Here is a 56,199-nt window from a genome sequence, read left to right on the forward strand (position 1 = left end):
CGGGCCGACAAGGACCAGTTGCGGGCCGAATTCGCCATGGCGGCGCGGCGACTGGAAATGACCGTCGCGGCGTTACAGGACAAGACGGCCGGGCAGGCCGTGGAGATGGGCCGTCTCGGCGAGAAACTGAAGGCCGCCCAGTCCGACGGCAGCCGCCAGAACGAGGTGGCCGCCGCATTGGAAGGCAGGATTGCCGCCCTTGATGCCGAGATTGGCCAGCGCGATCAGAAAATCGGGCAACTGGTGGCAAATCTGGCAGAGGCCGAGAAACTGGTCGAGCAGCGTGCGGGCGAGTTGGAAAAGCTCGGCCAGATGTATGACGAGGCCAGCTTCCTTTCCAGCAACCGCCAGATCGAACTGGTGGCGCGCGAATCCGAACTGGAGACGCTTGCGGGCGATATGCTGAACCTGCGCAATCAGCGCAAGGAGATGGACGCTCGCAATCGGGAGATTATTGCCGAAAGCGGGACTGCGCGTGAGGCGTTGAAGGGCGAGCAGAAACGGGTTGCCGACCTGGACAAGAGGATCGAGCGGCTTCTCGGTGTCGTTGCCGACCGCGAGGAAAAGCTGGAGCGCCGGGAAAAGGAACTCGCCACGCTGCGGGAGAAGCTCAAGGGCGGCAATTCCACCGCAAGTCGCGGTCTGGAGGCGGCAAAGAGTTCTTTGCCGGCGCTTCAGGTGGATATCGGCGCGCCCCGCAACGGTGTTCTGCCGCAGCTGGAAGGCGAGATCGACAAGATCGCAGCAAAGGTCAATGCCCATCGCGAGCGGCTGGAAGAGCGCCTGGTGAGGCTGGCCAGCGAAACCTGCAACGCGAAGGGCGATCCTGCTGGAGGAGCATCGCTCAACGGCGGCAGCAACGACAATGGCCAAGAAAGCGTTGATCTACGCGAGCAGATGACCGACCTGGCAGCCGAGGTGGTGTATCTGACCGCGCTGCTCGACGGACCGGCCTCACCGATCGCCACGGCGTTGGCCATGGATGAGAACCGGCAGGCGGCGAGCGGCGGCAGGGGCCATATTTCGAGCCTGGCGGATCGTGTGCGGGCATTGCAGAAGGCAATCCCTACCGGCTGACGCCGTGCATCCTGACGGATGCGTAGTGGCGACCTATCTATTTGTTTTAGCTTTTGATTTTCAGAAAGCCGGGTTCCACTTTTCAGTCCGGTTCTCTAGAATCTGCCGGCTGAAAAGTGGTGCAACGCAATGGCCGAGGCGGCAGCGACATTCAAGGAATCGAAATCCCGCGCCATGGCGATGCGGGCCGTGGTCAGGCGCGAAAGCAGCGTCTGCGGCAATCCTTCGCCTTCGCTGCCGAGATACAAGGCCAGGCGCCCGTTTCGTTCGACATCGCGGATATCCGTCCGGCCGGCCGGCGACAGGGCAAGCTGCGCAAAGCCATCGCGGTCGAGCATTCCGGCCAACTCGGCCGTATCGCCGAAGGCTGCGAACGGCACCTTGAGCGCCGCCCCCACCGAGACGCGGATGGCCTTGCGGTAGAGCGGGTCGCAACTGGTCGTGTCGAGCAGGATTGCCGCCGCGCCGAAAGCGGCCGCATTGCGGAAGATCGAGCCGACATTGTCGTGGTTGGCGATGCCGACGAGCACGACGACGAGCGCTTCGGCGTCCAGCGTCTTGACCAGTGCGCCGGCGTTTTCCGGCGTGCCCTTGCGGCCGATGGCCAGAATGCCCCGGTGCATGTGGAAACCGGCGATGCGGTCCATCGTCTCGCCGGACGCCACGTAGACCGGAACGCCGGCGGGGGCTTTTGCGAGGATATGCTCAAGGCCGGCAAGGCGGTTTTCCAGAACCAGTATGGATTCGGTTTCAAACCGCCGCGCGGTCAAAAGCACATCCAGCACGACCTTGCCTTCCGCAACGAAGCGGCCCTGCCTTCCGACAAGGTCGCGCTCGCGGATGTCGAGATAGGCTGCGACCCGCGGATCCAGCGGGTCATCGATGCGGACAAGCTCCATTTTCTCCCCGGATCAGGGCATCGGATCGAACGGCGATAACCGGTTTTCAGATCCGCTGCTCAAACAAGTGCGCCCTTCGGACGTACATTCCAATCCCCGTGGGATAAAGGCGCGACCGGGCCCGCGGTCAAGTGCCCGTGCTGCGCAAGCGGGCTGGAGGCATTTCTTTTTCCTCCTCGCCGAAAAGCTGTCCGATCAAAGATAGCAGCCTGCGGACGGCGTCAGATCGGCACGAATAGTAGATCGTCTGACGGTCGCGCCTGGTCTGGACGAGATCGAATGCGCGCAGCTTGGCGAGATGCTGGGAAAGCGCGGACTGGCTCAACTCGACCTTGTCGGCGATGGAGCCGACCGACAGTTCCGCGTCGATCAGGTTGTTCATAATGGCCAAGCGCTTTTCATTCCCCATCAAAGTGAGGAAAGCGGCAGCATCAGCACTCGCGAATGAGTTTGTCGTGTCCATAGGCCCCCGTTCCGCTACAAAAACCCACAACGCCACGGGGGCAGATGGCGCGGGGGTAGTGGCATTCAAATCCGGGCGCTGCTTGCGCAGCGCTTTTGCAGTCCTTGGAAACTAAGGCATTCCGGGTAAATCTCAAGGCATATCTACAGTTGCGCAAAAAAGCCGCTGGTGCTGGTCAGGATTTGCCGATCCGGTCCTGCGATACGCGCCCTGCCTTGGCCATTTCAACCAGGATTGGCCGCAGGTCCTGCGCAGACTTCAACGGGTTTGGGAAAAATACGCGCCGCGTCTCGTCGCCCGCCACCAGGTCCATGCCGTCGGCATCGAAGCCCGACAGGGTCCAGTTGCCGCCCGAAGCCTTGGCGAAATGGCTGGCGTAGACCGAAATCGCATCGAGATGCTCTTCGTTCATGTGGTCGAGCGCTGATTGTTCGCTCGCCGCCAGTTCGTCGTTGATCGCGGCGTCGACGATCAAGTCGCTGCGGGTGAGCAGAAATGCCTTGCCGAAGCCGCCGTTCAGGCTGGCGCGCTCGATTTCAAGGCGGAAGAAGGCGAAATCTCCGAGATCGGCGTAGAGTTTTGCTTTCGGATTGCGGTTCAGGTAGCGGCGTTTGGCGCGGTCACTGTCAGTCGTGCCACGCTCCAGTCGCTTTGCCCGGCATACCAGCGTCAAGCGCGGGTAGGCCAGTGCGTCGCCCTTGCCAGGCTCGCCGACCAGCAGCGAACAGCGCGGATCGGCAGCGATCGCCTGCGTATGCGCCGACAGGCCGGAGATCAGGATCAGCGGCGTGCCGTCGATGTCGGTCGCGACGCCGACCCGGCTGGCGAGCGGAACACCGGTTTGCGGCTCGAGCACGGCCACGGCGCCGAAGCGGGCGCCTCTCAGCAACGTCTTGGCCAGGCGGATCGCCTCGGCATCCGTCGGCCGGATGACCTCCATCTTCCGCTCTTCCAAAATACCAACTCCTATAAGATGATAATTATTGTCCAGTTATTGGCCAACAATACCGGATTTGACAAGAGCCTCGGCTTCGCTTTCGGCAATGCCTAAGCGGGCGAGTATGACAGATGGAGCGGGTGCGCGCTCATCCGGCGGTGCGGCAGCGAAAGTCGGCGACCGGGAAAAGCGCGGCGACGGGGCGGGGCGGTCGAGCCGGCCTGCCTTGACGAAGGCCTGGCGCGCGACGTTGTGCGGATGCCGCCTTGCTTCCGCCAGCGAAAGCACCGGGGCCACGCAGGCGTCGGTGGCATCGAAAATCTCCGCCCACTGATCACGCGTCTTTTGCCGGACTTTCGCGGCAATCTCTGCGCGCATCTGCGGCCACAACTCCTTGTCGTACTGACCGCCGACGAAACGCGCGTCGAGCGGGAGCAGCCTTGCGAACTCTGCGAAGAAATGAGGTTCGAGGCAGCCCACGGCAATATGGCGGGCATCGCCGGTTTCGTAAGTGTCGTAGAACGGGGCACCGGAATCGAGCAAATTGTCGCCGCGTGTCTCGTTCCACAAGCCGGCCGCCATGAAGGCATGAATAGGGGCGGCGAGCATCGAAGCGCCCTCGACCATCGCCGCGTCGATCACCTGGCCTTTCCCGGATTTCGCCCGCTGGAGAAGCGCCGCCAGCACGCCGGTGACGAGCATCATGGTTCCGCCGGCATAGTCGGCGACAAGATTGAGCGGCGGCAACGGCTTTTGCCCCTTGGCGCCGATCGCGTGAAGAACGCCTGACAGCGCTAGATAGGTGATGTCGTGGCCGGCGCGGCCAGCAAGCGGCCCATCCTGGCCAAAGCCGGTCATGCGGCCGTAGACGAGGGCCGGATTGCGGGCCAGCGCATTGTCGGGACCGAGCCCCAACCGCTCCATGACGCCGGGCCGGAAGCCTTCGACCAGCACATCCGCCTTCTCGACGAGGCGCAACACCAACTCCGTGCCATGAGGGTGCTTGAGGTCGAGCCTCAGGATCGAGCGGCCATGCCGATCGAGGTTAAAGTCGTCGGGCAGTTGCAGGAAGGCCCGATCCGTGTTGATGCGCTCGATGCGTACGACATCGGCACCCATTTCGGAGAGCATGAGGCCCGCCAGCGGCACCGGCCCCAAGCCGGCCATCTCGACCACCGTCATTCCGGCCAGAGGGCCGGCCTTCGACAGTGGTGCGGCGTCGGCGTCCATCGCCGGGTTCATTTCACGCATGTCCTGGTCCCGAAACCGGTTTCCACTTTCGGGAGACATGCTTTATTTCGGCGCCATGCGGATGGCGCCGTCGAGGCGGATGGTCTCGCCGTTCAGCATCTGGTTTTCGACAATGTGCAGGGCAAGTGCCGCATATTCCGACGGCTCGCCGAGCCGTGGCGGGAAGGGCACCGCGGCACCCAGCGAATCCTGCACGTCCTGCGGCATGCCGGCCATCATCGGTGTCTTGAAGATACCGGGCGCGATGGTGCAGACCCGAATGCCGGAGCGGGCGAGGTCGCGTGCCACCGGCAGCGTCATGCCGACGATGCCGCCCTTTGACGAGGAGTAGGCAACCTGGCCGATCTGGCCGTCATAAGCGGCGACGGACGCCGTGTTGACGATGATGCCGCGCTCGCCGCCTTCGAGGGGTTCGAGCTTGCCTGCCTGGTCGGCGAACAGGCGGATCATGTTGAAGGTGCCGATCAGGTTGATCTCGATCACCCGGCGGTACTGGTCAAGCGGGTGCGGGCCGTCCTTGCCGACGGTCTTCACGCCGATGGCGATGCCTGCGCAGTTGACGAGGATGCGGGCCGGGCCAAGCTTTGCAGTGGCTTCGGCAATCGCCGCCACGCCGGCCTCGGCGCTGCTGACATCGCACTTGACGGCGACGCCGCCGATGTCGGCTGCAACCTTTTCGGCGCGGTCGATGCCGACGTCGAAAATCGCCACGCGCGCGCCCTTGGCGGCGAGGGCTCTCGCCGTCGCTTCGCCAAGCCCCGATCCGCCCCCCGTCACGATTGCAATCTGGCCGTTCGGGTTCATGGCAGTCTCCGCCTTGCTGGAATTACTTCAAGCTATACGAAGCCCCGCCAAGCTGCGCAACCGCGCCGAAAGTCGTCACTTGTCAGGCAGGAACGGCGAACTGGTCGGCGTGGCAGACCTCACCGGCGAGTTTTGCCACGGACCCGGCGGCGATTTCATGCGCAAGCAGCCGCTCGAGATCGACGGGCCGCGGCATCGAGATCTGTCCACGCGGGATCTTCTTGAAGCCGAGCGGGCCATAGTAAGGCTCGTCGCCGACCAGCAACACCGCAGGCGACGCGGCCTTGGTCGCAGCCTCCAACGCCATCGCCACCAGCTTGCGGCCGATGCCGAGGTTCTTGTAGGCAGGCCGCACCGCCAGAGGTCCGAGCATCAGGGCGCGGCCCTTGCCGGCGGCAATGCGCGTCATGCGCACCGATGCGATGACCTTGCCGCCGTCCATGGCGACGAAGGAAAGGGCGCGCTCGTGCGGGCCGCCTTCGCGGATCTTGTAGGCGGCGCGCGCGAAACGCCCCGGCCCGAAGGCTTCTTCGTTGATCACGTCGATTTCAGGGTCGTGCGCCGGGGTCTCCGGCAGGTAAGTGACGTCGGCAAGGCTCATGGTCTTTGCATTCCGGTGTGCAAGGAAAGGGTGCTGCATAGGGCAGCGGTCGCCAGTCAGCGCTTCAGGCGCGGGCGTCCTTTCGTCGTCGGTCAAACCGGATGGTTGCAAAGAAGTCCAACATCGGAATTCCCGCTAGCATCAATTTCAGACCGCTGCAATCGGCCTTTTGGCGCCTTGCATGTCCGTTTGACGGACTGTTCAGCTTCAGCGGGTCCACGGTCGGCACTTTCCACCCTACATAGGAGACAAAGACGGAAAGGACGCATCATGGGTTTATTGGTTGACGGCAAGTGGCAGGACCGTTGGTATGACACCAAGGCAAGCGGCGGCAGGTTCGAACGTTCGCAGGCGCAGTGGCGCGACTGGGTCACCGCAGACGGGACACCGGGGCAGGGGCGCAAGCGCGGCTTCAAGGCCGAGCCGGGGCGCTATCATCTTTATGTATCTCTCGCCTGTCCGTGGGCGCACCGTACGCTGATCTTCCGGGCGCTGAAGAAGCTGGAAGGCATCATTTCGGTTTCCGTCGTGCATCCCTACATGGGCCCGGACGGCTGGACGTTCCGCGCCGAAGACGGCGCAACCGGCGACACGGTTTACGGGCTCGACTTCCTCCACCAGATCTACACCAAGGCCGATCCGGCCTATTCGGGTAGGGTGACGGTGCCGGTGCTGTGGGACAAGAAGGACGAGACCATCGTCTCCAACGAGTCGTCCGAGATCATCCGCATGTTGAATTCCGCCTTCGGCGAATGGGGCGATGCCAGCGTCGACTTGTATCCCGAGGCGCTGAGAGGCCAGATCGACGATATCAACGCGCTGGTCTATCCGGCGATCAACAACGGCGTCTATCGTGCCGGCTTCGCGACCACGCAGGAGGCGTATGAAGAGGCGGTCAACGAACTGTTCGCTGCGCTTGACGGGCTGGAGGAGCGGCTGGGAAGACAGCGCTACCTTGTCGGCAACCGCATCACCGAGGCCGACTGGCGGCTGTTCACGACGCTGGTGCGCTTCGATCCGGTCTATGTCGGCCACTTCAAGTGCAACCTGAAGCGCATCGCCGACTATCCGAACCTGTCGAACTATGTTCGCGAACTCTACCAGGTGCCGGGCGTGGCCGGGACGGTCAATCTCGACCATATCAAGGGGCACTATTACGGCAGCCACAAGACCATCAACCCGACCGGGATCGTGCCGGTCGGCCCGGAGATCGACCATTCGATGCCGCATGACCGGGCAAGGTTGCTGAAGGCAGCCTGAGCTTACCAATAGGGCGAGGGCGCGGCTCCGTCGAATGTCTCGGCAAGCCTGCGCCGCGTTGCGGGCGTCGTGGCACCGGGCAAATCGTCGAGCCTGAAGAAGCCGGCTTCGGCGATTTCGCGGTCCGGCAGCTTCGGTGCGGACTGGGCAAAGTGTTCGACAAGATAGAGGCCGACATGATCGCGGCGGCTGGCTTGCCGGTTGAAGTGCATTGATTTCAGTACGGGGGTAGCGGCAATGGAAATGTTGCCCTCTTCCGACAGTTCGCGCCGCAGCGCGTATTCCATCGTTTCACCCAGCTCGACGCCGCCGCCCGGCAATTGCCAGCCGGGCACATAGGTGTGGCGGATCAGGAACACGCTTCGTTCGGCGCGGTCGAAGACAAGTCCCCGCACGCCCAGCGTCATCGGCCGCCTGACGAGGAAGAACATGTGGAACAGCCTGGCCCTGACCCCCGGCCAGCCGGTTTGGCGAAAGGCCTTCTCCTGGTCGATGTCATTCAGGGGGGCGATGTCGTTCATGAGAATTTCCAACCGTAGCGATGCCGGAGGTGGAAAGCGGCGCGCGCCTCCCGTAAGAGTGAAGCCATGTTCAGGCTCGCGCACATGTCGGATGTCCATCTGGGGCCGTTGCCCGATGTATCCTATCGCGATCTCGCCTCCAAGCGGGTGGTTGGCTACATCAACTGGCAGCGCAACCGGCGCCGTCACATGCACGATGCCGTCATCGACACGATCGTCGCCGATCTCAAGGCACAGGCGCCGGATCACATCGCGGTCACCGGCGATCTGGTCAACCTTGCGCTGGATGGCGAGATCGAAATGGCGAGGTCGTGGCTGGAGACGCTGGGTTCGCCGCAGGATGTCTCCGTCGTTCCGGGCAATCACGACGCGTATGTACCGGGCGCGTTCGGCAAGGCCTGCCGGTCGTGGGCGGCATGGATGAACGGCGACGGCATCAGCCACCCGATCGACCGCAACAGCTTTCCCTATCTGCGCGTGCGTGGCAACATCGCCCTTATCGGCGTGTCGACGGCACGGGCGACCGCCCCCTTCATGGCCAACGGCTTTTTCCGCGAGGGGCAGGCCGAACGGCTTGGCGAACTGCTCGCCGAAACCGCAAAGCGCGGGCTGTTTCGGGTGGTGATGATCCATCATCCGCCCGTGCGCGCAGCCGTCTCCCAGCACAAGCGCCTGTTCGGCATCCGCCGCTTCCAGAAGGTGGTCGCGCGCCATGGCGCCGAACTTGTCCTGCACGGCCATTCCCACGAGCCGTCGCTCTATTTCATCGGTAGCGGCAGCGCGCGCATTCCGGTGGTCGGCGTGGCGGCGGCAGGCCAGTCGCCGGGCGGCTCGCATCCAGCGGCGCAATACAATCTGATCGATATCGGCGGCGAGGCGGGAAATTGGCAGATCAGCCTGACCCGCCGCGGGCTGACCGGCCCGGCGATCCCGCCCGCCGATGTTCAGGCGATCGACCTGACGAAGGCTTCCGAAACTCAGGGCCCTCTGGTCAGAACGTGACCTTCATCGCCACGATGCGATCCCAGAAGAGAACCAGCGCGAAAATCAGTCCCACCAATGCTCCGGCTGCAATGATGGCGAGACCGGTCAGAAGCGCCGACAGAAGCTTGTTTCGGGGAGCGGCTTCCAGCACGGACTCCACCTTCGAACCCGCCCGCGCTCCGAAACCCGCCGCTATCTCCACCTCGTCGCCGTCCTTCATACGCTCGTGCTCGACGATACGCTCGGCAATATAGCGGGTTACCTGGGCGGCGACCGTTTTCATGTCGGTGGATTCGGCCAGCACCACGCGCCCGAGGCGCGTGTCCCTGACAAAGCGGAACGTGCGGCGATCGCGCCCCATGGCGACGTGGCTGACGGCATCGATCCACAGCCGGGGCTGCAATCCGGACGAGATGGCAAAATCGAAATTGTCCATGTCCGAAGGTGCCTCGGCGAACACCGGCGCCAGCTCCGCCGCCATCAGTTCGAGGCGCATTCGGTGGGCTTCGCGCATGTCGACGACGACATCGTCGCGGTCGGCAAAGCCGTTCTTGACCTCGCGTATGGCGTCGGACAGGGCGCTCGATGCCTCGCTCGACATGAGGTTTTCGCTGGCATCCTTCATTGCACACAGGTCTCGCGGTTGGTTAACCGGAAATTATCATAACGGGTTGTGAAAAACATCAGGTCGGCAAGTCGTGGAGTCAGGCCGTGTAGCTTCGACCTGTGACCGGATCAGGGCCACGACATCGGCCAGTGCTTCCGCCATCAGCATATGGCCGGCTCCCGGCACGATCCGGACGGTGAAATGCGGCGGCAGGCCTTGCGCCTGGCCTTGCGGAAGAACCGGATCGCCGGTTCCCCACATCACCGCGACCGGCATGGGCAAAGTGGCGATCAGGTCGCGCGGGATTTCGCCTTGCCGCTCGCCCTTGGTGATCAGTGCGGCAATCTCGCAAAGCTTTTCGCTCTGGCCCCGTTGCCGGCGCGTGTCGGCATAGAAGCTGACGGTGTCGTCCGCGATCGCAGCTTGAGGTCCCGACATCGCGGCGAGGCAGGCCCGAATTTCGTCACCCTCGACCGCCGCGCCGTAGCGGCGCAACAGCGGTGCGTTGATTTCGGGGCCGAAGCCGCCCGGCGCCAGCAAAGTCAGCGAGGCAACGCGTTCGGCTGCCATCAATCCGATGAGGACAGCAATCGCGCCCCCCATCGAGTGACCGACCACATGCACCCTGTCGATACCTCGCTCAGCCAGGTCGGCGAGGATCGCCCGCGCGGCCAGCTTCGGCGGCCCTGCATCGGGAAAGGCCAGCGAATGGCCATGCCCCGGCAGGTCATAGGCAATGGTACGCGCTCGGTCGGCAAAGCTCGAAACGATCCCGTTCCAGGCCGCGTGGCTCGCACCGAAGCCATGCAGGAACACCAGGGTCGATGCGCCGCTAGCCCCGCCCGAGGCGTCAATGTCGGATGCGAAAAGCGGACTGCTCATGCGAAGCTCAACTCGAACTGCCCAGCCCCGCCGCACGCAGTGCTTCCACGAGGCGGTCGGTAAGATCGGCGGGGTATTTGCGCTGCTCGAAGGTCTTGCGAGGGTTGGCAGCAAAGCCGGGGAAATCCGTCATCAGTTCGTTGAGCCGTTCCTTCTTGATACGCACATCGCCCATCCAGTCAGCCGCGATCAGCCTTGCAGCCAGATAGTGGGATTTTTTCGTCGTCGGATTGAGCGCTGCCGTGGCGCGCACGGCCCCTTTCATGTCCCCCAGCATGAACTCACCGAGAAAGAGGCCGAAATCCCACCAAGGCGGGTGCGCGCTCGTTGCCTCGACGGCGCGTGCCATGATCGGCGTGCCGTCCTGATACTGGCCGGCAAAGATCAGGCCATATCCGTAGGCGGCGGCCATGGTGAGGTCGTAGGGGTTTATCTCGTAGGCCTTGCGCATCCAGCGGATCGATTCCTCCGCATTGCCCAGACGAGAATTCATGTAGCCGTAGGCGCGGTGGGCATAAGGGCTGTTGGCGGCCATTTGTATCGCCCGATGAGCCATGGCCATCGCCTTGTCGCGCGAGGCGTCCGCCGGGTAGGCATACCGGTCGGTCACCGCCTCGAGATGCAAGGCTGAAAGCTCCGAGTAGACAAGCGCCGACTTCGCGTTCAACGCCAGAAGTTGCTCAAAACAGCGATAGGCGTTTTCGTGGGTCCGGGCGTTGGGGTCCTGGTAGTAGTCGTCGTTCAAAAGCAGGCAGCGCGTCAGTCCGGTCTGGGTGCCAGCCTGCTCGACATAGCTGTAGACCGAGCCCGAGGCGGTTATCGTCGTGGTAAGCAGGCCCGCAATCTGGTCTTCGATATTCTGCGGCTGGATTTCGGCCTGATCGAGGGTGCGTGACAGAAGCATCCGCCCGCTTCCGAGATTCTGCAATTCGATTGTGACGCTGCCCGCCGTCGAACCGGGAATCACCCGGAAGATGAAGCTCAAGGCCGCTTGCTGCGAATTCGAGTCCTCCTCGACGTCGCGGCCGATGAAGTCCACCGTATCGAAGCCCGAAAGGCCCCTGCGCAACGAAGCCGCGACCGCGGCGACCTCGGGCGTGCCTTCCCTGGCCGAGATGTAGATCACCGGAAGGGCGTCCGTGTCGTTGTCTTCTATGCTGCTTGTGGTGGCGGGGGTGTCGAAGCTGGTGGTCGTTGCCTCGGCGGTCGTCGACAGCATATCGACCTGCCGCAACAGGACAAAACCCAGCGTTGCAACGACGATGCCGATCGCCAGCCACATGAATGCCATTTGCCATGCAAGCGACGGGAAGGGCAACGCGCCAGTGCCGCCCGCGCGGCCCTGTGCGTTCCTCCATCCTGCCTTCGTTGCGCCCATCTCTTCGTAGGCGGGCACATAGCTTCCGCGCGGAATGGTGATGCGGATCGGCTCCGAGGCGCCCTCGGTGGCAAAATACTGCTTCAGCAGATCGCGCAATCGCCCTGCCTGCACACGCACCACGGCATCGGTCGATGGATCGAACTCTGCGTCCTTGCCGAAAACGTCGACAGCGATGGAGAAGCCCTTCAGGCGGTCGGCTTCGCCGGCCTGTTCGCGCTCGACCAGGTACTGAAGCAGATCCCTCGCGCGTTCCGATCTGCTGAAGGTTTCGCTGACGAGCAGCCGCTTCAGCGTTTCGCGCACTGCGGGGGCGGCAGGCGGATGGTGCTGCAAGTGTCGGACCTCTCAAGTCGGCACGAGTTAGAAAGCAATCATATATAGCTTATGTCACTAAACAAGCAGCCCTGCTTTGGTACAGGACTGGTTCGCGGGACAGTTTCCGCGAACCAGTGTAGTGTGCCGTCAACCGGCCTTTTTGCCGAGGATTCGGTTGGCAGCCGATACGATCGCCTCGAGCGATGCCGCGGAAATATTGGTGTTGATGCCCGCGCCGAAAATCTTCCCGCCCGGATACTCCATCTCCATGTAGGAAATGGCGGCTGCGTTCGAGCCGCGCTGCATGGAATGCTCGGAATAATCCAGAACCGACATCGGCACGCCGATATGGCGTGACAACGCATCGACGAAACCGTCGATGGGGCCGGTTCCGCTGCCGGAAATCTTCACTTCCTTGCCGTTGTCGAGCACCGTCGCCTCGACAAGTCGCCGGCCTTTCGCTGCGGTGTCCGGATAGGTGTGGTGATCGACGAATTTAAAACGGGCGCGAGGCTGGTCGACATAGGCCTCCAGGAAGCGATCGTAGATGCGCTTTACCGACACTTCCTTGCCTTCGGCGTCGGTGATCGCCTGGATGTCTTGGCTGAACTCGATCTGCAGGTTGCGGGGCAGGTTGAGGCCGTAGTCGGCCTGCAGCACGTAAGCGATGCCGCCCTTGCCGGACTGCGAGTTGATGCGGATGATCGCCTCGTAGCTGCGGCCGACGTCCTGTGGGTCGATCGGCAGGTAAGGCACTTCCCAGAGTTCCTTGTTGGCCTTCTTCAGGGCCTTCATGCCCTTGTTGATGGCGTCCTGGTGCGAGCCGGAGAAAGCCGTATAGACCAGTTCGCCAACGTAAGGATGGCGCTCCGGTATCTTGAGCTGGTTCGAATATTCGTAGACGTCCTTCATGCGCGGAATATCCGAGCAGTCGAGTTCTGGATCGACGCCTTGCGTGTACATGTTGAGCGCCAGCGTGACGATGTCGACGTTGCCGGTGCGCTCGCCATTGCCGAACAGCGTGCCTTCCACGCGGTCGGCGCCCGCCATCAGGCCGAGTTCGGTCGTGGCGATGCCGGTGCCGCGGTCGTTGTGCGGATGCAGCGAAATGATGAGGTTTTCGCGATTGTCGAGGTGCCGGATCATCCACTCGATACGGTCGGCATAGATGTTGGGCGTCGACATCTCCACCGTGGACGGCAGGTTGACGATGAGCTTGTTGTCCGGCGTCGGCTTGACGATCTCGGTGACCGCGTTGCAGATTTCAAGCGCGACTTCGAGTTCGGTGCCGGTGAAGCTCTCCGGCGAATACTGGAAGCGATAGCCGGAATGTCCCGGCCCCTTGGCGGCCTTTGCGGCCATGTCGGTGATCATCTTGGCCGCGTCGGTGGCGATCCTCTTGATGCCGTGCACGTCCTTTTCAAACACCACGCGCCGCTGCAACTCGCTGGTCGAGTTGTAGAAATGCACGATTGGCCGCGTCGCCCCCTGCAGCGATTCGAAAGTGCGGCTGATGAGTTCGGGCCGGCACTGGACAAGCACCTGCAACGAAACGTCCGACGGGACGTTGCCTTCCTCGATGCACCAGCGCGCGAAGTCGAAATCGGTCTGCGAAGCCGAGGGGAAGCCGACCTCGATTTCCTTGAAACCCATGTCGAGCAGGAGTTGAAACATGCGCGCCTTGCGGTCGTGTCCCATCGGGTCGATGAGCGCCTGATTGCCGTCGCGCAGATCGACGGAGCACCAGATCGGCGCCTTTTCGATGACCTTTGACGGCCAGGTCCGGTCGGTGAGGCCGACTGTCGGGTAAGGTTGGTATTTGCGTGGGGCATCCGGCATGCCCTTGTGGGACTGCGGGTGGATTTCTTCTCGTGCGTTCATCGTCCTGTCTCCCGCCGCTTGCCTGCCTGCCCCAGAGTGTCATGCGTCCGAACCGACGCATGGAGGACACTCTAACACCTTGATTGAGCACCAAAGTAAACCGGAAACCGGATTCCGTTTTTCGGTTGGATGCTCAGGGCGGCCACGATAGCCGAACGGCGCTTTTAAAATTCAGTTGCTGTATATGACTTGCCAAGGAGCATGGTGCCAAACGGCGGCTAACGACCGCCGGGCGCTCCTTCAGCGGGCCCGGCGATCGCCGATAAGGCCGAGAAGCAGCAGGGCAGAGGATAGCGCGCGCAACGTCTCGCCGGAGAATCCGGTCGGACGGGGTGCAGTCGATGCGCGGCGCATATTCATGATGCCTGTCTCTTACAGGAGCGATGGATGCGAGGCAAGTGTCGTGCGCCGGCATTCACTTGACCAGCCGGGCCACCAGCCGCGCGAGGCTTGGACCGAGCAGCAAGACGATCAGGAAGCGCATTGTTTGCAGCGCCATGACGAAGGAAATGTCGACGTTGCTTGCCGCGGCGGAAATGATGGCTATGGAATCCATGCCGCCCGGGCTGGTGGCGAGATAAGCGGTCAGCGGGTCGATGCCGAGCAGATGGCTGATTGCCCAGCCGAGGCCGCCGCAGAAGGTCATGAGGATCAGGATCGAGCCGACGATCTGCGGCAAGGCGCGCGTTGCATGGCGCAGGATGGGTCGGGTGAAATTGAGGCCGATCGCCCAGCCGATCAAGGCATAGCTTGCCGCCAGGAGCCATTGCGGCAGCTGGAAATCGACGCCGAAACCCAGGTGCAGCACCGTGCCCAGGATCATCGTGCCGAGGAAATAGGGCGATGGCAGTTTCAGCATCTTGCCGGCCAGCGCTCCCACGGCGGCGAGGGCAATCGTGGTGCCAAACGGACCTGGTTCGATCGCCGGGAACCAGACGATGGCCGGTATCTCGACCCCGGACGTGTCGACCCAAAGCCGCGCCACCATGGCGGCCGCGACCGAGACGAAGATGACCCGCATATATTGCATGAAGGCAACAAGACGCTGGTCTGCGCCGAAGGCGCCTGCCATCAGCACCATGGCGGTGGCGGCGCCCGGCGACGAGCCCCATACGGCGGTCGTTCCGGGAAGGATGTGCCAACGGCTGATCAGCCAGCCGAGCAAGCTGGACGCAGCGACGGTGGCCACCGAGGCTCCAAGGAAAATCGGCCACTCCGCGTAGAGTGTGTCGAAGATTCCGGGTGCGATCGAGCCGGCGATGAGGCAGCCGATGACGGCTTGCGCCGAACAGAAGGCGGCATGCGGCACGCGCACGGTCGCACCATTGGTGCCGGCGACGATCCCGGCAAGCATCGGGCCGATCAGCAAGGCGGCGGGCAGGGCGGCAAGTTCCAGTCCGCCGACGAAGACAGCCGAGACGAGCAGGATGAACGCCCATTGTGACGGGGGTCTTGCGCGCGCCAGGTGCTCTTTCGTTTGCGGCGGGGAGCTTTGATCCATGATCCGGTCTTAACCCGCCCGCCGTAAAAACGCGAACCCGCAGCCTTTCAAACAGCCGGGATCGATTGTGCCACGCGCAACCCTTGGCTTGGCGTCAACGGGGGGTGTCAGGGCAGCCCGACGCCGCCGGCCGGATCTGTTTCTATCTGGAATTCGAAACCGGCTATGAGCGGCTTGGCTTTGGCGATGGCTTCCTTCACCTCGGCCAATTCCAGCGACGCCTTGTGGCTGGCCTGGTCTGTCCAGACCTCCGTCACCCAGATTGCGGACGTGTCGGCGGGGTCGCGGGCAATGATGTAGTTGAGGCAACCCGGCATGGAGCGGGTGCCTTCGAGCAGAATATAGAGCAACTGGTCGCGTTTGCCGGGTGCGGCACGCATCTTTCCAATCAGGCCGTACATCCGTTTCTCCCGCGCTTTCGATTGTGCGAACTGCATGCGAATTTGTGACTACGGCGCAGCAACCTTAGCGGATCGCGCGCCGACAGGAAATCGGCAAGCGCGTCGTTTGGTGAAGAGCGGTTCCAATGCTTAACGGGCGGGGAGGCCAAGGAGGCCGGCAAGGATCAGGCGAATGGCACCGCGACCGTGCCCTTGGGCAGCTTGGCCTCGTCGTCCGGCTCGACATGGATCGTCACGCGCACAGACGGCACTTCGGCTTTCAACGCGTCTTCGATGCGGTCGCAGATGACATGGCTTTCGCCTACGGTCATGTCCGCGTCCACGACCATGTGGAACTCGATGAAGGTGGCCCGGCCCGCGATGCGGGTCTTGAGGTCGTGCACCTCGAGCGCGCCCTTGGAGTTGGCGGAAATGATGTCGCGGATATGCATCTGCTCTTCGGTATCGACGCCGCGGTCCATCAATCCGTTCAGGGATTCGCCGGTCACCTTCCAGCCCTGATAGAGGATGTTCAGCGCCACCAGCAGCGCAAGCAGCGGGTCGAGCACGTGCCAACCGGTCAGGACGGCTCCCACCAGGCCGGCAATGACGCCGGCCGAGGTGACGACGTCTGTCATGATGTGCTTGCCGTCCGCCTCCAGCGCCGGGGACTTGGCGCTGCGGCCGGCCCGGATCAGGATGGTGGCCCAGATGGCGTTCACCACGGCTGCGCCGCCGTTGATGGCAAGACCTTCCCACGGCTGCTCCAAAGGCTGAGGGTCCTGGAGCGACTGCCACACCTGGGCAATGATCAGCAACGCCGCCACCACGATCAGCACGCCTTCCAGCACGGCGGAGAAGTATTCGGCCTTGTGGTGGCCGAAGGGGTGATCCTGGTCGGCCGGCTTGTGACTGACGCGGATGGCCCAGAAGGCGGCCATTGCCGTGATGACGTTGACGATCGATTCCAGTGCATCGGAATAGAGCGCCACCGAGCCCGTCATGCGCCAGGCAACGAACTTCAGGCCCATCACCGCGAACGCGACGATGATCGACCAGAAGGCAAGGGCTGCGATCTTCTCCTTGGAGGTCATGAGACGACTTTCACCTTATGACCTAAGCCGCCTTTTCCTTGGTCTTGCGCGGCAGGTGCGCGACGACGTTCTCGATCATGCGCATGCCGGCGTCATGACCGAGCGTCATGATCGATTCGGGGTGGAACTGAACGGCCGCCACCGGTTCGTTGCGGTGCTCGAAGGCCATGATGGTTCCGTCCTCGCTCTCGGCGGTCACCTCGAACTCCTGCGGCAGGCGGGCCGGATCGGCAAAGATCGAATGGTAGCGCCCGACCGTCACTTCGCTGGGCAGGCCGGAAAAGATGATGCCGGGCTTCGAGACGCGGATGCGCGAGGGCTTGCCGTGCATGGGGACGGAAAGCTGGCGCAGTTCGCCGCCATAGGCTTCGGCAAGCGCCTGCAGGCCAAGGCAGACGCCGAAAATCGGCAACTGCCGCTGCCTGGCCTTCCTGATCGTGGCGGCACAGTCGAAATCCTTCGGCGTGCCGGGTCCGGGCGACAGCACGACGAGATCGGGCTTCAGCCGGTCGAACACCTCTTCGGCAACCGGCGAGCGCACGGTCGAGACGTTGGCGCCGGTCTGGCGGAAATAGTTGGCCAGCGTGTGGACGAAAGAGTCCTCATGGTCGACCAGCAGGATGTTGACGCCTTCGCCAACGCGGGACGTGGCCCGTTCGGTTGCGGCGGCGTTGCCGGCCTTGGCGTCGCGGATGGCGGAGAGCATGGCGGATGCTTTCAGTTCGGTTTCGGCTTCTTCGTCCTCGGGGACGGAATCGAAAAGCAAGGTCGCGCCGGCGCGTACCTCGGCAATGCCGTCCTTTATGCGGATGGTGCGCAGCGTCAAGCCCGTATTGAGGTCGCCGTTGAAATGCACCATGCCGATAGCGCCGCCATACCAGGCCCGCGGCGATTTCTCGTTCTGCTCGATGAAGCGCATGGCCCACAGCTTCGGCGCGCCGGTGACGGTCACCGCCCAGGCGTGCGACAGGAAGGCGTCAAACGCGTCCATGCCTTCGCGCAGCCTGCCCTCGATGTGGTCGACGGTGTGGATCAGGCGCGAATACATCTCGATCTGGCGCCGGCCGATGACCCGAACCGAACCGGGATCGCACACCCGGCTCTTGTCGTTGCGGTCGACGTCCGAGCACATGGTGAGTTCCGACTCGTCCTTCTTGGAATTGAGCAGCTTGAGGATCTGCTCATGGTCGGCGATGGCGTCGTCGCCGCGCTTGATGGTGCCGGAAATGGGGCAGGTCTCGACACGCCGCCCATTGACGCGCACGAACATTTCGGGCGATGCGCCGATCAGATATTCGCCCTCGCCGAGATTGATGAAGAAGGAATAGGGCGAGGGATTGATGGTCTTGAGCCGCCGCGCGATGTCCGAGGGAACGGTTTCGCAGCGCTCGTAGAACATCTGGCCGGGCACGACCTCGAAGAGGTCGCCGCGCTTGAAACTGGCCATGGCGCTGCGCACCAGCCTGGCATATTCGCCGGGCTCGTGGTCGCCGCGCGGCGGGATGCGGTCGGACGGCTTGAACGGCTCCTCGCGCGCCTCGCGCGGCAGGCCTTCGGTCGAAAAGCCCTGGCCGGAATAGTCGTAGCGGTCGGTCCAGGCCTTGGCCGAATAATGATCGACGACCAGGATTTCGTCAGGCAGGTAAAGCACGAGGTCGCGCTGGCTCTGCTTGCGCTCCAGCGTGTATTCGACCGGGTCGAACTGGAAGGCGAGATCGTAGCCGAAGGCGCCGTAGAGGCCGAGGTTGGAATCTTCTTCCGTCTTGAAAAGCGCCGTGATGGCCCTGAGCACCGTGAACACCGACGGCACGCGGCTGCGTTCTTCCTCGGTGAACACGCGGCCCGGCTTGGCGACTTCCAGTGCAATCAGCTTGGCGCTGCTTTCATTCACCGTCACGTCGGCGAGTGCTGCGACCGCCTTGGCAATGGTCGGCAAAAGCATTTCACCGCGTCTGTTAAGTGCCTCAATGCGCATGGCGCGTCCGCGCGCCGACATCGCCACCGGCGGGTCGATGATGGCGGTGTCCCAGCGCGTATAGCGGCCGGGATATTCGTAGTTGGATGAAAACACTGCGCCGCGCCGCGAATTCAGAGCGTCGATATAGGCCTCGATCGCACCGACATAAGGCCGGTCGTGGCGCTGGCGGGTAATGGCAACGCCGCCCGCGGTGACAAAGCGCTCAGCGCCGTTGTCCAGAATTTCCACCGTCATTGCCGTCTCCCGTTCGCTTGCCACGGACCCGGAGGCTCAAAACGAAAATGGCCGCCCGGACATCCGTTGCGGCCACCATCCATTTTCACGCGCACGCGCTTAGAAGGCCGCTGTCAGCAGGCCCACCACCACGCAGAGTTCGAAAAGCGCATGTTCATGCGCATTCCCATAGCGACGAACGGCAGGCTGGGCAAGCGGATTCGCAACACTATGGCTCCAGCGCTCCGCTGCGGGCGTCATCGCTGCGCACGGTGCCGACGAGCTTGAGAAGATCGTCGCCGGTGCGGGTGATACGGTGCGATCGGCGGGTCAGGATATAACCGGCCTGCGGGGCCGCCACATCCACCCTTCCGTCCGGTTCGCCCGGCGCATGGACGATGGTTGCCAGCCGGTCGCCCTTGCTGACGCGATCGCCGGGCTTCACGTGATAGAGAATGGCGCCGGCCTTCGGGGAGGGCATCATATCGATGTTTTCCAGCGGCGCGACCACGCCCTTGAACGGGCCGACCGCAGCGATCGACGGATCGGCAATCACGCCGCGCGCGACCAGCAGGCGGTAAAGACCCTCGGCATCCGCCTTGGCCAATCCGCCATCGACATCGGCGACGCCGCGATATTCGACCGTGGTCACGACCTGCCTTTCGAGCCGGGCCTTGTCTCCCCTGAGATGGGGATGGATCGATGCTTCCTCGAAGGCCGCGCCGCTGGCGCCTTCCCACAAAAGCACCGCTTCGACTCCCATCGCCGCTGCGCAATCCTGCATTGCCGGCCACAATTCGCGCGGCACGTAGAGATAGGCGACGCTTTCGTCGTCGCAGTGCAGGTCGAGCACGATGTCGTGGCCGACGGAGAGCTTCAGCAGGCGAACCTTGAGCCGCTGGTCGACGGTGGCGAGCGTGGCCTCGTCAGGCAAAAGTGCAGTCTCCGGCCGGTCGATCAACGGGAAATCGCGGTTGAAATTGGTGCGGGTGGCGAGATGGAAGCGGCCCTGCTGCTCGGTGAAATGATATTGCGCGCGTCCGACCGGATTGGCCCATGGCACGACCGTGATGGCGCCGCGGATGCGCCCCTCGCTTTCAGCCTTGGCAAGCAGCGGCATCAGCGCGTCGATGGCGACGGTGCCGGGGAGTTCTCCCGCATGGAGTGCTGCCTGCAGATAGGCGCTTGGTGCGGCGGCGTCGCTGCCCTTGAAGCGGAACACCGGAAATTCGTACGCCACGCCTTCGGTGTCGCCGGCAATGCGTTCGATCGATTTTTCCATGGTCCGCTTTCATTGATACTTCAGGGCGGGCAGCCCGTCAGGAGAGTCGGTGCCGGATCAGCGATCCAGCACCGACCTCAGTTCCACGATATTGGAGCGCACCTGCAACAGGTTGAAGCCCATCGTTGCGAGATGCGAGGGGAAGAAGGCGCTCGATTCGTTGCCGTTGGAGATGATCCATGGCTGGACGTCGAGCGAATTGCGCAACTGCTGCTCCATGCGCGTCCACAGCGCCGTCAGGTTGCGTTCGGCGATAATGGCGGCGAAGTCGGAGCGTGCCGCGACCAGCACGCCGTAATAGGCATAAAGCTGGCCGTAGGCGAACCAGTAACGGTCGTCGGCGCGCAGGTCGAACCAGCCTGCGTCCGATGCCTCGATGCGCTGGCGCAATATGTCGGAGGTGGAGCCGATGTCGCTGGCGATGCGGTCGAGGAACTGCATCAGATTGTCGGCGCGCGCGTCGAAAGTCGCCTGGCATTTTTCCAGGCTGGAATTGAAGGCGCGCAGCTTGCCGATCGCCTCGCGGTAGACGCTGGGCGTCGGGCGGGTAGGGCCGCGCCAGCCGACATACCAGGCATCCTCGTTCCAGGCGAGCGCGGTGCGGGCGTCCTGCAGGTTCTGGTCGATCTGCGAAGTGCCGCGCACGCGGCCCAGCGTGTCGACGAGTTCCGTGGTGGTGCGGCGCATGACCTGGTTGATGCCGAGCTGGAAGGCGGCCTTGTTGTCGAAGAAGGGGGTGCGGCGCCATTCGATGCCGAACAGCCCGATCTTCGAGACGACCATGGAGGAAATCCAGGCGTTCTGGTTGACGTTGAAGTCGATCAGGTCGGCGGAGACGGCTGCGATGGCCGACGGCTTGCAGCTTTGCGGCGCTTGCGCGGTGGCGGCCGCGCTGGCGGTTCCCGACGATGTAGCGGAATTGCTGGCCACGTCGGGGACCACAGGGTCGCCGGCCAGTGTCTTGCCGGTCTCCGTTGCAAGCGCGCTGGGATAGTCGGGATTGAAGTTTGTCCACCACTGGGTGACGTAGAAGAAATAGGCGTAGAGGCCGACGATGACGATCAGCGCTGCGCCCACGATCGCCTTCAGCGTCCAGCCGCGCTGGTTGTACCAACGCCCCGCCCACATGAATGGCCACAGGATGATGCCGATGACGAAGCCGATGCCCCGGCCGACAAGCTGGAACACCTTGGCGACGAAGTTCACGATCGGATCAAGCATGACGTTTCACCTCGCATCGGTTCAATCGTTCAGACCGTAGAGGCGCGCGCGAAACGCCGCCTTGTCCTTCAAGTATGTGGTTTTGAGAATGTCCACAACATGCTCCCGCCAGGGTTGGCTGAAACCCTCGTAGTCCTTGTAGAAGCCCTGCTTGTTGAAGACATAGCGCGAGACGAAGTCCGAGGGCACGAAGTCCGAAATCAGCCGGTTGGTCAGCCAGGCATCGGGATGGTCGGGCTTGGCGCGCACCAAAAGGAAGCGCTGCAGCGGAAAGACCTCTTCCAGCCTGAGTTGCCCTACCTGCCTGATCTCGCGCTTGGCGGCGTTGAGGAAGGGAAAGTTGCCGTCGCGGTTGATCATGTCGGCATGGCTATGGATCCAGGTCTGCAGCCACACCTTGTCGGCGTCGGAGAGGTTGCGCTTGGGCTCCGCCTCGCGGATCAGGCTGCGCACCACCATTTCGGCACGGTGTTCGAGATATCCCGAAGCCTCGATCCACGAGGCGCGCGGCAGTTCGATGCGCCCCGTTCCTGCCAGGAAGCTGAACACCTTGTCGGCGTCGTTGATCGACAGATAGCTCACCTGCCACGGCCGCGAGCGGCGGAAACCGGGGGCGGCAGGATCGCCGATCACCGTGGTCGTGTCCCGATCGACGAACACGTAAAGCCCGCCGAAATGGCTGGTCCAATAGGCGTTGTGGCGGAAGATCACCTGGTCCGGCACCAGCGCGTTCTCGCGGATATCGCCGCACACCTTGGCCAGTTCCACCATCTGCTCGAGCATGGCGTTGTCGTGCCAGGCGTCCGGCTCCTGCTTCAGCCGATCGACCAGCTTGCCGAGTTCGGCCGCCTTGCCGAGCACGTCCTCGGCCGACAGCACGCGGAACTCGACCTGGTTGATCGACAGCAAATCCTCGATATCCTCGACCTTGGAGACCGAATCCTCGATCTCGCCGTAGATCACGTCCTTGATGGTCAGCGCGTCGATGGCGCGCTGGTTCTTCGACATGAATTCGAACATCAGTTGCGAGGTGTTGGAGAATGCCGTGTGCACCACCGGCAGGTCGCGCTGCGCCGGCGTCAGGATGATGAAGCGGCGGTTGATGCCGTTCGGGTCGAGATAGTCGTAGTCGCCGCATTCTTCCGCCACTTGCGGGGAAAAGCCGGTGCGGTCGATCTCGAAGCTCTTCAGCTTGGTCGGTTTCAGTCCGAACGCGGTCAGCGCCTTGTTGTAGCGCTCGATCAGGTGTGGTTCCTCGACCGGCAGCAGGCGGCCGTAGATCAGGGCGTTGTCGCGCAGGAGCGGGAACGGGGAGGGCATCAGGGTGCCGACCTCCGCAAAATTGGCCGCGGGGGGCTAGGCATTCCACAACCCCTTTTTCTTCATCTCCTCCATCTCGCGCAGCGCGCGTTCGCGCAGGCGGGCGTCGCGCAAGAGCTTTTCCACTGCCGAATCGTCCGTTTTGTCGGAATAGCGGAATTCGGAATCGGCGTAGCGATTGATTTCCTGAACCACCATCTCCATCGAGAACGGCCCGTGCAGTTCCTCGATCATCGCCTTCTTCTCGTCGTAGGTCTTGCGCATGAAGGCATCAGGCGCTTCGAACCACTCGTCCGGCAATTCGATGTCCATGGCGCGCACCTTGATGGCGTCGGTGACGTTCTTGATGGCGCGTCCGGTGAAGCGCGGCTCGGCTTCCTTGATCATGTGAAGATAGGTGCCCACGTCGGCAAGCGTCTTCGGGTCGCCATTGTCTTTCATGAATCGCTCGAAGACTCTTTCAAGTCCGTCTTCCTGCGGCTTGTCGTGGCCTTCATAGGCATCGGCGACCGCACGCTTTATTTCCTGCGCGGCATAAAGCTCATGCTGGCCGAGCGGAATTTTGTGATTCTTTCCAGCCAGAAGCACGAAAATATCAATGTAGTCTTCGCGCGTCTGCGGCCCGTCCACCAGCCAACGCGCGCCGGCGCGCTGGCGCAGCGCATCGTCGACATTCTCGGGATAGTTCGAGAACATGCCGAAGGAGCAATTGCCGCGCACCACGGTCGAGGCACCGGCAAAGGCATCCATCAAGACGCCGGTGATTTCCTGCTGTCCGGCGGAGGCGCGGTCGTCGGCGCGCCGCGCCGCCACCTGGTCGATGTCGTCGATGGTGCCGAAGCCGATGGCGCGCGGATTGAGCACATTGTTGATGAACTGGCGGCAGTTCTGGCCCGACTTGCCCTGATAGGACGAGATCTGGTCGACGCCGAAATTCTCGTAGACGAACTGGTAGCCAGCCACCTTGCAATAGCCGTCGAGCAGGCCGGCGATCATCTGGATCAGCGTGGTCTTGCCGGTGCCGGGCGCGCCGTCGCCGATAAAGGTGAACAGGAAGCCGCCCAGTTCGACGAACGGGTTCAGTTCGCGCTCGAAGTCGTAGGCCATCAGCATCTTGGCAAGCTTCACCGACTGATATTTGGCGATGTGGTTGCCGACGACTTCTTCCGGCTTCTTGAAGGTCATCACCAGCGGCTTGGAGCGCTTGCCGGGGGCCACGTCGAAGCCGTCGAGGGTGAAATCGTCGGCGTCGATGCGGATATGAGCATTCTCGAACGGGCCGAGGCCGTCGAAGCGGCCCTTGCGCTGGAGCAGCCCGTCAATCGTCACGCGGGCAAGGGCGCGGGCGCGCGTCATCAAATCGGCGTCGTCCCTGGAGCCGGCAATCGCCGCGTCGAGGCCGGCGACGATGGATTTCACCGCATCCTGCGGCGTGTCGAACAGGAAGTCGGGCTCGGCAACGTCGTTCGGCGCTTCGCCTTCGCCGTCGATCAGTTGCGCGAGGTAGGCCGCGAAGCTGAAGGCGGCGACATAGGCCGAGGCTGAAAGCAGCTTCTTGAAGGCGCTGGCCTGTTCCCCCTGCAAGGGTGCGCGGGTGTTCTCCGCCCTCAGGCTTTCCAGGTCCGAGCCTTGCGCAAACACGTCCGAGACCGCCAGCGCGATCGCGATGCCCCGGCGGGCGCGGTAGAGCAGCGTGTGCTGCGGGATGGTGAGCAACTGGTCGTCGGGATGGACGGCGCCGACCGTCTTGGCAAATTCGACCTCGCGCGTGCGGCGTGCGCCGCCGACCGAGACGGTGGAGACAAAGCGCCGGTTGGTGCCGGCAAGCGCCGTGCCGGATTCGCGCGACGCATCCTCCAGCACCACGATGCGCGTGACAAAACTTTGCGCCGTGGCGCGATGCTTTTCGATGTCGGCTTCGGCAATGGTGGTCAGGCCGGTGTCCATGAAACCCCCGCGTTTGTGTGCTCCATTCTCTCAAACATCGCTGATCACCTGCCCGTTGGACAGAATGTGGACCTTGTAGCCCGCGAAAACTTTCTGCACCTCGCCGGCAGCGTAAAGCGCCTGATAGGCTTCGTGCGGCACCAGCGCGTGGTTTTCGTAAGCAGATACGCCTTGGCGCGTCGCTTCGAGGTCATCGGTGTCGATGAAGAATTCCTGCGTGGTCTTTTCGCTGGAGAACAGACCCTTGCGGCCAGGCTTCTCGCCCTTGGAATAGACTTCCTGGATGGTCCAGGTGAGAAGCCAGGCATTTTCCGGCTTGCGCACCTTGGCCAGGACTTCGCTGACGGTCGAATTGTTCTCGGTGATGCCTGCCGTGTAGAACGGCCCCAGCACCACCCGGCGCAACTGCTTGGGATGCAGGGTTTCGAAATCGCGGTCGAGATTGACGGCAATGGTCATCGGGGCCAGCGAATAGGCCGAATTCTTCTCGGTGAAGTCGTCGAACTTGTGGGCCAGTTCCGGGTTGAGCAGGCCTTCCACCGGCAGCGGGATTTCCACCTTTTCGTTCAGCTTGCCTGTCTTGTCGACAAGCTGGCTCACCATCGCGTCAGTCGAATCCTCGACCGTCACCATATAGACCAGCGGCAGGTTGGCCGCGCCGTCGAAGCTCGCCCAATGGACGAGATAGTAGGGCAGGCCGGACTTGGGATTGACTGAAACCTTGACCGTCTGCGCCAGCGAGAAGGGACCGAAGGTTTCCTCGCCCTTCACGTCCTCCAGATAAAGCCGCTCGGCCATCGACCGTTGCAGCGCCTTGGGAAATTCCTTGCGGCGCAGGATGAAGTCCGCCATCTCCTCGCGCAGTTCGCCGGGCAGGGGAATGTTGGCAAGCCGCTGGTCTGCCTGGCGGCGGTCGTTTTCCAGTTCGAGCAGGTTCTGGAATACCGGAAAGCCGCTCTCAGCGCGCGAGATGCGGAAACTCTCCTGGAAGCCGAGGCGATTGCGCCAGCAGGCGAACGACTTCTCCAGCCGCGCAATGTATTCGGCGACGATCCGGGCGACGATGCCGTGCCGGTAGAGCGGCGAGCGGTCGTCGCGCATGAACACTTCAAGCCCGCCAAGCGCTGCGGCGATCGACGAGAAATAGCGTTCGGCGGCGTCGGTTTCGGCGCTCATGCGGTGCCCGCCGGATCGATCTTACGACTGCACGTAATTGGCGGCGTTGTGCTTTTTCAGCACGTCGTCGAAGCGGCGGGCGAAGGCGTCGTCGGCCAGCTTCTTGCGCCGCTGGATGTCGGAGGAAGCCACCATGTTCTTCTCGTGCAGTTCGAGCAGGTCGCCGATGTGCTTTTGCGAGGCCGCACCGATGCCGGCCATGGTTTCCTCGGCCGTGGTGTCGACCTTGGAGCCCAGCGTGTTGATCTTGTGGGCGACGTCCTGCTGCGCCGCCGTCTTCAGCGAATCTTCCAGCGCCTTGTAGAGAACGATGCGCTGCTCGGTGTCGATGGTCAGCTTGTTGATCAGCGTTGCCTGCGCCGCGATCTGGTTGTTGAGCGAATCGACGAAGGTCTGGAACATGGAGGTGTAACGCTCCAGCGTCTGGCTCTCGGCCAAAAGTTCCTGCTCCTTGGCCTGCCTCTCATTGTATTCGGTGGCCATCTTCGAGCGCTCGCCTTCAAGCTTGGTGCGCTCGGTCTGGTTGGTGGAGGCGGCAATCCGGTTTTCGATATCGAGGAGCAGCGGGTTCAGTTCCTCGATGCGCTTTTGTGTTGCCGTGAGGTTCTCGATCGTTGCCTTGCGGCGCTCTATCACCTGGCCGAGGCTGGTCTCGGAGGTCTTATAGCGGGTGTCGAGCACCTGCTTTTGCGCCTTCAGGATGCCGACAATGGTGTCTGACTTGGTCAGCAGTTCCTGCAGATTGCCGGCCAGAGACATGTTGCGCACGCGGTCGGAGCGCATGCGCTGCTGGCGCTGCCTGGAGAAGATGCCGATGAATTTTTCCCAGCCCGTATAGTTCTTCATGCTCTCGAATTCGGCGCCGAACACGTTGGTGGCGTCCTCGAGCCCGATGATGAGATCGGCGATGTTGCCTTCCATCACCTTTTGCTGGTTGAGCACATCCTGGATGCGGGCGTTCTCGATGTCGAAATTGGCGTCGCCGATTTTCTTGTCGGCCTCGGCCAGCGTATCGAGCACCGTTCCGGACTGCTCGATCTTGGAGCGCATGCCCTCGACGACTTGCTTGGTCCTGGCAATTTCCGCGTCGAAATTCTGCAGTGTCGCCATTGTGCCCTCCAGCTTCGGCATGGGTTCGCGTTTTGCGAGCAGCGGCGAATATAAGTGCCGCTCCTGTGGATGGGAAGGCGCGACGAGCTTCGTTGTTCCAAAAACAGCAACGGGGCCGGACAAGGTCCGACCCCGTGGTGCGTTGAGCATAGGACCGAAAAGTGGGTGCCGGTTTTCGGATTATTCCGATGCTCTATCAAAATGCCGGATCGTCAGGAGGCCGCGCCGCTCATCGGCTTGCGCTCGGGCCGCGGCTTCTTGGGAGGGGCGGCGATCAGGCCTTCGCGGATGGCCAGCTTGCGGGCCGCCTTGCGCGTGCGGCGTATGGCTTCGGCCTTTTCGCGGCCGCGCCGCTCGGACGGCTTTTCGTAAGCGCGCCGCGCCTTCATTTCGCGAAACACGCCTTCGCGCTGCAATTTCTTTTTCAGGACCCTGAGGGCCTGGTCAACGTTGTTATCACGAACAAGAACCTGCAATGATTTGCCTTCTTTCCGGTTGGTGTTTTTGTTTTGGGAATGGAATCGGCACGGAACAAGCCGCGCCGAGATCATTTCGATGAGCGTTTCTATATAGGCCCTATGCGCGCACAATGCACGCGTTCTTGAATTTTTATTCGAACTCAATGAGATGCGTGTACAATTTGACGCAGATTGCGGCTGAAACCTGTCAGCCGGCAAAGCCGATGAGGTCATCCGACGGGACGCGGCCCATCTCTTCTTCCCAGTGGCGGCGGCACAGCGACACATAGATGTCCTTGCCGATCGCCACCTGTTCACCCTGCCTCGCCACCTTGCCGTCCGGGCCGAGGCGCACGACCATCGTCGCCTTGCGGCCGCAGCGGCAGATGGTGCGCACTTCGCGCAGATCGTCGGCAATCGCCAAAAGCGCGCGCGACCCGGCAAACAGCTTGCCCTGGAAATCCGTGCGCAGGCCGTAGCACATCACCGGAATGTTCAGCCTGTCGGCGACCCTCGCGAGTTGCCAGGCCTGGTCCTTATCGAGGAACTGCGCTTCGTCGACGAACACGCAATGCACGGTGGTGTGCTCGTGGTGGGCGGCCACGCGGGCGAACAGGTCGTCGCCCTCGCGAAACATTTCGGCTTCCGCTTCAAGGCCTATGCGCGACGAGATCAGCCCGGTATCGCCCTTGCGGTAATGGCCGGCGACGAACAGCATGGTGGTCATGCCGCTCTCGCGGTAGTTGTACGAAGCCTGCAACAGCATCGTGGTCTTGCCGGCGTTCATCGTCGCGTAGTTGAAATAGAGCTTGGCCATCGGCATTCTTTAAGCTTAACGGATGGACGAAGGGAGAGGGGGCTCGCCGGCTTCCACTGGAAAACGCCGCGCAATGTCGCTGATCAGCCAGCGCGCGCCGCCGCTTGCCATGCGTTAGTGCTTGAAACCAAACGAAAATGGTGTTTGGCTCAACAAGAAATCATAACTTGCACGTCCGTCGACGCTGCAAGGCAGCCACAATGGGAGAAAACTATGCCGGGTTTGAAATCATTCGCCGTTTCGTTTGCATTGGCTACGGTCGCCAGTATGGGGGTCGCCGGAACGGGGGCTTTCGCCGCCGAGCCCGACAGCTGCAAGACCGTGCACTTTGCCGATGTCGGCTGGACCGACATCACGGCGACGACGGCCACCACCTCGGTCGTCCTCGAAGCGCTCGGCTATTCGCCGGACGTGCAGGTGCTGTCGGTGCCGGTGACCTATACGTCGCTGAAGAACAAGGACATCGACGTCTTCCTCGGCAACTGGATGCCGACCATGGAAGCCGACATCAAGCCGTATCTTGAAGACAAGTCGGTCGAGGATCTCGTCACCAACCTCGAAGGCGCCAAGTACACGCTTGCCGTGCCGAGCTACACCTACGATGCCGGCCTGAAAAGCTTCCAGGACATCGCCAAGTTCAAGGACAAGCTCGGCAACAAGATCTACGGCATCGAGGCCGGCAATGACGGCAACCGCCTGATCCTCGACATGATCTCCGCCAACAAGTTCGACCTTGGCGGTTTCGAACTGGTCGAAAGCTCGGAAGCGGGCATGCTGTCGGCGGTGCAGAAGGCGGTTCCCTCGAAGGAGGATGTCGTCTTCCTCGGCTGGGAGCCGCATCCGATGAACGCCAACATCGACATGAAGTATCTGGAAGGCGGCGATGACGTGTTCGGGCCGAACTTCGGCGGCGCCACCGTTCATACCAATGTTCGCGCCGGCTACACCACCGAATGCGCCAATGTCGGTGCGCTCCTGAAGAACCTCGTCTTCTCGCTCAAGATGGAAAACGAGATCATGGGCGCAATCCTCAACGACAGCGCCGAGCCGAAGGCCGCCGCCACGGCCTGGCTGAAGGCCAATCCCGACACCATCACGCCCTGGCTCGCCGGCGTGACGACGTTCGACGGCGGCGACGCGGCCGCTGCGGTCAAATCGGCGCTGGGCCTTTGAGCCTCTGCCTCGATAACTGACAGATACGGACGGCGGCCGGGTTAGAGTTCCTGGCCGCCGTTGCTTTGGCAGGCACAGGAGGGGTGCATGGATCCGGTCTCGGCACTGATCGCGAGTTTCAAGATACCCATTGGGCAGTGGGGGAAGTCGTTCTTCACCTTTCTGACCACGAACTTCGAGTGGTTCTTCGACGCGATCGCCAATGGCGCGACCTTCGTCCTCCAGGGCCTCATCAATATCCTGTTGTGGGTGCCGCCCTTCGCCGTCGTGCTACTGATCGCGGCCCTCGCCTGGTGGCTGCAGCGCTCGTGGCGGCTTGCAATCGCCGTTGCGGTCGGCCTTTCCTTCATCATCAACCAGGGTCTGTGGAAGGACACGGTGGAGACGCTGGTGCTGGTCGTCGGCGCGACGGCGGCATCGATGGCCATCGGCGTTCCGGTCGGCATCTGGGCCGCGCACAACGAGCGCGGCTATCGCTTCCTGCAGCCGATCCTCGACCTCATGCAGACGATGCCCACCTTCGTCTATCTCATTCCGGTGCTCATCCTGTTCGGCCTCGGCATTGCGCCTGGCCTGATCGTCACCATCATCTTCGCTTCGCCCGCGCCCATCCGCCTCACCTATCTCGGCATCACCTCGGTGCCCAAGCCGATGATCGAGGCCGGCGAGGCCTTCGGCGCCACCAAGCGCCAGTTGCTGTGGAAAGTCGAACTGCCCGCCGCCTTGCCGACGATCATGGCGGGCCTCACCCAATGCATCATGCTGTCGCTGTCGATGGTGGTCATCGCCGCGCTGATCGGCGCCAACGGCCTCGGCAAGCCGGTGGTGCGGGCGCTCAACTCCGTCAACATTCCGCTTGGACTTGAGGCCGGCCTGGCGATCGTCATCGTCGCGATCATCCTCGACCGCATGAGCCGCGTGCGCACGGGAGGCGCCAGATGACCGTTGCCGTCGATTTCAAGAATGTGGACATCGTCTTCGGCCCCGACACCGGCGATGCGCTGGCCATGGTCGACAAGGGCGCCAGCCGCTCCGAGATCCTGGAAAAGACCGGCAACGTTCTGGGCTGTGCCGGCGCCAACCTCACCGTCCAGGAGGGCGAGATTTCGGTGCTCATGGGCCTGTCCGGCTCGGGCAAGTCGACGCTGCTGCGCGCCGTCAACCGGCTGAACGTCGTCTCGCGCGGCAATGTCATGGTCAAGGATGGCGACCGCACCGTCGATGTCGTCACCTGCGACGAGGCGACATTGCGGCGCCTGCGCCAGAAACAGGTGGCGATGGTGTTCCAGGCGTTCGGCCTGCTGCCGTGGCGCACGGTCGAGGAAAATGTCGGCCTGGGCCTGGAACTTGCCGGCGTGCCCGAGGCGGAGCGGCGCGAACGCGTCGCCAGGCAATTGAAACTCGTCGGGCTCGACCAGTGGGGCAAGAAGTACGCCCACGAACTGTCCGGCGGCATGCAGCAGCGTGTCGGGCTGGCGCGCGCCTTCGCCACCGAAGCGCCGATCCTGTTGATGGACGAGCCGTTCTCCGCACTCGATCCGCTGATCCGCACCAAGCTGCAGGACGAGTTGCTGCAGCTTCAGGCGGAACTCAAGAAGACCATCATCTTCGTTTCGCACGATCTGGAAGAGGCGCTCAAGATCGGCACCCACATCACCATCATGGAAGGGGGGCGCATCGTCCAGACGGGCGCGCCCGAAGACATCGTGCTTCGCCCGGCCAACGAATATGTGCGCGACTTCATCGCCAACGTGAACCCGCTCTCGGTGCTGACCGCCTGGAACGTCATGCGCACCAAGAGCGAACTGGAGAAGGACAAGGGCGGCTGGGTGTGGCTGGACCGCCGCGCCACCACGCGCTTCAAGCTCGACAAGAACAATCTGGTCATTGCGGCCGAGCGCAACGGCAAGCCGGCCGTTTGGGTGTCCTGCGCCGATGTCGAGCAGCAGCCGGAGGAAGTCTCGCAGGTGTTCTGGGCGACGCCGGGAACATCGCTGAAAACCGTCATGCTTGCCATGCACCGCTCGCAGACCGCGCCGGTCGCGCTGTTCGACGACCAGTCGCGTTTCGTCGGTTCGATCGGCATTCGCGACGTGCTGAGCGCGGTGCTGAGGAAATAGGGTGGTTTAGAGCGGTTCCGATTTTGATGGAATCGGTGGACCGCTCCAACTCTTTGCCTATACGCAATTCCGGACGGAAAGCCGGTTTCCACCTTTCCCGGAATTGCTCGATAGTGATTCCGGAAACCGCGATACCGGCCTGATTTCGAATCGCATTTCGGAATCGCCTGCCGCCCGGCGTGTCCCTACATCCTGACCTTGCCGTGCTCGCCCAAGGCAGGCTTGGCGTCGGTGACGGCGGCGGCCAGCATCTTCGCATAGCTGATGACTTTGCCCGGACCGTCCCAATATTGAGCGTCCTTTGGCGTTATCTTCAGGATGCGGATGTTGGGATCGTCGGGGCCGTCCCAGAACGCCTTGTAGGGCGCCGACCACAATTCGTCGATCTTGGCTCGGTCGTTGGATATTTCGCCCGTGCCGGTTACGGACACGAAATCCATGTCGCCTGAATCCGCGAATGCCAGACAGGAACTGGCGAAGGCTTTGAGATCCTTGTGGTCCTTGAGGTCCAGCAGGAAATAGACGGCATTTTCGCTACGCTCGGCATGCGCCGTCATCGGACGCGACCGGATATCCTTGCCGTCATTGGTCGCCAGCATGCAGAACCTGATCTTCTCGACCAGATCCCATACGCGCTCCGGTCCATTGTTCTCGGCCATCCAACTTTCTCCATCAATTGAGGTTCAGTCGGTAGGCAACTCACGGCAGCGGCTTAGGTTCCGGCGCTATCGCCGCGATCTTTCAGATTTCGCCGGCGCGCTCTAAGTACCCGTTCCATGCATGTCGTTATCCCGAAACCGGTTCCCACTTTCGGGAGACATGCATTAACGCCCCTCCCGGTACCACATGCTGCCAAGCGCCAGCAGCAGCAGGCCGAGGCCAAGGAAGCCGCCGAACAGCGGCACCTGGCTGACCGCCTTCAAAACACTGTCGTCGGTGGTCCTGAAACCGATCCAGTCGCTGCCCGCAGCTTCGCCGCCTGAGCGTACCGGCACCAAAGAGGGCAGCGTGATGCCGCCCGTCAGCGACGCGCCAGCCAGCCTGCGCACGCTGCCGCCGACCGCTTCGGCTGGCGGCCTCAGCTTGTCCGGCGTCGACACGACATCGGCGAATTCGGGTGCGTTGACCGGGCCGACATGGGCGAGCGCGGACAGGTTGCCGTTACCGACCTGATAGAGGCCGATTTCCTTGACCTCGACGCTGCCGAGGAACACGCCCGGCTCCGACTTCTCCAGCTTGACCGTCAGCGTCTTGCCGGACGGCGTTATGATCTGGGTGGCGCCCGGATCGTCGCTCATCGTCTGGCGGCGGATTTCGAGGACCATGCCGCGCCCGTCTGCAGTCAGCCGCTCCTTCTCCAGTTCCGGCTCCTTCATCAGCCAGTGCGCCATCCGCCGGTAAAGCTGGACGTGCGGACCGCCGCCTTCATAGCCGCGCGCCCATAGCCAGCCCTGATCGGACAGGAGCATGCCGACACGGCCTTCGCCCTTGCGGTCGAGCAGGAGCAGGGGCTGGTCGTCGGCGCCCTTCATCACCACTTCGCCCTCCGTGTTCTCGATGCCGATGGTGCGGAACCAGCGGCCCCAATGCGGCGGCTCGCTGCCGGAGCCATCCAGCCCGCGCGTCACCGGATGGCGCTGGCCGAGTTCGGTCAGGCGCGGATAGAAGGCCTTGTCGATGACCTGGCCGGTCGGCATGGCCGGGAGCGCCGCCATCAGCGGCGTGTTGGCGATGGTGCTTTCACCGGCGTATTCAGGGCCGGCGGCGATCAGCAGAGCACCGCCGTTTTCGACATATTCGGCGATGTAGTCGTAATAGAGGATCGGCAGCACGTCGCGGTGCTGGTAGCGGTCGAAGATGATCAGGTCGAACTCGCTGATCTTTTCCACGAACAGTTCGCGCGTCGGGAAGGCGATCAGCGACAATTCGTTGATCGGCGTGCCGTCCTGCTTTTCCGGTGGACGCAGGATGGTGAAGTGGACCAGATCGACCGAGGCGTCCGACTTCAACAGATTGCGCCAGGTGCGCTCGCCGGCGTGCGGTTCGCCAGAAACCAGGAGCACGCGCAGGTTCTCGCGGATGCCGTCCACCAGCGCGATGGCGCGGTTGTTGGTTTCGGTGAGTTCGCCCTCCTCCTTGGGAATGGCAAGCTCGACGATGTTGCGCCCGGCATTGGGAATGGTCACCTGCAGCGGCATTTCCTGGCCGACGAAGGCGCGCTCCACCGAAACCTGCTCGCCATTCACCGAAACGCGCACATCGACCGGACCGGACTGCCTGTCGGTGGTAATGACCCGGTAGGTCAAGTCGAGCGGCTTGCCGACGATGCCGAAGCGCGGCGCCTTCTCGAAGCGGATGCGGCGGTCCTTCTCGTTCTCGTCGCCGGTGATCAGCGCATGCAGCGGCGCGTGGAATTCCGGTGCAGCGCCGGGCGCATCATGCACCTGGCCGTCGGTGATCATCACCGCACCGGCGATGCGGGAGGGTGGCACGTCGCGCACCGTGCTCTCCAGGGCCGAAAACAGCCGCGTTTCGGTGCGGTCGCCGGCAGCCCCGGCATTGCCGGTCTCGACCACGCGCACGTCGAACTGCTTGAAGCGCGCCAGCCGTTCCTTGATGCCGGCAAGTGCGGCGTCGGTCTGTTGGCTGCGTTCGCCGATATCCTGGCTCTGGCTGCGGTCGACGACGACGGCAACGACGCTTTGCAGCGGCTCGCGTTCCTCGTCGAGCAGCACGGGGTTGAGCAGGGCCGCCGCAAGCGCCACCAGCGCCGCGGTGCGGAAGAGGGCGCCACGCTGGCGCAGCCACAGGCCGACGAGGGCGAGCAGCGCCAGCGGCACCACCACCGCTGCCAGCAGCGGCCAGGAAAGCAGCGGGTCGAAGGACAGCGACCAGTTCATGAGTGGGCTCCTTCGTAAAGGATGCCGCTGGATTTACCCCCCTGTGGCCTGCCAGAGGGGGGTGGCAAGGGGTGGGAGCGCTGCAATCGCATCATCACTGCCCCAGCCGTTCGAGCAGGATAGGCACGTGCACCTGATCGGATTTGTAGTTGCCGGTCAGCATGTACATCATGATGTTGACGCCGCTGCGCAGCGCGTAGATGCGCTGCATCGGGTCGGACGGCACCGTCGGTAGCAGCGGATTGCCGCTGGCATCGATCGCCCATGCGCCGGCGAAATCATTGGCGGTGATCATGATCGGCGAAACGCCGTCGCCGGTACGCACCGGGCGGTTGTCGACGTTCGAGGCATCGAGCGAAGCTTCGACCCACAGCGGACCGCCGTTGAAGCGGCCGGGAAACTCGGGGAGGATGTAGAAGGACTTGGTCAGCACATGGTCGCCCGGCACCGGCTCAAGCGGCGGAACGTTGAGGCTGGCCAGAATATCGCGCAGCCGCTCCGTCGCCGGGCTGGTGGCGTCGGCGCCGATACCGTTGGAATACTGGTCGCGCGTGTCGAACAACACCGTGCCGCCTTGCTGCATATAGGCGTCGATGCGTGCGACCGCCGCCTCGTCCGGCATGGGGGCGGCCGGGTCGATCGGCCAGTAGATCAGCGGGTAGAACGACAGTTCGTCCCTGGCGATGTCGACGCCTGCCGGCTCGCCGGGCTCCAGCGCGGTCTTTTCGATGAGGAAACGCCGCAACCCCTCCATGCCGGCGCGGCTTACCGCATCGACGCTCGATACGCCGGTGATCACATAGGCGAGCCGCGTCATGGCGACCGCCTCGATGGAAATGGCATCGTCCGGCTTTGCATCGTCGGCGCGAGCATTGTCGACAGGAGTGGCCAGCGCGCCAAGCGTGATGAGCAGCGCCGCCGCCGTCGCCGCACGGTTGCGCAATTTCGGCCGGCGCGAGAACAGCCCGCCCATCCAGAACACCGCCAGCGTATCCAGCACCATCAGTGCAAGGGCTGCCGCCACCAGCGAACCCTTGAGGTGATGCGATTCATCGAAGGCGTATTGAATGTTGGTGACCGGCGCCGAGATCTGCGGCCGTTGCAGCGGCGTGAACATGCTGTCGGCGCCGAGCAAATTGTGGGCCAGCACGCCGGCTTCCGAGCCGTAGAGGCCGGGCGGGTTCTCGATGGTCACGGCATTGGCGGCATGCGGGGCGAGCGGGCGTGCATCTGCCGGTGGCGGCACCAGCGCGCCGTCGGCGGCGATCATGCGATAGGGGGCCAAGGCGGTGGCGGGCGTGTCGTTTGCGGCGGCGACGCTGCCCTGATTGCGCGACAGTTGCACGATGCGCGACAGCATTTCCACGAAGCTGCCGGAGATCGGCAGGTTCGACCACGTCGCTTCCGGCGTGACGTGGAACAGGACGACGGTGCCCTTGCCCTTCTTCATGCCGGTCACCAGCGGCGTGCCGTCGGCGAGGTTTGCCCATGTGCGGTCGACGATGTCGGCGGAAGGCTCGGCCAGCACCTGACGGCTCACCGTCACTTCGCTTGGCGGGGCGAGATCGGCAAACGGCCCGGTTTGCGGAAATTCCGTCACCGGTTGCGGCGTCGTCCACGACAGCGCGCCGCCCAGCGATCGTTCGCCGGTGCGCAGTCTCACCGGCAAGAGGTCGTCGCCGGCGCTGGCGGCAGCAAGCCGCGATCCGGCAAAGCGCACCAGCGTGCCGCCATTTTCCACCCAGTCGACCAGCTTCAGATGCGCCTGTTCGGGAATGGTGCCGACATCGGCCATCACGATCATCGCCGGCTTCTGTTCCAGAAGCTGCGGAATGGCGTCGGCAAGGTCGGCGCTGGCCGGTTCGACCAGATCGGCAAAAGGCGAAAGCGCGCGCTGGATATAGTAGAGCGGCGACAACAGCGGCTGCGCCTGATCGGCTTCCGCCAGCGACAACAGGCCGACGCGGCGGCGCTTGGAGCTGTCGTCAAGCACCCGCACCGCGCCGGCATGGCGTTCGCCGTCGAGAGCAATCGCGGCGAAGTCGTTGCGCAGTTCGAACGGCACCTTCATCATGCCGGTGGCCGCCGTCTCGCCCGGCGCAAAGGTCAGCGTCGCATCGGCGATGCGGCGGCCCTTGTCGTCGAATGCGCCGGCGCTGACCTGACCCGGTCCCGGATTGCCGGCGGCGCGGATGGCGGTCAGCGAAAAGCCGTCGATTTCGTTTTCGGCGGCAGCGAGGCCGATCGGCGCAATGCGGTCCGGTACTGCCCACACGACATTGGCGGCGCTGCGCGACAGCAGCGTGTCGAATGCTGCATCGTCGCCTTCAGCCGCCAGCCCGTCGGCCAGAACGGCGACGCTGGCGCCGGGCAGGGTGGCGAGCGTTTCGGCAACGCGCGCATAGACCGCAGGGCGGTCGGTCGGGACCGGGCGCGGCCTGGTCGCACGCAGCCGGTCGAGTGCGGCTCCCGCATCGAACGGGCCGATGTCCGCGTTTGGCTTCTCGGCGGTGAAGGCAAGCACGACCGGAACGCCCGTCGTGCCGGCATCGGCGATCAGCCGTTCGGCTGTCGCGACGCGCTTGTCCCAGTCGGGTGAGGCCGCCCAATCGTTGTCGATGACCAGTGCAAGTGCCGCGCCCTCGGTCGGCAGCTTTTCGCGCGGATTGAACACCGGCTCGGCCAGCGCCAGCACGATCAGCGCCGCCATCAAAAGGCGCAGCAGCGTCAGCCACCACGGGCTTTGCTGCGGCGTTTCCTCGCGCTTCAGCACGCGCGCCAAAATGCGCAGGGGCGGGAACACCTCCATCTGCGGCTTGGGCGGCGTGAAGCGCAGCAGCCACCAGATCACCGGCAGGGCGAGTAATCCCCACAGGACCATCGGCGCGCCGAAGGAGAGCGGCAGCCAGCTCATGCGACTGCCCGTCCTGTTCCGAGGCCGCTGGTGGCCATCGCCATATGCAGGCGCACCAGAGCGTCGGACGCGAGGCGGTCGGTGTGATTGGTGGTGAAGCTCCAGCCCATGCGCTTGCAACGGCTGGCCAGTTCCTCACGCCTGGCCAGGTAAAGGCGGCGATAGTCTTCGGCCAGCATCTCGGCGCGTCCGGCAGTCAGCTTGTCGCCTGTCTCGGGATCGGTGAACTCGGTGCGCCCGGCATAGGGGAAGCTTTCCTCGGCCGGGTCGGCCACTTCGACCAGATGCGCGCGCACGCCGTGGCGGGCGAGCACGTCCAGCCACTGGAAGGTGTCCTCGACCGGATCGAGGAAGTCGCTGACCAGCACGATGTCGGAAAAGCGGCGGATGCCGGAAAGGTCGGGCTTCGCCGGCAGGCTCGCGGCATGGGCAAGATGCGAGGCGATGCGCTCGGCCCCGTTGCGGGCGGTGAACGGATCGGTCAGGCCCGGCCAGGCGATGCGTTCGCCGCTGCGCGACAAAAGCTCGGCCATGGCCAGAGCCAGCACCATTGCGCGCGATTGCTTGGAGACTGTCGCGGTCGCCGACTTGTAGAGCATCGAGGGGGAGGGGTCGGCCCACAGCCACGCGGTATGGGCGGCCTCCCATTCGCGGTCGCGTATATAGGTGTGGTCGTCGCGGGCCGAACGGCGCCAGTCGATGCGGTTGACCGCCTCGCCCTCGACATAGGGCCGGAACTGCCAGAAATTCTCGCCGATGCCGCGCCTGCGGCGTCCGTGCCAGCCGGCGATCACCGTGTTGACGATGCGGCGCGCCTCGATCAAAAGGTCGGGCACCAGCGAAGCCCGCTGGCGGCCGCGAGCCAGCGCTTCACGCGCCTTGGCCGGTGCCTGGGCTTCGCCGATCCTTACCATCAGACGGCCTTCACAAGCCTCGCCACGACGTCGCGCACGCTTATGCCTTCGGCGCGGGCGGCGAAGGTCAGCGCCATGCGGTGCTGCAGCACCGGCTCGGCCAGCGCGCGCACGTCGTCGATGGAAGGCGCGAGGCGTCCGTCGTAAAGGGCGCGGGCGCGGGCGCACAGCGTCAGCGCCTGGCTGGCGCGGGGGCCCGGACCCCATGCGATGGTCTTGTCGGCTTCGCCGTCGCCCTGGCCGGGCCGCGCCGAGCGGACCAGCTTGAGGATCGCCTCGACCACGCTTTCGGGCACCGGCATGCGGCGGATCAGCGTCTGGATTTCCCTCAGCCGCTCAGGCGTCAGCACATTGGCGGCCTTGGCTTCGTCGATGCCCGTGGTTTCCAGAAGGATGCGGCGCTCGGCGTCCAGTTCGGGGTAGAGGATGTCGATCTGCATCAGGAAGCGGTCGAGCTGGGCTTCCGGCAGCGGATAGGTGCCTTCCTGCTCCAGCGGGTTCTGCGTGGCCAGCACATGGAAGGGAGCCGGCAGGTCATGGCGGGCGCCGGCCACGGTGACATGATATTCCTGCATCGATTGGAGCAGCGCCGATTGGGTGCGCGGCGAGGCGCGGTTGATCTCGTCGGCCATCAGAAGCTGGGCGAAGATCGGGCCTGAAATGAAGCGGAAGGAGCGCTTGCCACTCTCGTCCTGCTCCATCACCTCGGAGCCGAGAATATCGGACGGCATCAGGTCGGGTGTGAACTGGATGCGGCGTGCGTCGAGCCCCAGCACGATGCCCAGCGTCTCGACCAGCTTGGTCTTGGCAAGGCCCGGCACGCCGACGAGAAGCGCATGGCCGCCGGCCAGGAGCGCCACCAGCGTGCGTTCCACCACGCTTTCCTGGCCGAAAATGACGCGCCCGACCCCGTCGCGGATGCGGGAAATGTCGGCCAGCGCCTTTTCGGCCTGTTCGATCATGTCTTTTTCGCTGACCGGGCTTTCCTTGACGATGACGCTCATAGTGCCTCGATCCTTATGCTGGAGACGGGCGGGCCGTCCTCACTCGGCTGCGATTCGGCCTCGCGTCGGGAGCGGGAGGCGTTTAAACCACATGCGAACTGTATAGATCACACAGACTCTAAATCACAGCTACAGGCTGACAAGCGCAACAACAGTGACTATTTCGTGACCATGACGGACGCCCCCGAACATCGTGAAGCAAGCCTTTCGACCGCAGCCGATACACGCGGGCTGGAGGCGCTGATCTCGCGCGCCGCCCGTGCCGGCAAGGGCCTGCCGCCCGTGGAACGCTGGAATCCGGACTTCTGCGGCGATCTCGACATGGAAATCCGGCAGGACGGTACCTGGTTCTATCTCGGCACCCCGATCGGCCGCATGCCGCTGGTGCAACTGTTCTCGACCGTGCTGCGCAAGGACGAGGACGGCAAGACCTATCTCGTCACCCCGGTGGAGAGGGTCGGCATCCGCGTCGTCGATGCGCCCTTCATTGCCGTCGAGGCCGATGTCACGGGGCAGGGCGCCGACCAGGCCGTGACCTTCCGCACCAATGTCGGCGACGTGGTCGAGGCGGGGCCTGGCCATCCGCTGCGCTTTGTCGATGAAAGCGAGACTGGCGGGCTGAAGCCCTATGTTCTGGTACGCGGGCGGCTGGAGGCTCTGGTGGCGCGCCCGGTGATGTATGAACTCGTCGAATATGGCGAAGAGATCGAGATCGATGGCCAGACGATGTTTGCCATCCGCTCGCGCGGCGAGGTCTACCCGATCATGCCGGCCGACAAGCTGAGAAAGTTGAGCGCCTGACCGTCATGGCTGAACCTGCACCTTTTTCCGCCGAGGCTTTCCGCATGCGCGCCGCGCGGCAGCGCGCGCCTGAGGGCGGCCAGCCGGACTACGGCGACCATCGGTTCAATCCGGGCCATCCCCGCCTGCGGGTCAACCGGGACAAGTTGCGCGGTGCTGCCGTGCTCATTCCCGTCGTCGATCACGGCCCCGAGGCCACGGTGATCTTGACCAAGCGGGCCGAGACGCTGCGCAGCCATACCGGGCAAGTGGCGTTTCCCGGCGGGCGCATCGATGCCAGCGACCCGACGCCTGAATTCACCGCGTTGCGCGAAACCGCCGAAGAGATCGGCCTCGAAAACGGCTATATCGACGTCGTCGGGCGCATGCCGGATTACGTTTCCGGCACCGGCTATCGCATTGCCCCGGTGCTGTCGGTGGTCAAGCCCGGCTTCCACCTTCATCTCAATCCCGACGAGGTCGACACCGCCTTCGAGGTGCCGTTGCGTTTCCTCATGGACCCAGCGAACCACCAGCAGGGCAGCCGCATGTGGAACGACCTTGAATGGATGTTCTACGAAATGCCCTATGGCGGCCAGCGCATCTGGGGCGTGACGGCAGGCATTATCCGTACGCTCTACGAAAGGCTTTACGCGTGAGTGACACGGTGACCATTGCCGGACGGGCCGAGTGGCTGGGCGACAGGCATTTGCAGCGCCTGCTTTCGGTGCTTGGCGAAGGCGGCGAAGTCGCGCGCATTGCCGGTGGTGCGGTGCGCAATGCGCTGCTTGGCCAAGCCGTCGCCGATGTCGATATCGCCGCCACCACCTTGCCGGACGAAACGGTTCGGCGCGTCGAGGCCGCCGGCTTCAAGGCGGTGCCGACCGGCATCGAGCACGGAACCGTCACCGTCATTGCCGGCGGCAAGCCTTTCGAGGTGACGACGCTGCGCGCCGATATCGAGACCGACGGCCGTCACGCCAAGGTTTCGTTCGGGCGCGACTGGAAGGCGGATGCGGAGCGGCGCGACTTCACCATCAACGCGCTCTACGCCGAGGCCGACGGCACCGTCATCGATCTGGTCGGCGGGCTTGCCGACATCGTCGCGCGCCGTTTGCGTTTCATCGGCGACGCGGAAGCGCGCATCCGCGAGGACTATCTGCGCATCCTGCGTTTTTTCCGCTTCTTCGCCTGGTATGGCGACGGTCGCCCCGACGCCGAAGGCTTGAAAGCCTGTGCCCGTCTGAAAGGGGGGCTGGATCGCCTTTCGGCCGAGCGCGTATGGGCCGAGCTGAAAAAGCTCCTGTCCGCCCCCGACCCGTCGCGGGCGCTGTTGTGGATGCGGCAGGCCGGCGTGTTGTCGCGCGTCCTGCCGGAGAGCGAGAAGTGGGGCATCGATGCCATCCATGCCCTGGCGCGGGCCGAGGCGGATTTCGGCTGGACGCCGGACGCCATGCTGCGGCTTCAGGCTATCGTTCCGCCCGATGCCGCCCGCATGAAGGCGCTTGCCGAGCGCTTGAAATTCTCCACCGCCGAAACCAACCGCATCGAGCGTTGGGCGCTGAGGCCGGCTCTCGATCCAGCGACCACGGAAGGCAGCCTCGCCAAGCTGCTCTATCTTGGCGACCGGCAGGTTTTCATCGACAGGTTGCGGCTTTCACTGGCGACGGCGCGGGCGCGCGCCGTGGAGGACAATGCGGCCTTGCTGCACGCCGGCGGCTTCTCGCGCCTGCTCGGCTTCGCCGAGAAATGGCGAAAGCCGGTTTTCCCGCTCAAGGGTGCGGACCTTGCCGCGCTTGGCATACCCGCCGGCTCGAAACTTGGCGCGCTGCTGAAGCGGCTGGAAAACGACTGGATCGAGTCTGGCTTCGCGCTTCAACGCGAGGCGCTGCTCGATCGTGCCGCTAGGGAACTGAAGCCGGATTAGGAACGCGGAATTCAGATCAGGGCGAGCCGAGAATAGTGATTTTCGAGAACCGGAGCGGAGTGTACATTTGGTACATGAGCACCGGAAGCGCAGAAAAACGCTATTCGCAGGCCGCTATCATCTGAATCTCTAGAGCGCGTTGCGATCTTTCAGATTCGCTGGTGCGCGCTCTAAGTGTTTGTTTTTATGCATGTCGATATCCCGAAACCGGTTCCCACTTTCGGGCGACATGCATTAGGCGGCGTCGCGCGCCTTCTCGATCCGCGACCGTATGGCCTCGACCATGGTTTCGCGTATCACCGTCTCGCCATGGGTCTGGCGCATGTGTTCGACGGCGCGGCGCATCACTTCGGCTTCCTCTTCGGCACGCGTGTGCCATTCGCAGCCGGGGACGAGCGACCCGCAGTGGAATTCCTTCATGGGTTTCTCCTTTCCTCGTTTGGAATGAGCCGAAAGCATAACATGCTTGTCCGGGTTTTGTTGCCCGGTTCGGTTGTATTTTCACGTTTCCGCATGGTCCAGACAAATGCAGGGGACAAGCCGGCCGGCTTGTCCCCGTTGCCGATTTCGGAGTTACTTCGCGGCCATCACCGATTCGGCGATCTTGTTCTTGCCGCTCATGTCCCACGACACGGTCACCTTCTCACCGACCTTCAGGCCAGGATCCTTGAAAGTCTTGGCAAGCTGGAACGTCGTACCGTCCTGAAGGATCAGGCTCTTGGCGGCGGCGTTGAACGTCTTGATATTGCCGGTGGTGTAGTGAACGGCGGCAAAGGCCACTGAACCGCTGGCGAGGATGGCGGCTGCGGCAGCCGAAACAACAAGCTTGCGCATGGCAGGCTCTCCTGGAATCGCCGGCGCATCCGTTTCGGACTGCGCCCGGCGCACGATGGACCGTCCAGAAACGTCGGGTCGCGGTTCATGGGTGGTGAGCCGCCGGCGTTTCCCGGTCCGGCACAACAAATATCGCTGATTTTTCAGCAGTGTATTAGACGAAAAAGATATTCCGGATGGCCTCGAAAGCCACAATCGCCGCCCAGATTCGACGATCTGGACACGATTGCGACTCACGTTGAGGTCACGGAGATTTTACAGCCATTTCACTTCCGGCGGCAGGCTGGACAGGATCGAAGCGACGTTGCCGCCGGTCTTGAGGCCGAAGATCGTGCCGCGATCGTAAAGCAGGTTGAACTCGGCATAGCGGCCACGGCGCACCAGTTGCTCTTCGCGGTCGGCGTCGGTCCAGTTGTCGTTGAAGTTCTTGCGCACCAGGTGCTGGTAGACGACGAGGAAGGTGCGGCCGACGTCCTGCACGAAGTTGAAATCGGCGCTCCAGCCGCCTTTTTCCTCCTCTGAATGCAGCCAGTCGAAGAAGATGCCGCCGATGCCGCGGGCCTCGTTGCGGTGCGGCAGGAAGAAATACTCGTCGCACCATGTCTTCAGCCGGTCGTAGTCGGCGATCCCGGCGTGCTTCTCGCAGGCAAACTGCATCGCCCGGTGGAAGGCGACCGTATCCGGATCATCCTGGGTGCGGCGCCGGTCGAGCACCGGCGTGAGATCCGCACCGCCCCCGAACCATTGGCGCGAGGTCACCACCATGCGGGTGTTCATGTGAACCGCCGGCACATTGGGGTTCCAGGGATGCGCAATCAGCGAAATGCCGCTCGCCCAGAAGCGCGGGTCTTCCTCGGCTCCCGGCATCTGCTTGCGGAATTCGGGTGAGAATTCGCCGTGGACGGTGGAGGTATGGACGCCGACCTTCTCGAACAGGCGGCCCTTCATCATCGACATCGTGCCGCCGCCGCCCTTGCCCTCGTCGCGCAGCCACGGCGTCTTTTCGAAGCGCCCCGCCTGCCAGCCCGACTGCGGACCGGACACTTCATCCTCGAGACCCTCGAAGGCCAAGCAGATGCGGTCGCGCAACTCCTCGAACCAGAGCCTGGCCGTTTCCTTCTTGTCTTCGATGTCGGCCGGCAATCCCGCCGCAATGTCAGGTCGCTGCAAATCAGCCTCCGTTGCGGACCCGCTCGATCCGACAAATGACTCGTCTTTTCCGGCTGCGATCCCTAGTCTCTGGGGAGAACGCGTCAAGGAGGCTTTTTTGCGCACTCCGGCACGACCACCGCTGGATGGCCTCAGGAAACGGCTTGAGCAGAGCCGCGCAACGCGCGGCGGACGTCCGCGCGACGGCTTCCTGCGCGAGACTTTCGTTTTGTCGCGCACCGAGGCCCGCCTCAAGGCGCAGGAATGGTTCGAGCGCTGGCCGAAACAGGCCTACTGGACCGAAATCGAAAGCTGGTTCGAGCGGCCGGGCGACGTCATCGAATTCACCATCCGCCGGCTGCCGGCCGCCGACTGACTTTCAACGCACCACCAGTCGTCTCGCCCCCGGTCCGTCATGGCCGAGGCGATCTTCCTTGTTGCGCAAGGGGCAGCGGTCGATCGACATGCAGCCGCAGCCGATGCAGTCAGTCAGGCCGTCGCGCAGCTTCTTCAATTGCGCGATCCTTTGGTCGAGGTCGTCGCGCCAGATGGCTGACAGCCGCGCCCAGTCCACGCGGGTCGGCGTTCGTCCCTCGGGCAGCGAATCGAGCGCGGCGCGGATATCGGCCAGCGAGATGCCGACGTCCTGCGCGACCTTGATCACCGCCACGCGCCTCAGCACATCGGCACCGTAACGGCGCTGGTTGCCGCCTGTGCGGTGACTGCGGATCAGCCCGCGCTGTTCGTAGAAATGCAAGGCCGAAACGGCGACGCCGCTGCGCGCCGCCACCTCGCCGACCGTCCATTCGCGCGCCATCGCAAATTCCCGCTTGACCTCAAGTTAAGTTGAGGTTGTAGCAAGGAGGCGTTCGATCTGCAAACCAGGGAGAAGGCCATGTGCATGCTTCAACGGTTCGGTCCCGCAAGACCGGTTGGCAACGTCTTGCCGCTAGCCGATCTGCCGGACGGCTTCGCCAGCCACCATGGCAACGGAGACCGCCAGATTGAGGCTGCGCGCGCCGTTCTTCATCGGGATCAGCAGGCGGGCGTCGGCCTTGGCATGGACATGGTCGGGCACGCCGGCCGATTCGCGCCCGAACAGAAGCGTATCGCTGGCCCCGAAGCGGAAGCCGGTGTAGGCGCTCGCGGCCTTGGTCGACAAAAGCACCAGCCGGCGCCCGTCGGCAAGCCGCTTCTCCTCGAAGGCCTGCCAGTCGAGGTGGCGGGTCAGCGCCGCCATTTCGACGTAGTCCATCCCGGCGCGCTTCAGCGCCCGGTCGGAGAGATCGAAGCCGGCCGGCTCGATGATGTCGACGCCAAGGCCAAGGCAGGCGGCGAGGCGCAGGATTGTACCGGTGTTGCCGGCGATATCCGGCTGGTAGAGGGCGATGCGCAGACCGTCGTGCATTTTGAGGTGCTGTTCCTGCGTGGCAGATCGGCCACAGCCAGAGCGCGCTTTTGGCGATGGCTGGACTTTCGGGTGGTGATTTTCTGCGAATTCATGTATATGCCCACCATTGTCAACTCGAACTGACGGAGGCGGATATGGAATTCATGATGACCGTAGACATCCACCGCCCCATCCGTGGGCTTACTGCCTGACGGCGGCACTCGGTTCGACGCTTCACTGACATTTCTCAAACGCTCGCGCTGATTCCCGCCGAAACGCTTTCACGGCTTTCGAAGGAATCCCGCAATGTTTTCCAAAGCGTCCAAGGGGCTTTCAGCCCCGGCTGAATCGGTTCCGCAGCTTTGCCAAGCCGCGTCCCGCGATCGCGACGCCAGCCGTCACGACCGCGATTTCAATTCGACATTTTTCCCGGAGGACGGACCGATGTTCGATCCATACAGAATACCAGGCTCGCGCAGCCTGCACGAACGCAAATCGGCAAGCTGGGCCTTGCTGATCGGCGAGACCCATTCTTCAGCCGCTCACGCTGAAGCCCGGCGCCGGCCGCATCGCGGCATGCTGCCCGATGTCGACTTCTCCCGCGCGGTGCCGGACTATTCCCGGCCTTCGCTGGTGCGCCGGCTGTTTAGCCTGTTCAGCTCCAGCGGCGGGCGCCGCGCTACTGACGTGGCCTGTCAGGAATCCCCTGATGGGCCAGTCGGCGAAATGCGTTCGCCATCCTATATTGCAGGCGACAAGAAAGGCGCTTCGGCAAACCCACCCGCGTCCCGAGACGACGATCATATGCGTCCGCTGGCTGCATAAGCCGACACTGAACCAAGAAAGTGCCGACCTGATGTTTCGATGGTTTGAACAAAGGCTCGACCCGTTCCCGGCTGCGGAACCGGTCGAGCCGCCCAGGACCCTGATTGCGTTTTGCCTGCACTATACGCGGGGCGCGTGGCCTTACCTTGCCGTTGCCGGCCTGCTGATTACGGCCATCGCGCTGGCGGAAGTGTGGATGTTCGGCTTCCTTGGCCGCATCGTCGACTGGCTGTCGGTGCAGAACCGGGAGACCTTCCTTCAGACGGAGGGCTGGAAGCTCGCCGCCATGGCCTTCGTCGTGGTGGTGGCGCTGCCCGGCATGGCGTTCCTGCAATCGCTGGTTCACCAGCAGACGCTGATGGGCAACTACCCGATGCGCATCCGCTGGGATGTGCACCGCTACCTGCTCAAGCAATCGATGACTTTCTATCAGGACGAGTTTGCCGGCCGCATCGCCACCAAGCTGATGCAGACGGCGCTTGCCGTGCGCGAATGCGTCATCAAGCTGATCGATGTGTTGAACTATGTCATCGTCTATTTCCTCGGCATGGTCTTCATCGTCGGCTCGTCCGACTGGCGGCTGGCGACGCCGCTTGTCGGATGGCTGATCTGCTACGTTCTTCTGCTGCGCCGCTATATTCCGCGCCTCGGCAAGGTGTCGGAGCAACAGGCCGATGCCCGTTCGCTGATGACCGGGCGCATCGTCGATTCCTACGCCAACATCCAGACGGTGAAGCTGTTCTCGCACGCCCGGCGCGAGGCGACCTATGCACGCGAAAGCATGGCGATCTTCATGGATACGGTCTACCGCTCCATGCGGCTCGTCACCAGCCTGTACGGTTTCCTCTACCTGATCAACTCGCTGCTGCTGTTTTCCGTTTCGGCGCTGTCGATCTGGCTGTGGCTGAACGAAGCGGTGTCGATCGGCGCGGTGGCTGTCGTCATCGGCCTGGTGCTGCGCCTGTGGGGCATGTCGCAGTGGATCATGTGGGAGATGTCGGCGCTGTTCGAGAACATCGGCACCGTGCAGGACGGCATCGGCTCGATCTCGCTGCCACGCCTGGTGGAAGACAAGGCCGGTGCAAAGGAGATCGTCGTCGACAAGGGCGAGATCCGCTTCGAGGGCGTCGGTTTCCACTACGGCAAGCAGAAGGGCGTCATCGAGGACCTGTCGCTCGCCATCAAGCCGGGCGAGAAGGTCGGCATTGTCGGGCGCTCCGGCGCGGGCAAGTCGACGCTGGTCAATCTCCTGCTGCGCTTCTACGACCTGGAAAAGGGCCGCATCCTCATCGACGGCCAAGAGATCGCCGCGGTCAAGCAGGATTCGCTCAGGGCCCAGATCGGCATGGTCACGCAGGACACCTCGCTGCTGCATCGTTCCGTGAGCGACAATATCCTTTATGGTCGTCCCGATGCCGGCGAGGACATGGTGCTGGAGGCTGCTCGTCGGGCGGCCGCGCTGGATTTCATCGATGGTCTTTCCGATGCCAAGGGCCGCAAGGGCTTCGATGCCCATGTCGGCGAGCGCGGTGTCAAGCTGTCCGGCGGCCAGCGGCAGCGCATCGCCATCGCGCGCGTCATGCTGAAGGACGCGCCGATCCTCATTCTCGACGAGGCGACGTCGGCACTCGATTCGGAAGTGGAAGCGGCCATCCAGGAAAACCTCTACAAGCTGATGCAGGGCAAGACCGTCATTGCCATCGCCCACCGCCTTTCGACCATCGCGGCGATGGACCGGCTGGTGGTGATGGACAAGGGCCGCGTCATCGAGGAAGGTTCGCACGAAATGCTGATCGCCAAGGGCGGGCTTTACGCGCAGTTGTGGCAGCGTCAGTCCGGCGGCTTCCTGCTGGACGAAGGTCCGGCCGAACCGGCGGTCGGGCCGGCGACGGAACTGGAGGAGCAGGCGGCAGAGTGATGCGCCGGTTGCCTATTCTTGCGGGGAGGGGTTATCAAGCCTCTGGTTTCCTGGAGCAGGCCGCCCTATCTCCACGCTCCGGCAGTATTTGGCTGCCGGGGCAAGTGTTTCCACCTTGCGGCAGGATACGTTAAGCGGCTCCTGGCGGCCGGTGTTCGGCGTGAGGCGAGCCAGGTCTCGCTCGCAAGCCTTTGATTTCAGGAGTTTCCATGATTGGCGACGACGACTACGTATACGATGAGGCGACCGGGGAATGGCGTCCGGCCTCCGAAATGGCTGGAGGACCTGGCGCCGCGCATCCCGCAGTTCGCGATGCTTCCGGCAACGCGCTGACGGACGGGGATTCCGTGACGCTCATCAAGGACCTCAAGGTGAAGGGGGCCGGCCAGACGCTCAAGCAGGGTACCGTCATCAAATCCATTCGCCTGACAGACAATCCCGAGGAGATCGATTGCCGTCACGAATCGATCAAGGGACTGGTCCTTCGCACTGAGTTCGTGCGCAAGCGTTGACTTGAGCCGATGCCGAAAGGAAATTTCTGACGCCCGGTCCCGATGGGCATCCCCTGACCTCTAGGACCAATCGACATTCAGGATTTGAGGCGTGGTATGAGCAAAAATCGTTCAGTTCAAGGAGCAAAGCCGAAGGCGGAGTCGACCTCCGTCAAGGCTTCGCGACGCAGAATTGGGCGATTTTGGCCATATCCCTGCGGGACGCGGCGGATTTCAGCCCTGCATGCGTCGAAAATGCTCGCCGGTGGTCAACACCGCCTTGCGCTTTTCTCCTATTCAGGATCGAAATCCGGCTCGCGCCACGCTCGAAACCTGAATGTCGATTGGTCCTAGGTCGTAGTAAGCAATGACCCTGTTCGACCCCCTCTACCGCCGCTTCGAGAACTGGGTGTCGCCGTTTCGCGAGCCGGCGAAGCTGCGTCCGCCATCGACCGTTGCCGGCTTCATCTGGCACTATGTCGGGCAGGCCCGGTTCGCCTTCTTCGCCATGCTGGTCATCGGCGGCATCGCGCCGCTGGTCGAGGCCGGGCTGTTCTATTTCGTCGGGCGGCTCGTCGATATCCTCGACCAGCTTCCGGCCGAGCGAAGCTTTGCCGTGCTTTGGGACGCCGCCGGCTGGGAACTTGTGTTCATGATCGTGGTGGTGCTGGTCATCCGCACGCTGGTGGTGGCGCTGTCGGCGCTGGTCGACGAGCAGACCATCACGCCGGGCTTCTACAATCTCGTGCGCTGGCAGGCGCACCGCCACGTCTCGCGCCAGTCCTACGCCTTCTTCCAGAACGATTTTGCCGGCCGCATCGCCACCAAGGTCTGGCAGGCCGGGCAGGCTACCGGCGACCTCATGGAAAGCTTCATCGAGGTCGTCTGGTTCATGCTCGTCTACACGGTGACGACGCTGGCCCTGGTGGCCGGGCTCGACTGGCGGCTGGCGGCACTGGTGATGGTGTGGATCGTCGCTTTCGGCTTTCTGGCCAAGCTCTATTTGCCTGCCATCCGCAAGCATGCCGAGGCGACCGCCGAAGCGGGTTCGATGATCAATGGCCGCATCGTCGATTCCTATTCCAACGTGCAGACGCTGAAGCTATTTTCAGCCGATGGCGACGACCGCTACATCCGGGGCGGCTTCGACATCTATCTCGATGCGCTGCGCCCGTTCACCCGCCGCCTGACCGGGGTGCGCATGGCGCTGACGGCGCTGTCCGGCGTCATGATCACCGCCATTGCCTGCTTTTCGGTCTATCTGTGGGTCGACGGTCTTATCTCGGTCGGCGCGGTTGCCTTCACGCTATCCCTGGTGCTGCGCCTAAACATGCTGCTCGGACGCCTGATGATGCAGCTCAACGGAATCCTGCGAAATCTCGGCGTGCTGGAGAATTCCAAGGCGCTGATTTCCCAGCCGCTCGGCCTTGTCGACGCGCCCGGCGCAAGGGAACTGGTAGTCGCCGGCGGCCGCATCGAGGTGAAGAACGTCGAGTTCCACTACGGCAAGGGCTACGGCGTTCTCGACCACATCAACCTGACGGTACGCCCTGGCGAAAAAGTGGGCCTTGTCGGCCCCTCCGGCGCTGGCAAGACCACGCTCGCTAATCTCATTCTTCGGCTTTACGACATCGAGAGCGGCTCGATCCTGATCGACGGCCAGGACATCTCGCAAGTCACCCAGAATTCGCTGCGCGCCAATGTCGGCGTCGTCAGCCAGGAAACGGCGCTGTTCCATCGCTCGCTGCGCGACAACATCAAGCTCGGCATGGAAGACGCGACCGATGCCGAGGTCATCGCCGCTGCCAAGCGCGCCGAAGCGCACGACTTCATCCTCGGCCTGCGCGACAATCGCGGCCGCACCGGGTACGAGGCCTTTGTCGGCGAGCGCGGCGTCAAGCTCTCGGGCGGCCAGCGCCAGCGTGTCGCCATCGCGCGCGTGTTCCTCAAGGATGCTCCGGTCCTCATCCTCGACGAAGCGACGTCGGCGCTCGATTCCGACATCGAGGCGGCGATCCAGGAAAACCTGCACAGGCTGATGGAAGGCAAGACGGTGATCGCCATCGCGCACCGGCTCTCGACCATCGCCGCGCTCGACCGGCTGGTCGTGCTGGACGGCGGTAGCATCGTCGAAGAAGGCACGCATGACGAACTGGTCGCGCTCGATGGCCTCTATGCGCGGCTGTGGAAGCGCCAATCGGGTGGCTTCCTGTTCAACGAGGAGAGTCCGCTCGCGGAAACGCGGCCGGCGGAGTAACCCTGAAAGGCACTAAACCTTGGCGTACGGCTTTCGATTGATAATCTAGGGCGATCTATGTCCCTTCGTTCCCCAGATTTCCTGTGGAAAACCGGTGCCGGCGATGCCGCACTCGATCTTCTCGGCCACGAAATCCTTGCCGAGAAGGCCGCGGGGCTTGGCCGTACCGGTGCGCGGGCCGAGTTATGCCTTGCCAGGCTGCGCGATCATGAGGGAACAGACGGCGAGCGGGAGGCGCTTCTCAAGGCGGCTGCGGATGCCGTCTATGCGTGGTTCATCCAGCGCGAACTGTGCGGTTTTCGCGGCCATGACGAGGTGATCCGGCACTATCATATACCGAAAGTTGTGCTTGCGCGGCTGGGCGCGAAGTGACGGCGGACCGCTTCAATCGGAAAGCGCGGCCAGTTCGGCCGGTGCGATAAGGCTGTCGGGGCATTCGCCGGAACGGATGATGGCGCGCACCTTCAGCGGCGGCGCGTCGATGCCCGCATAGCGCTCGAAGCGGCGCAGATAGTAGCGCAGCAGCGGCCCGGCGATCGGCTGCCGGTCGTGGAGTGCTGCACCTGCGGCGTAGAGGATCGGATCGTCGCCGGCCTTCCATTCCACCGCCGCGCGATGCCAACCCTGCGGCGAAACGTTGGCGATCTTGATGACGCAACCGCCCTGCACTCCGGTGAACCATTGCGGGTCGGTGTCGGGTTCCGGCGGCGTCACGACGAAGGCGTGCTTCGCCATCAGCGCTTCGATGTCTTCACCGTCGGGATATTGCGCCCCGAAGCTTGTGGCCGAGCCAAGCTGGACCTTGAGGCCGAGACTCACGGCCAGGAGCAGGGCGAAGGCGAGACTAAGCGACAGCCTTGGCATCGGGCCTGATCCCTCTCGTGAAGATGACCAGGATCGTCACAATGGTGATCCACCCGGCGATCGCCGCGCCGGTCGGGCCATGTATGGCCGCATAATATTGCGGCATGACGCCGATCAGCGCGATGCGAAAGACATTGATGAACACGGTCGCGGCACAGGCCAACAGCGTTGCGGTGATCGCCTTCTTCGACCATGTCAGGCCTTGCACGCTGACGAACAGCACGCCGCACAGCATGGCCAGCGAGACGTTGGTGAGCGAGGAACAGGCCGGCTCGAGGAAGATGACGCCTGATCCGTCGGCAAGCGGAATGGTATTGCCGCTCGCTTGCGTGCCGACGATCCAGCTCACTAGCCTGGCGTCCATTTCCAGTATCCGGGTGCCGGCAACCGCGAACAGGAGGCGCGCCCACAGCATCGGAACCGTCAGCGCAAGCAGTACGGTGCCGGCTTTGCGCAGCGCAGGCGAGATCGCCGGTCCAAGGCAAAGATAGACGCCGGCAAGGGTGATGCCGAGCCAACTCATGAACGGTGCGGGAACCAGAAAGGTCGCGCAGGCAAGAACGGCGACGGCGATGTCCATGCGTCCGACGGCACGCTCCCCGGCGCGCCAGAGCATCATCGCGGCGATGACGCCGGCGACCCAGATGACGATGCTGATCCCGAACGTGTTGAAAACCGCGGCCGCTACACCCTCGCGCTGGACCGCGGTGGCCACCTTTTCGCTGATGCCGTTGACGAAGCCGACCACGGCAACGCCCAGGAACAGAAGATTGCAGGGAACGGCCACGCTGGCGCGGCCGTTCTCGCTCGCGATTTCAGGTCTGCTTGCATCGAAAGTGGTCACGCACACGTCTCGCGCTTTGCCGGCCGGGCAAGCCTGCACCCAACTTCGCCGCCCGTGCGGCGCCAGCCGCTCGCTTCAAACCTATTTCCCGTCTTTCGACTTGCGGTTGCGGTTCCTTACCCACAGATAGCCGCCGAGCGCGACAACTGCCGGTATTCCAAGACCGATCACCGGGCCCGGCGCGGAATGCGAAACCTGTCCGCCGCCATTGTTGCCGCCGCTGCCGCCGCCGTTACCGTGGTGCGGAAACCACGACGACAGGGCGAATGCCGGAAAGCTGCTGAGAACCGTAAATGCGATGGCGATCGGCAAAGCCTGTGTTGCCTTCATCAAATTTCTCCCATCCAAGCCAACAGGACAGAAGGGTACCATGCAGGTCAGGATTCATAGGTCGCTCATAGGTGGTAACTCGCTAGACAGTATGGCTTAACCATAGCTCCGAAGGGCAATTTCCACTGGCGCTTCGTGTGGCCGATCGGCCATGAGTCCGTGGCCTCGCAACGGAACGGAAACCCTCGGCAAAGCCGCAAAGCCATGCGGTTTGCAGGCTCGCCGCCGGGTGTCCTCCAGCCTCGTATGTGGCTCAAATGGAATCACGCCATTCCACTTTCGACGCCGGCTGCATTTGCCTTGGCGCAACTCGTTGCGAACCAGCCGACGGATCGTTCCGCAAAGGTCCGCAAATGGCTGAATTCCGCCATTCCATGTGGCCCGCGACAATCTGCCGTCCCGCCTGTTGCGCACTGGACAAGCGGTGGCTTCACGCATAAACCGAAATCCAAATGCCGGAGGAGTCCCGCTAGCCTGTTGCCATGCGCGAAAGGCTGGCGTTTGAGCGGGGACAACAAGCTCGAACCTTCGGCACGGAAGAGGCGAAAGGATCAGGCACCCGTGAGCGCAACCGATATCGAAGATCCCAACCGTCGCGATTTTCTTTACATCGCCACCGGCATGGCCGGCGTTGTCGGCGCGGGCGCTTTCGCCTGGCCGTTCATCGACCAGATGCGGCCCGATGCCTCGACGCTGGCGCTCTCGACCATCGAGGTCGATATCTCTTCCTTGACGCCCGGCATGTCGCTGACGGCGAAGTGGCGCGGCAAGCCCGTGTTCATCCGCAACCGCACGCCCGAAGAGATCGAGGCGGCCAAGGCCGTCAAGCTCGACGACCTGAAGGATCCGCTGGCGCGCAACGCCAACATTTCCTCCGATGCGCCGGCCACCGATGCGGACCGTGCGGCGGGCGAGGGCAAGGAAAACTGGCTGGTCATGGTTGGCGTGTGCACCCATCTGGGCTGCATCCCGCTTGGCCAGCAGGGCGATTTCGGCGGCTGGTTCTGCCCATGCCACGGCTCGCACTACGACACGGCCGGCCGCATCCGCAAAGGCCCGGCGCCCGAGAACATGGCGGTGCCGGCGTTCGAATTCATTTCTGATACCAAGATCCGCATCGGCTGAGGCAGGGGATATTTCGATGAGCGAGGGACACTCCACCTATACGCCGAAAACCGGGCTTGGACGCTGGTTCGATGCCCGCATGCCGCTGCCGAGGCTCGTCTATGACAGCTTCATCGCCTATCCGGTGCCGCGCAACCTCAACTATGCGTGGACCTTCGGCGGCATCCTGTCGATCATGCTGGTGGCGCAGATCCTCACCGGCATCGTTTTGGCCATGCATTATGTTTCCGACACGAACCTGGCCTTCGGCTCGGTCGAGAAGATCATGCGCGACGTCAATTCCGGCTGGCTGCTGCGCTATCTGCATTCCAACGGCGCGTCGTTCTTCTTCATCGCCGTCTACGTCCATATTTTCCGTGGCCTCTATTACGGTTCCTACAAGGCGCCGCGCGAACTTTTGTGGATTCTCGGCTGCATCATCTACCTGTTGATGATGGCGACCGGCTTCATGGGCTATGTGCTGCCTTGGGGCCAGATGAGCTTCTGGGGCGCCACCGTCATCACCGGCTTCTTTACCGCCGTCCCGCTGGTCGGCACCTGGATCCAGGAACTGCTGCTCGGTGGCTTTGCCGTCGACAATCCGACGCTCAACCGCTTCTTTGCGCTGCATTACCTGTTGCCGTTCATGATTGCCGGCGTCGTGGTGCTGCACGTGTGGGCGCTGCACGTCACCGGCCAGAACAATCCGACCGGCATCGAGGTCAAGTCGAAGACCGACACTGTCGCCTTCACGCCCTACGCGACCATCAAGGACGCGCTCGGCATGATCGTGTTCCTGCTGGTCTTCGCCTACTTCGTCTTCTACATGCCGAACTATCTCGGCCACCCGGACAACTACACCGTTGCCAATCCGCTGAAGACGCCGGCGCACATCGTGCCTGAATGGTACTTCCTGCCGTTCTACGCCGTCCTGCGCGCCATCACCTTCAACATCGGGCCGATCAACTCCAAGCTCGGCGGCGTGCTCGCCATGTTCGGCGCCATTGCCGTGTTGTTCGTGGTGCCGTGGCTCGACACCTCAAAGGTGCGCTCGGCTGTCTACCGGCCTTGGTACAAGCTGTTCTTCTGGATCTTTGCCGCCAACGCCATCTTCCTCGGCTGGCTCGGCTCGCGCCCGGCGGAAGGCACGTATGTGGTCATGGCGCAGATCGCCACGCTCTACTACTTCGCCTTCTTCCTCGTCATCATGCCGCTGCTCGGCCTGATCGAGACGCCGCGCCGCCTGCCGAATTCGATCACCGAGGCGGTGCTGGAGAAGAACAAGGGAGCCGGCAGCGGACATCCTTCAGGCGCCACGGCGTCTGCGGAAACCAGAGGCTGAGCGGCAGGGAATCTTAGGGGATACAAGCATGAAAAAGATTCTCGCTTCGCTGGCGGTTCTGGGCTTCATGATGGCCGGCACTGCGGCCATCGCCCAGGAAGAGGCGCATAACGCCGCCGAACCGACGCATTTTCCTATCCACAAGCCAAAGCTGATCGACTGGAGCTTCTCCGGTCCTTTCGGCACCTACGACAAGGCGCAGCTCCAGCGCGGCCTCAAGGTCTTCAAGGAAGTCTGCTCGGCCTGCCATTCCATGAACCTGGTGTCGTTCCGCACGCTTGAGGACCTCGGCTATTCAGAGGCCCAGATCAAGGCGCTGGCAGCCGAATACACGGTTCAGGACGGCCCCAACGACGACGGCGATATGTTCGAGCGTCCCGGCATTCCGTCAGATCACTTCCAGTCGCCGTTCCCGAACGAGCAAGCGGCGGCCGCTGCCAATGGCGGCGCTGCTCCCCCGGACTTCTCGCTGATCGCCAAGGCGCGCGGCGTCGAGCGCGGCTTCCCGACCTTCGTCTTCGACATCTTCACCCAGTATGCCGAGAACGGTCCGGACTACATCCACTCGCTGCTGACCGGCTATGACGAGCAGCCGCCGGCCGGCATGGAGATCGCCGAAGGCACGCACTACAATCCCTATTTCATCGCCGGAAAGTCGCTGGCCATGGCCAAGCCTCTGTCCGACGATCAGGTGACCTATGACGACGGCTCGCCGCAGACGGTGGACCAGTATGCGCGCGATGTCTCGGCGTTCCTGAT

Annotated in this window: 54 protein-coding genes (2 of these 54 running past the window's edge); 18 read left to right on the forward strand and 36 right to left on the reverse strand. The window is 63.3% G+C overall.

What is annotated here, in order from left to right; genetic code table 11:
• On the forward strand, positions 1-1,077 hold the 3' portion of the coding sequence (locus ASD64_RS12800; RefSeq protein ID WP_413813601.1) for a hypothetical protein. The gene continues 153 nt to the left of window position 1, outside the view; the window shows 1,077 of its 1,230 coding nt (coding positions 154-1,230); its start codon lies beyond the left edge, outside the window; its stop codon occupies positions 1,075-1,077.
• 95 nt (positions 1,078-1,172) lie between these two features.
• On the opposite strand, the gene ASD64_RS12805 is transcribed toward ASD64_RS12800, so the two are convergent.
• From ASD64_RS12805 to ASD64_RS12830, 6 genes are all read right to left on the reverse strand, one after another.
• Positions 1,173-1,976 (reverse strand): TrmH family RNA methyltransferase, encoded by an 804-nt coding sequence (locus ASD64_RS12805; protein ID WP_056105585.1) that lies wholly within the window; start codon positions 1,974-1,976, stop codon positions 1,173-1,175.
• Positions 1,977-2,103: 127 nt separating this feature from the next.
• Positions 2,104-2,439 (reverse strand): ArsR/SmtB family transcription factor, encoded by a 336-nt coding sequence (locus ASD64_RS12810; RefSeq protein ID WP_056105586.1) that lies wholly within the window; start codon positions 2,437-2,439, stop codon positions 2,104-2,106.
• 175 nt (positions 2,440-2,614) lie between these two features.
• The gene (locus ASD64_RS12815) at positions 2,615-3,379 is read right to left on the reverse strand and encodes a HugZ family protein (RefSeq protein ID WP_056105587.1); all 765 of its coding nucleotides are present in this window, start codon (positions 3,377-3,379) and stop codon (positions 2,615-2,617) included.
• Between the two features lie 51 nt (positions 3,380-3,430).
• Positions 3,431-4,627, reverse strand: coding sequence for a CaiB/BaiF CoA transferase family protein (locus ASD64_RS12820; RefSeq protein ID WP_244480789.1), 1,197 nt, complete (start codon positions 4,625-4,627; stop codon positions 3,431-3,433).
• Positions 4,628-4,669: 42 nt separating this feature from the next.
• On the reverse strand, positions 4,670-5,431 hold the full coding sequence (locus ASD64_RS12825) for a 3-hydroxyacyl-CoA dehydrogenase (RefSeq protein ID WP_056105588.1): 762 nt from the start codon (positions 5,429-5,431) through the stop codon (positions 4,670-4,672).
• An 82-nt stretch (positions 5,432-5,513) separates the two neighbouring features.
• On the reverse strand, positions 5,514-6,032 hold the full coding sequence (locus tag ASD64_RS12830; protein ID WP_056105955.1) for a GNAT family N-acetyltransferase: 519 nt from the start codon (positions 6,030-6,032) through the stop codon (positions 5,514-5,516).
• A gap of 270 nt (positions 6,033-6,302) precedes the next feature.
• Between ASD64_RS12830 and ASD64_RS12835 the strand changes: the two genes are divergently transcribed.
• Positions 6,303-7,292 carry a glutathione S-transferase family protein gene (locus ASD64_RS12835; RefSeq protein ID WP_056105589.1) on the forward strand — a complete coding sequence of 330 codons (990 nt, stop codon included), beginning with the start codon at positions 6,303-6,305 and terminating at the stop codon, positions 7,290-7,292.
• Between the two features lie 2 nt (positions 7,293-7,294).
• On the opposite strand, the gene ASD64_RS12840 is transcribed toward ASD64_RS12835, so the two are convergent.
• Positions 7,295-7,813 (reverse strand): NUDIX domain-containing protein, encoded by a 519-nt coding sequence (locus ASD64_RS12840; protein ID WP_056105590.1) that lies wholly within the window; start codon positions 7,811-7,813, stop codon positions 7,295-7,297.
• Between the two features lie 66 nt (positions 7,814-7,879).
• Between ASD64_RS12840 and ASD64_RS12845 the strand changes: the two genes are divergently transcribed.
• On the forward strand, positions 7,880-8,815 hold the full coding sequence (locus tag ASD64_RS12845; protein WP_056105591.1) for a metallophosphoesterase family protein: 936 nt from the start codon (positions 7,880-7,882) through the stop codon (positions 8,813-8,815).
• On the opposite strand, the gene ASD64_RS12850 is transcribed toward ASD64_RS12845, so the two are convergent.
• From ASD64_RS12850 to ASD64_RS12925, 16 genes are all read right to left on the reverse strand, one after another.
• Positions 8,805-9,422 (reverse strand): hypothetical protein, encoded by a 618-nt coding sequence (locus tag ASD64_RS12850; protein ID WP_056105592.1) that lies wholly within the window; start codon positions 9,420-9,422, stop codon positions 8,805-8,807. The genes ASD64_RS12845 and ASD64_RS12850 overlap by 11 nt on opposite strands.
• A 36-nt stretch (positions 9,423-9,458) precedes the next feature.
• Positions 9,459-10,286, reverse strand: a complete 828-nt coding sequence (locus tag ASD64_RS12855) for an alpha/beta fold hydrolase (RefSeq protein WP_056105593.1) — start codon at positions 10,284-10,286, stop codon at positions 9,459-9,461.
• Positions 10,287-10,293: 7 nt separating this feature from the next.
• The gene (locus ASD64_RS12860; RefSeq protein ID WP_056105594.1) at positions 10,294-12,000 is read right to left on the reverse strand and encodes a tetratricopeptide repeat protein; all 1,707 of its coding nucleotides are present in this window, start codon (positions 11,998-12,000) and stop codon (positions 10,294-10,296) included.
• 129 nt (positions 12,001-12,129) lie between these two features.
• The gene (leuA, locus tag ASD64_RS12865) at positions 12,130-13,863 is read right to left on the reverse strand and encodes a 2-isopropylmalate synthase (RefSeq protein ID WP_056105595.1); all 1,734 of its coding nucleotides are present in this window, start codon (positions 13,861-13,863) and stop codon (positions 12,130-12,132) included.
• A 415-nt stretch (positions 13,864-14,278) separates the two neighbouring features.
• Positions 14,279-15,364, reverse strand: a complete 1,086-nt coding sequence (locus tag ASD64_RS12870; RefSeq protein ID WP_056105596.1) for an AbrB family transcriptional regulator — start codon at positions 15,362-15,364, stop codon at positions 14,279-14,281.
• Between the two features lie 107 nt (positions 15,365-15,471).
• Positions 15,472-15,765 carry a putative quinol monooxygenase gene (locus tag ASD64_RS12875; protein WP_056105597.1) on the reverse strand — a complete coding sequence of 98 codons (294 nt, stop codon included), beginning with the start codon at positions 15,763-15,765 and terminating at the stop codon, positions 15,472-15,474.
• Between the two features lie 164 nt (positions 15,766-15,929).
• On the reverse strand, positions 15,930-16,838 hold the full coding sequence (locus tag ASD64_RS12880; protein WP_056105598.1) for a cation diffusion facilitator family transporter: 909 nt from the start codon (positions 16,836-16,838) through the stop codon (positions 15,930-15,932).
• 22 nt (positions 16,839-16,860) lie between these two features.
• Entirely contained in the window at positions 16,861-19,050 is a 2,190-nt protein-coding gene (locus ASD64_RS12885; protein ID WP_056105957.1) for an anthranilate synthase, read from the reverse strand.
• Between the two features lie 208 nt (positions 19,051-19,258).
• Complete coding sequence (locus ASD64_RS12890; RefSeq protein ID WP_056105599.1) at positions 19,259-20,311, reverse strand: succinylglutamate desuccinylase/aspartoacylase family protein; 1,053 nt, start codon at positions 20,309-20,311, stop codon at positions 19,259-19,261.
• A 57-nt stretch (positions 20,312-20,368) separates the two neighbouring features.
• Complete coding sequence (locus ASD64_RS12895) at positions 20,369-21,532, reverse strand: DUF2333 family protein (RefSeq protein WP_056105600.1); 1,164 nt, start codon at positions 21,530-21,532, stop codon at positions 20,369-20,371.
• 21 nt (positions 21,533-21,553) lie between these two features.
• Positions 21,554-22,852 carry a DUF6638 family protein gene (locus tag ASD64_RS12900; RefSeq protein WP_056105601.1) on the reverse strand — a complete coding sequence of 433 codons (1,299 nt, stop codon included), beginning with the start codon at positions 22,850-22,852 and terminating at the stop codon, positions 21,554-21,556.
• Positions 22,853-22,888: 36 nt separating this feature from the next.
• The gene (locus ASD64_RS12905) at positions 22,889-24,799 is read right to left on the reverse strand and encodes an AAA family ATPase (protein WP_056105602.1); all 1,911 of its coding nucleotides are present in this window, start codon (positions 24,797-24,799) and stop codon (positions 22,889-22,891) included.
• Between the two features lie 30 nt (positions 24,800-24,829).
• Complete coding sequence (locus tag ASD64_RS12910; RefSeq protein WP_056105603.1) at positions 24,830-25,975, reverse strand: hypothetical protein; 1,146 nt, start codon at positions 25,973-25,975, stop codon at positions 24,830-24,832.
• A gap of 21 nt (positions 25,976-25,996) precedes the next feature.
• Entirely contained in the window at positions 25,997-27,085 is a 1,089-nt protein-coding gene (locus ASD64_RS12915) for a hypothetical protein (protein ID WP_056105959.1), read from the reverse strand.
• Between the two features lie 212 nt (positions 27,086-27,297).
• The gene (gene rpsU, locus ASD64_RS12920; protein WP_056105960.1) at positions 27,298-27,561 is read right to left on the reverse strand and encodes a 30S ribosomal protein S21; all 264 of its coding nucleotides are present in this window, start codon (positions 27,559-27,561) and stop codon (positions 27,298-27,300) included.
• Between the two features lie 190 nt (positions 27,562-27,751).
• The gene (locus ASD64_RS12925; protein WP_056105962.1) at positions 27,752-28,360 is read right to left on the reverse strand and encodes a thymidine kinase; all 609 of its coding nucleotides are present in this window, start codon (positions 28,358-28,360) and stop codon (positions 27,752-27,754) included.
• Between the two features lie 213 nt (positions 28,361-28,573).
• Here ASD64_RS12925 and ASD64_RS12930 point away from each other — a divergent pair, with 213 nt between their 5' ends.
• From ASD64_RS12930 to choV, 3 genes are all read left to right on the forward strand, one after another.
• Entirely contained in the window at positions 28,574-29,533 is a 960-nt protein-coding gene (locus tag ASD64_RS12930; protein WP_056105604.1) for a choline ABC transporter substrate-binding protein, read from the forward strand.
• A gap of 87 nt (positions 29,534-29,620) precedes the next feature.
• A complete protein-coding gene (gene choW, locus ASD64_RS12935; protein WP_056105605.1) occupies positions 29,621-30,475 on the forward strand; it encodes a choline ABC transporter permease subunit in 855 nt (284 codons plus the stop codon).
• Positions 30,472-31,653: a choline ABC transporter ATP-binding protein gene (choV, locus tag ASD64_RS12940; RefSeq protein ID WP_056105606.1), complete on the forward strand. Its 1,182-nt coding sequence runs from the start codon at positions 30,472-30,474 to the stop codon at positions 31,651-31,653. Before choW ends, choV begins: the two co-directional genes overlap by 4 nt.
• A 185-nt stretch (positions 31,654-31,838) precedes the next feature.
• Here the strand turns inward: choV and ASD64_RS12945 are convergent, their stop codons facing one another.
• The 5 genes from ASD64_RS12945 to ASD64_RS12965 all read right to left on the reverse strand — a co-directional run bounded on the left by ASD64_RS12945 (position 31,839) and on the right by ASD64_RS12965 (position 39,385).
• Positions 31,839-32,312 carry a pyridoxamine 5'-phosphate oxidase family protein gene (locus ASD64_RS12945; RefSeq protein ID WP_056105607.1) on the reverse strand — a complete coding sequence of 158 codons (474 nt, stop codon included), beginning with the start codon at positions 32,310-32,312 and terminating at the stop codon, positions 31,839-31,841.
• Between the two features lie 165 nt (positions 32,313-32,477).
• Positions 32,478-34,553 (reverse strand): hypothetical protein, encoded by a 2,076-nt coding sequence (locus ASD64_RS12950; protein ID WP_056105608.1) that lies wholly within the window; start codon positions 34,551-34,553, stop codon positions 32,478-32,480.
• Between the two features lie 94 nt (positions 34,554-34,647).
• A complete protein-coding gene (locus ASD64_RS12955; protein WP_056105609.1) occupies positions 34,648-37,467 on the reverse strand; it encodes a DUF4159 domain-containing protein in 2,820 nt (939 codons plus the stop codon).
• On the reverse strand, positions 37,464-38,381 hold the full coding sequence (locus ASD64_RS12960) for a DUF58 domain-containing protein (RefSeq protein ID WP_056105610.1): 918 nt from the start codon (positions 38,379-38,381) through the stop codon (positions 37,464-37,466). The genes ASD64_RS12955 and ASD64_RS12960 overlap by 4 nt, the downstream gene beginning before the upstream one ends.
• Positions 38,381-39,385, reverse strand: a complete 1,005-nt coding sequence (locus tag ASD64_RS12965; protein WP_056105611.1) for an AAA family ATPase — start codon at positions 39,383-39,385, stop codon at positions 38,381-38,383. Before ASD64_RS12965 ends, ASD64_RS12960 begins: the two co-directional genes overlap by 1 nt.
• A 171-nt stretch (positions 39,386-39,556) precedes the next feature.
• On the opposite strand from ASD64_RS12965, the gene ASD64_RS12970 reads away from it, so the two are divergent.
• From ASD64_RS12970 to ASD64_RS12980, 3 genes are read left to right on the forward strand one after another with little or no spacing between them, the layout of a single operon-like run.
• Complete coding sequence (locus tag ASD64_RS12970) at positions 39,557-40,186, forward strand: DUF1285 domain-containing protein (RefSeq protein WP_056105612.1); 630 nt, start codon at positions 39,557-39,559, stop codon at positions 40,184-40,186.
• Positions 40,187-40,191: 5 nt separating this feature from the next.
• Positions 40,192-40,824 carry a CoA pyrophosphatase gene (locus tag ASD64_RS12975; protein ID WP_056105613.1) on the forward strand — a complete coding sequence of 211 codons (633 nt, stop codon included), beginning with the start codon at positions 40,192-40,194 and terminating at the stop codon, positions 40,822-40,824.
• A complete protein-coding gene (locus ASD64_RS12980; protein WP_056105614.1) occupies positions 40,821-42,092 on the forward strand; it encodes a CCA tRNA nucleotidyltransferase in 1,272 nt (423 codons plus the stop codon). The genes ASD64_RS12975 and ASD64_RS12980 overlap by 4 nt, the downstream gene beginning before the upstream one ends.
• Positions 42,093-42,326: 234 nt before the next feature.
• On the opposite strand, the gene ASD64_RS12985 is transcribed toward ASD64_RS12980, so the two are convergent.
• The 3 genes from ASD64_RS12985 to hemF form a co-directional block, all read right to left on the reverse strand.
• Entirely contained in the window at positions 42,327-42,512 is a 186-nt protein-coding gene (locus tag ASD64_RS12985) for a DUF1059 domain-containing protein (RefSeq protein ID WP_056105615.1), read from the reverse strand.
• Between the two features lie 153 nt (positions 42,513-42,665).
• Positions 42,666-42,926, reverse strand: coding sequence for a DUF1344 domain-containing protein (locus tag ASD64_RS12990; protein WP_056105616.1), 261 nt, complete (start codon positions 42,924-42,926; stop codon positions 42,666-42,668).
• Between the two features lie 255 nt (positions 42,927-43,181).
• Complete coding sequence (gene hemF, locus ASD64_RS12995; protein ID WP_056105617.1) at positions 43,182-44,096, reverse strand: oxygen-dependent coproporphyrinogen oxidase; 915 nt, start codon at positions 44,094-44,096, stop codon at positions 43,182-43,184.
• A 97-nt stretch (positions 44,097-44,193) separates the two neighbouring features.
• On the opposite strand from hemF, the gene ASD64_RS13000 reads away from it, so the two are divergent.
• A complete protein-coding gene (locus tag ASD64_RS13000) occupies positions 44,194-44,451 on the forward strand; it encodes a hypothetical protein (protein WP_056105618.1) in 258 nt (85 codons plus the stop codon).
• A 3-nt stretch (positions 44,452-44,454) separates the two neighbouring features.
• On the opposite strand, the gene soxR is transcribed toward ASD64_RS13000, so the two are convergent.
• Complete coding sequence (gene soxR / locus ASD64_RS13005) at positions 44,455-44,892, reverse strand: redox-sensitive transcriptional activator SoxR (protein ID WP_056105619.1); 438 nt, start codon at positions 44,890-44,892, stop codon at positions 44,455-44,457.
• A gap of 132 nt (positions 44,893-45,024) precedes the next feature.
• Positions 45,025-45,483, reverse strand: a complete 459-nt coding sequence (locus tag ASD64_RS13010; protein ID WP_056105620.1) for a tRNA (cytidine(34)-2'-O)-methyltransferase — start codon at positions 45,481-45,483, stop codon at positions 45,025-45,027.
• Positions 45,484-45,771: 288 nt separating this feature from the next.
• On the opposite strand from ASD64_RS13010, the gene ASD64_RS13015 reads away from it, so the two are divergent.
• The 5 genes from ASD64_RS13015 to ASD64_RS13035 all read left to right on the forward strand — a co-directional run bounded on the left by ASD64_RS13015 (position 45,772) and on the right by ASD64_RS13035 (position 51,328).
• The gene (locus tag ASD64_RS13015; protein WP_156460131.1) at positions 45,772-46,290 is read left to right on the forward strand and encodes a hypothetical protein; all 519 of its coding nucleotides are present in this window, start codon (positions 45,772-45,774) and stop codon (positions 46,288-46,290) included.
• A 31-nt stretch (positions 46,291-46,321) separates the two neighbouring features.
• Positions 46,322-48,208: an ABC transporter ATP-binding protein gene (locus ASD64_RS13020; protein WP_056105621.1), complete on the forward strand. Its 1,887-nt coding sequence runs from the start codon at positions 46,322-46,324 to the stop codon at positions 48,206-48,208.
• A 209-nt stretch (positions 48,209-48,417) separates the two neighbouring features.
• Positions 48,418-48,720, forward strand: a complete 303-nt coding sequence (locus ASD64_RS13025; protein WP_056105622.1) for an alkylphosphonate utilization protein — start codon at positions 48,418-48,420, stop codon at positions 48,718-48,720.
• Positions 48,721-49,066: 346 nt separating this feature from the next.
• Positions 49,067-50,956 carry an ABC transporter ATP-binding protein gene (locus ASD64_RS13030; RefSeq protein WP_056105623.1) on the forward strand — a complete coding sequence of 630 codons (1,890 nt, stop codon included), beginning with the start codon at positions 49,067-49,069 and terminating at the stop codon, positions 50,954-50,956.
• A 57-nt stretch (positions 50,957-51,013) separates the two neighbouring features.
• Positions 51,014-51,328 (forward strand): DUF6665 family protein, encoded by a 315-nt coding sequence (locus ASD64_RS13035; RefSeq protein ID WP_056105624.1) that lies wholly within the window; start codon positions 51,014-51,016, stop codon positions 51,326-51,328.
• Positions 51,329-51,340: 12 nt separating this feature from the next.
• On the opposite strand, the gene ASD64_RS13040 is transcribed toward ASD64_RS13035, so the two are convergent.
• The 3 genes from ASD64_RS13040 to ASD64_RS13050 all read right to left on the reverse strand — a co-directional run bounded on the left by ASD64_RS13040 (position 51,341) and on the right by ASD64_RS13050 (position 52,994).
• Positions 51,341-51,820 (reverse strand): hypothetical protein, encoded by a 480-nt coding sequence (locus tag ASD64_RS13040; protein WP_056105625.1) that lies wholly within the window; start codon positions 51,818-51,820, stop codon positions 51,341-51,343.
• A complete protein-coding gene (locus tag ASD64_RS13045; RefSeq protein WP_056105626.1) occupies positions 51,801-52,664 on the reverse strand; it encodes an archaeosortase/exosortase family protein in 864 nt (287 codons plus the stop codon). The genes ASD64_RS13040 and ASD64_RS13045 overlap by 20 nt, the downstream gene beginning before the upstream one ends.
• Positions 52,665-52,745: 81 nt before the next feature.
• Positions 52,746-52,994 carry a hypothetical protein gene (locus ASD64_RS13050; protein WP_056105627.1) on the reverse strand — a complete coding sequence of 83 codons (249 nt, stop codon included), beginning with the start codon at positions 52,992-52,994 and terminating at the stop codon, positions 52,746-52,748.
• Between the two features lie 561 nt (positions 52,995-53,555).
• On the opposite strand from ASD64_RS13050, the gene petA reads away from it, so the two are divergent.
• The 3 genes in view from petA to ASD64_RS13065 are tightly spaced (at most 28 nt apart) and all read left to right on the forward strand, a layout consistent with a single transcriptional unit that may run on beyond the window.
• Positions 53,556-54,119: a ubiquinol-cytochrome c reductase iron-sulfur subunit gene (gene petA / locus ASD64_RS13055; RefSeq protein ID WP_056105966.1), complete on the forward strand. Its 564-nt coding sequence runs from the start codon at positions 53,556-53,558 to the stop codon at positions 54,117-54,119.
• 16 nt (positions 54,120-54,135) lie between these two features.
• Entirely contained in the window at positions 54,136-55,440 is a 1,305-nt protein-coding gene (locus tag ASD64_RS13060; RefSeq protein WP_056105628.1) for a cytochrome b, read from the forward strand.
• Between the two features lie 28 nt (positions 55,441-55,468).
• A protein-coding gene (locus tag ASD64_RS13065) for a cytochrome c1 (protein WP_056105629.1) crosses the window boundary here: on the forward strand, positions 55,469-56,199 show its 5' portion. It continues 127 nt past the right edge of the window; 731 of the gene's 858 nt are visible here — the first part of the coding sequence; it begins with the start codon at positions 55,469-55,471; its stop codon lies off the right edge, out of view.

The sequence above is a fragment of the Mesorhizobium sp. Root157 genome, assembly GCF_001427385.1.
Lineage (GTDB): Bacteria > Pseudomonadota > Alphaproteobacteria > Rhizobiales > Rhizobiaceae > Mesorhizobium.

What these genes read in the sequence shown, in the direction of transcription:
- ASD64_RS12805 (WP_056105585.1), bottom strand. Translation starts at nt 1,976, where the DNA reads ATGGAGCTTGTCCGCATCGATGACCCGCTGGATCCGCGGGTCGCAGCC.
- ASD64_RS12810 (WP_056105586.1), bottom strand. Translation starts at nt 2,439, where the DNA reads ATGGACACGACAAACTCATTCGCGAGTGCTGATGCTGCCGCTTTCCTC.
- ASD64_RS12815 (WP_056105587.1), bottom strand. Translation starts at nt 3,379, where the DNA reads ATGGAGGTCATCCGGCCGACGGATGCCGAGGCGATCCGCCTGGCCAAG.
- ASD64_RS12820 (WP_244480789.1), bottom strand. Translation starts at nt 4,627, where the DNA reads ATGCGTGAAATGAACCCGGCGATGGACGCCGACGCCGCACCACTGTCG.
- ASD64_RS12825 (WP_056105588.1), bottom strand. Translation starts at nt 5,431, where the DNA reads ATGAACCCGAACGGCCAGATTGCAATCGTGACGGGGGGCGGATCGGGG.
- ASD64_RS12830 (WP_056105955.1), bottom strand. Translation starts at nt 6,032, where the DNA reads ATGAGCCTTGCCGACGTCACTTACCTGCCGGAGACCCCGGCGCACGAC.
- ASD64_RS12835 (WP_056105589.1), top strand. Translation starts at nt 6,303, where the DNA reads ATGGGTTTATTGGTTGACGGCAAGTGGCAGGACCGTTGGTATGACACC.
- ASD64_RS12840 (WP_056105590.1), bottom strand. Translation starts at nt 7,813, where the DNA reads ATGAACGACATCGCCCCCCTGAATGACATCGACCAGGAGAAGGCCTTT.
- ASD64_RS12845 (WP_056105591.1), top strand. Translation starts at nt 7,880, where the DNA reads ATGTTCAGGCTCGCGCACATGTCGGATGTCCATCTGGGGCCGTTGCCC.
- ASD64_RS12850 (WP_056105592.1), bottom strand. Translation starts at nt 9,422, where the DNA reads ATGAAGGATGCCAGCGAAAACCTCATGTCGAGCGAGGCATCGAGCGCC.
- ASD64_RS12855 (WP_056105593.1), bottom strand. Translation starts at nt 10,286, where the DNA reads ATGAGCAGTCCGCTTTTCGCATCCGACATTGACGCCTCGGGCGGGGCT.
- leuA (WP_056105595.1), bottom strand. Translation starts at nt 13,863, where the DNA reads ATGAACGCACGAGAAGAAATCCACCCGCAGTCCCACAAGGGCATGCCG.
- ASD64_RS12870 (WP_056105596.1), bottom strand. Translation starts at nt 15,364, where the DNA reads ATGGATCAAAGCTCCCCGCCGCAAACGAAAGAGCACCTGGCGCGCGCA.
- ASD64_RS12875 (WP_056105597.1), bottom strand. Translation starts at nt 15,765, where the DNA reads ATGTACGGCCTGATTGGAAAGATGCGTGCCGCACCCGGCAAACGCGAC.
- ASD64_RS12880 (WP_056105598.1), bottom strand. Translation starts at nt 16,838, where the DNA reads ATGACCTCCAAGGAGAAGATCGCAGCCCTTGCCTTCTGGTCGATCATC.
- ASD64_RS12885 (WP_056105957.1), bottom strand. Translation starts at nt 19,050, where the DNA reads ATGACGGTGGAAATTCTGGACAACGGCGCTGAGCGCTTTGTCACCGCG.
- ASD64_RS12890 (WP_056105599.1), bottom strand. Translation starts at nt 20,311, where the DNA reads ATGGAAAAATCGATCGAACGCATTGCCGGCGACACCGAAGGCGTGGCG.
- ASD64_RS12895 (WP_056105600.1), bottom strand. Translation starts at nt 21,532, where the DNA reads ATGCTTGATCCGATCGTGAACTTCGTCGCCAAGGTGTTCCAGCTTGTC.
- ASD64_RS12900 (WP_056105601.1), bottom strand. Translation starts at nt 22,852, where the DNA reads ATGCCCTCCCCGTTCCCGCTCCTGCGCGACAACGCCCTGATCTACGGC.
- ASD64_RS12905 (WP_056105602.1), bottom strand. Translation starts at nt 24,799, where the DNA reads ATGGACACCGGCCTGACCACCATTGCCGAAGCCGACATCGAAAAGCAT.
- ASD64_RS12910 (WP_056105603.1), bottom strand. Translation starts at nt 25,975, where the DNA reads ATGAGCGCCGAAACCGACGCCGCCGAACGCTATTTCTCGTCGATCGCC.
- ASD64_RS12915 (WP_056105959.1), bottom strand. Translation starts at nt 27,085, where the DNA reads ATGGCGACACTGCAGAATTTCGACGCGGAAATTGCCAGGACCAAGCAA.
- ASD64_RS12925 (WP_056105962.1), bottom strand. Translation starts at nt 28,360, where the DNA reads ATGGCCAAGCTCTATTTCAACTACGCGACGATGAACGCCGGCAAGACC.
- ASD64_RS12930 (WP_056105604.1), top strand. Translation starts at nt 28,574, where the DNA reads ATGCCGGGTTTGAAATCATTCGCCGTTTCGTTTGCATTGGCTACGGTC.
- choW (WP_056105605.1), top strand. Translation starts at nt 29,621, where the DNA reads ATGGATCCGGTCTCGGCACTGATCGCGAGTTTCAAGATACCCATTGGG.
- choV (WP_056105606.1), top strand. Translation starts at nt 30,472, where the DNA reads ATGACCGTTGCCGTCGATTTCAAGAATGTGGACATCGTCTTCGGCCCC.
- ASD64_RS12945 (WP_056105607.1), bottom strand. Translation starts at nt 32,312, where the DNA reads ATGGCCGAGAACAATGGACCGGAGCGCGTATGGGATCTGGTCGAGAAG.
- ASD64_RS12950 (WP_056105608.1), bottom strand. Translation starts at nt 34,553, where the DNA reads ATGAACTGGTCGCTGTCCTTCGACCCGCTGCTTTCCTGGCCGCTGCTG.
- ASD64_RS12955 (WP_056105609.1), bottom strand. Translation starts at nt 37,467, where the DNA reads ATGAGCTGGCTGCCGCTCTCCTTCGGCGCGCCGATGGTCCTGTGGGGA.
- ASD64_RS12960 (WP_056105610.1), bottom strand. Translation starts at nt 38,381, where the DNA reads ATGGTAAGGATCGGCGAAGCCCAGGCACCGGCCAAGGCGCGTGAAGCG.
- ASD64_RS12965 (WP_056105611.1), bottom strand. Translation starts at nt 39,385, where the DNA reads ATGAGCGTCATCGTCAAGGAAAGCCCGGTCAGCGAAAAAGACATGATC.
- ASD64_RS12970 (WP_056105612.1), top strand. Translation starts at nt 39,557, where the DNA reads ATGACGGACGCCCCCGAACATCGTGAAGCAAGCCTTTCGACCGCAGCC.
- ASD64_RS12975 (WP_056105613.1), top strand. Translation starts at nt 40,192, where the DNA reads ATGGCTGAACCTGCACCTTTTTCCGCCGAGGCTTTCCGCATGCGCGCC.
- ASD64_RS12985 (WP_056105615.1), bottom strand. Translation starts at nt 42,512, where the DNA reads ATGAAGGAATTCCACTGCGGGTCGCTCGTCCCCGGCTGCGAATGGCAC.
- ASD64_RS12990 (WP_056105616.1), bottom strand. Translation starts at nt 42,926, where the DNA reads ATGCGCAAGCTTGTTGTTTCGGCTGCCGCAGCCGCCATCCTCGCCAGC.
- soxR (WP_056105619.1), bottom strand. Translation starts at nt 44,892, where the DNA reads ATGGCGCGCGAATGGACGGTCGGCGAGGTGGCGGCGCGCAGCGGCGTC.
- ASD64_RS13010 (WP_056105620.1), bottom strand. Translation starts at nt 45,483, where the DNA reads ATGCACGACGGTCTGCGCATCGCCCTCTACCAGCCGGATATCGCCGGC.
- ASD64_RS13015 (WP_156460131.1), top strand. Translation starts at nt 45,772, where the DNA reads ATGTTTTCCAAAGCGTCCAAGGGGCTTTCAGCCCCGGCTGAATCGGTT.
- ASD64_RS13020 (WP_056105621.1), top strand. Translation starts at nt 46,322, where the DNA reads ATGTTTCGATGGTTTGAACAAAGGCTCGACCCGTTCCCGGCTGCGGAA.
- ASD64_RS13025 (WP_056105622.1), top strand. Translation starts at nt 48,418, where the DNA reads ATGATTGGCGACGACGACTACGTATACGATGAGGCGACCGGGGAATGG.
- ASD64_RS13030 (WP_056105623.1), top strand. Translation starts at nt 49,067, where the DNA reads ATGACCCTGTTCGACCCCCTCTACCGCCGCTTCGAGAACTGGGTGTCG.
- ASD64_RS13035 (WP_056105624.1), top strand. Translation starts at nt 51,014, where the DNA reads ATGTCCCTTCGTTCCCCAGATTTCCTGTGGAAAACCGGTGCCGGCGAT.
- ASD64_RS13040 (WP_056105625.1), bottom strand. Translation starts at nt 51,820, where the DNA reads ATGCCAAGGCTGTCGCTTAGTCTCGCCTTCGCCCTGCTCCTGGCCGTG.
- ASD64_RS13050 (WP_056105627.1), bottom strand. Translation starts at nt 52,994, where the DNA reads ATGAAGGCAACACAGGCTTTGCCGATCGCCATCGCATTTACGGTTCTC.
- ASD64_RS13060 (WP_056105628.1), top strand. Translation starts at nt 54,136, where the DNA reads ATGAGCGAGGGACACTCCACCTATACGCCGAAAACCGGGCTTGGACGC.